46 protein-coding genes, 4 tRNA genes and 1 other annotated feature (1 of these 51 running past the window's edge) are annotated in these 57,671 nt (G+C 66.6%); of the genes, 26 read left to right on the top strand and 24 right to left on the bottom strand.

From position 1 onward, the window contains the following. From AC1DRO_RS13410 to AC1DRO_RS13395, 4 genes are all read right to left on the bottom strand, one after another. Positions 1–1,583, bottom strand: partial view of a GTPase gene (locus AC1DRO_RS13410; RefSeq protein WP_476951168.1) — the 5' portion only. Its footprint begins 70 nt before the window's first position; 1,583 of the gene's 1,653 nt are visible here — the first part of the coding sequence; the start codon lies at positions 1,581–1,583; its stop codon lies beyond the left edge, outside the window. Next, positions 1,580–3,352, bottom strand: a complete 1,773-nt coding sequence (locus AC1DRO_RS13405) for a dynamin family protein (RefSeq protein WP_476951226.1) — start codon at positions 3,350–3,352, stop codon at positions 1,580–1,582. The genes AC1DRO_RS13410 and AC1DRO_RS13405 overlap by 4 nt, the downstream gene beginning before the upstream one ends. 170 nt (positions 3,353–3,522) lie before the next feature. Beyond that, a tRNA-Glu gene (locus tag AC1DRO_RS13400) sits at positions 3,523–3,595 on the bottom strand. Positions 3,596–3,724: 129 nt separating this feature from the next. Continuing rightward, positions 3,725–3,796, bottom strand: a tRNA-Gln gene (locus tag AC1DRO_RS13395). A 345-nt stretch (positions 3,797–4,141) separates the two neighbouring features. Here AC1DRO_RS13395 and AC1DRO_RS13390 point away from each other — a divergent pair. Beyond that, positions 4,142–5,527, top strand: a complete 1,386-nt coding sequence (locus AC1DRO_RS13390; protein WP_476951167.1) for a hypothetical protein — start codon at positions 4,142–4,144, stop codon at positions 5,525–5,527. 41 nt (positions 5,528–5,568) lie between these two features. Here the strand turns inward: AC1DRO_RS13390 and AC1DRO_RS13385 are convergent, their stop codons facing one another. The 15 genes from AC1DRO_RS13385 to AC1DRO_RS13315 form a co-directional block, all read right to left on the bottom strand. Continuing rightward, positions 5,569–6,288, bottom strand: a complete 720-nt coding sequence (locus AC1DRO_RS13385) for an HAD family hydrolase (RefSeq protein WP_476951166.1) — start codon at positions 6,286–6,288, stop codon at positions 5,569–5,571. Between the two features lies 1 nt (position 6,289). Beyond that, positions 6,290–7,825, bottom strand: a complete 1,536-nt coding sequence (gltX, locus tag AC1DRO_RS13380; RefSeq protein WP_476951165.1) for a glutamate--tRNA ligase — start codon at positions 7,823–7,825, stop codon at positions 6,290–6,292. A gap of 132 nt (positions 7,826–7,957) precedes the next feature. Next, a complete protein-coding gene (locus AC1DRO_RS13375; RefSeq protein WP_243177113.1) occupies positions 7,958–8,734 on the bottom strand; it encodes a fumarylacetoacetate hydrolase family protein in 777 nt (258 codons plus the stop codon). 5 nt (positions 8,735–8,739) lie between these two features. Further along, on the bottom strand, positions 8,740–9,537 hold the full coding sequence (locus AC1DRO_RS13370) for an MBL fold metallo-hydrolase (RefSeq protein ID WP_476951164.1): 798 nt from the start codon (positions 9,535–9,537) through the stop codon (positions 8,740–8,742). A gap of 115 nt (positions 9,538–9,652) precedes the next feature. Next, complete coding sequence (locus AC1DRO_RS13365) at positions 9,653–10,765, bottom strand: branched-chain amino acid aminotransferase (RefSeq protein WP_476951163.1); 1,113 nt, start codon at positions 10,763–10,765, stop codon at positions 9,653–9,655. 151 nt (positions 10,766–10,916) lie between these two features. Continuing rightward, positions 10,917–11,969: a 3-isopropylmalate dehydrogenase gene (locus AC1DRO_RS13360; RefSeq protein WP_476951162.1), complete on the bottom strand. Its 1,053-nt coding sequence runs from the start codon at positions 11,967–11,969 to the stop codon at positions 10,917–10,919. A 182-nt stretch (positions 11,970–12,151) separates the two neighbouring features. Continuing rightward, positions 12,152–13,711, bottom strand: coding sequence for a methionine--tRNA ligase (gene metG / locus AC1DRO_RS13355; RefSeq protein ID WP_476951161.1), 1,560 nt, complete (start codon positions 13,709–13,711; stop codon positions 12,152–12,154). Between the two features lie 9 nt (positions 13,712–13,720). Then, positions 13,721–14,488 carry an ABC transporter ATP-binding protein gene (locus AC1DRO_RS13350; protein ID WP_018773527.1) on the bottom strand — a complete coding sequence of 256 codons (768 nt, stop codon included), beginning with the start codon at positions 14,486–14,488 and terminating at the stop codon, positions 13,721–13,723. Next, the gene (locus tag AC1DRO_RS13345; RefSeq protein WP_476951160.1) at positions 14,485–17,271 is read right to left on the bottom strand and encodes an ABC transporter permease; all 2,787 of its coding nucleotides are present in this window, start codon (positions 17,269–17,271) and stop codon (positions 14,485–14,487) included. Before AC1DRO_RS13345 ends, AC1DRO_RS13350 begins: the two co-directional genes overlap by 4 nt. 205 nt (positions 17,272–17,476) lie before the next feature. Further along, positions 17,477–19,072, bottom strand: coding sequence for a phosphoglycerate dehydrogenase (serA, locus tag AC1DRO_RS13340; protein WP_079553521.1), 1,596 nt, complete (start codon positions 19,070–19,072; stop codon positions 17,477–17,479). A 136-nt stretch (positions 19,073–19,208) separates the two neighbouring features. After that, positions 19,209–20,234, bottom strand: coding sequence for a ketol-acid reductoisomerase (ilvC, locus tag AC1DRO_RS13335; RefSeq protein ID WP_026266449.1), 1,026 nt, complete (start codon positions 20,232–20,234; stop codon positions 19,209–19,211). Between the two features lie 78 nt (positions 20,235–20,312). After that, complete coding sequence (gene ilvN, locus AC1DRO_RS13330) at positions 20,313–20,825, bottom strand: acetolactate synthase small subunit (RefSeq protein WP_018773531.1); 513 nt, start codon at positions 20,823–20,825, stop codon at positions 20,313–20,315. 2 nt (positions 20,826–20,827) lie between these two features. Beyond that, the gene (locus AC1DRO_RS13325) at positions 20,828–22,726 is read right to left on the bottom strand and encodes an acetolactate synthase large subunit (RefSeq protein WP_476951159.1); all 1,899 of its coding nucleotides are present in this window, start codon (positions 22,724–22,726) and stop codon (positions 20,828–20,830) included. Between the two features lie 468 nt (positions 22,727–23,194). After that, positions 23,195–24,916, bottom strand: a complete 1,722-nt coding sequence (ilvD, locus tag AC1DRO_RS13320) for a dihydroxy-acid dehydratase (RefSeq protein WP_026538934.1) — start codon at positions 24,914–24,916, stop codon at positions 23,195–23,197. 129 nt (positions 24,917–25,045) lie between these two features. After that, complete coding sequence (locus AC1DRO_RS13315) at positions 25,046–25,984, bottom strand: LysR family transcriptional regulator (protein ID WP_476848903.1); 939 nt, start codon at positions 25,982–25,984, stop codon at positions 25,046–25,048. Between the two features lie 185 nt (positions 25,985–26,169). Between AC1DRO_RS13315 and AC1DRO_RS13310 the strand changes: the two genes are divergently transcribed. The 7 genes from AC1DRO_RS13310 (at position 26,170) to AC1DRO_RS13280 (ending at position 30,694) form a co-directional block, all read left to right on the top strand. Further along, positions 26,170–27,273, top strand: a complete 1,104-nt coding sequence (locus AC1DRO_RS13310; RefSeq protein WP_476951158.1) for a sunset domain-containing protein — start codon at positions 26,170–26,172, stop codon at positions 27,271–27,273. Between the two features lie 46 nt (positions 27,274–27,319). Continuing rightward, positions 27,320–28,447 (top strand): PQQ-dependent sugar dehydrogenase, encoded by a 1,128-nt coding sequence (locus tag AC1DRO_RS13305; RefSeq protein WP_476951157.1) that lies wholly within the window; start codon positions 27,320–27,322, stop codon positions 28,445–28,447. Between the two features lie 116 nt (positions 28,448–28,563). Beyond that, a tRNA-Lys gene (locus AC1DRO_RS13300) sits at positions 28,564–28,639 on the top strand. A 126-nt stretch (positions 28,640–28,765) separates the two neighbouring features. After that, on the top strand, positions 28,766–29,311 hold the full coding sequence (locus AC1DRO_RS13295; protein ID WP_476951156.1) for a hypothetical protein: 546 nt from the start codon (positions 28,766–28,768) through the stop codon (positions 29,309–29,311). 73 nt (positions 29,312–29,384) lie between these two features. Continuing rightward, positions 29,385–29,882: a hypothetical protein gene (locus AC1DRO_RS13290; protein WP_476951155.1), complete on the top strand. Its 498-nt coding sequence runs from the start codon at positions 29,385–29,387 to the stop codon at positions 29,880–29,882. A 209-nt stretch (positions 29,883–30,091) separates the two neighbouring features. Then, a complete protein-coding gene (locus tag AC1DRO_RS13285) occupies positions 30,092–30,268 on the top strand; it encodes a hypothetical protein (RefSeq protein ID WP_476951154.1) in 177 nt (58 codons plus the stop codon). 111 nt (positions 30,269–30,379) lie between these two features. After that, complete coding sequence (locus AC1DRO_RS13280; RefSeq protein WP_476951153.1) at positions 30,380–30,694, top strand: hypothetical protein; 315 nt, start codon at positions 30,380–30,382, stop codon at positions 30,692–30,694. A gap of 923 nt (positions 30,695–31,617) precedes the next feature. Here AC1DRO_RS13280 and AC1DRO_RS13275 read toward each other — a convergent pair. Beyond that, a complete protein-coding gene (locus tag AC1DRO_RS13275) occupies positions 31,618–31,806 on the bottom strand; it encodes a hypothetical protein (protein WP_028275031.1) in 189 nt (62 codons plus the stop codon). 288 nt (positions 31,807–32,094) lie between these two features. Here AC1DRO_RS13275 and AC1DRO_RS13270 point away from each other — a divergent pair, with 288 nt between their 5' ends. Continuing rightward, positions 32,095–32,724 carry a DUF2510 domain-containing protein gene (locus AC1DRO_RS13270; RefSeq protein ID WP_476951152.1) on the top strand — a complete coding sequence of 210 codons (630 nt, stop codon included), beginning with the start codon at positions 32,095–32,097 and terminating at the stop codon, positions 32,722–32,724. A 356-nt stretch (positions 32,725–33,080) separates the two neighbouring features. Next, positions 33,081–33,470, top strand: coding sequence for a hypothetical protein (locus AC1DRO_RS13265; protein ID WP_476951151.1), 390 nt, complete (start codon positions 33,081–33,083; stop codon positions 33,468–33,470). 89 nt (positions 33,471–33,559) lie between these two features. Here AC1DRO_RS13265 and AC1DRO_RS13260 read toward each other — a convergent pair whose 3' ends face one another. Beyond that, a complete protein-coding gene (locus tag AC1DRO_RS13260) occupies positions 33,560–34,042 on the bottom strand; it encodes a MarR family winged helix-turn-helix transcriptional regulator (protein WP_043433894.1) in 483 nt (160 codons plus the stop codon). A 109-nt stretch (positions 34,043–34,151) separates the two neighbouring features. Between AC1DRO_RS13260 and bcp the strand changes: the two genes are divergently transcribed. The 6 genes from bcp (at position 34,152) to AC1DRO_RS13230 (ending at position 42,504) form a co-directional block, all read left to right on the top strand. Then, complete coding sequence (gene bcp / locus AC1DRO_RS13255; protein WP_476951150.1) at positions 34,152–34,625, top strand: thioredoxin-dependent thiol peroxidase; 474 nt, start codon at positions 34,152–34,154, stop codon at positions 34,623–34,625. 118 nt (positions 34,626–34,743) lie between these two features. Then, positions 34,744–34,825 (top strand) — tRNA-Leu (locus AC1DRO_RS13250). Between the two features lie 237 nt (positions 34,826–35,062). After that, entirely contained in the window at positions 35,063–35,740 is a 678-nt protein-coding gene (locus tag AC1DRO_RS13245; RefSeq protein WP_476857810.1) for a fasciclin domain-containing protein, read from the top strand. A gap of 241 nt (positions 35,741–35,981) precedes the next feature. Next, complete coding sequence (locus AC1DRO_RS13240) at positions 35,982–37,637, top strand: ABC transporter substrate-binding protein (RefSeq protein ID WP_476951225.1); 1,656 nt, start codon at positions 35,982–35,984, stop codon at positions 37,635–37,637. Positions 37,638–37,715: 78 nt separating this feature from the next. Next, positions 37,716–39,218, top strand: a complete 1,503-nt coding sequence (locus tag AC1DRO_RS13235; RefSeq protein ID WP_243181306.1) for a malate:quinone oxidoreductase — start codon at positions 37,716–37,718, stop codon at positions 39,216–39,218. Positions 39,219–39,336: 118 nt separating this feature from the next. After that, the gene (locus tag AC1DRO_RS13230) at positions 39,337–42,504 is read left to right on the top strand and encodes an efflux RND transporter permease subunit (protein WP_476951149.1); all 3,168 of its coding nucleotides are present in this window, start codon (positions 39,337–39,339) and stop codon (positions 42,502–42,504) included. Between the two features lie 316 nt (positions 42,505–42,820). Here the strand turns inward: AC1DRO_RS13230 and AC1DRO_RS13225 are convergent, their stop codons facing one another. Continuing rightward, a complete protein-coding gene (locus AC1DRO_RS13225; protein ID WP_476951148.1) occupies positions 42,821–43,540 on the bottom strand; it encodes a hypothetical protein in 720 nt (239 codons plus the stop codon). A gap of 385 nt (positions 43,541–43,925) precedes the next feature. Further along, positions 43,926–44,300 (bottom strand): hypothetical protein, encoded by a 375-nt coding sequence (locus AC1DRO_RS13220; RefSeq protein WP_476951147.1) that lies wholly within the window; start codon positions 44,298–44,300, stop codon positions 43,926–43,928. A 232-nt stretch (positions 44,301–44,532) separates the two neighbouring features. Here AC1DRO_RS13220 and AC1DRO_RS13215 point away from each other — a divergent pair, with 232 nt between their 5' ends. The 10 genes from AC1DRO_RS13215 to AC1DRO_RS13170 all read left to right on the top strand — a co-directional run bounded on the left by AC1DRO_RS13215 (position 44,533) and on the right by AC1DRO_RS13170 (position 57,071). Continuing rightward, on the top strand, positions 44,533–44,856 hold the full coding sequence (locus tag AC1DRO_RS13215; protein ID WP_476951146.1) for an IS110 family transposase: 324 nt from the start codon (positions 44,533–44,535) through the stop codon (positions 44,854–44,856). Between the two features lie 8 nt (positions 44,857–44,864). After that, positions 44,865–45,020, top strand: coding sequence for a hypothetical protein (locus AC1DRO_RS13210; RefSeq protein WP_476951145.1), 156 nt, complete (start codon positions 44,865–44,867; stop codon positions 45,018–45,020). A gap of 82 nt (positions 45,021–45,102) precedes the next feature. Then, on the top strand, positions 45,103–45,240 hold the full coding sequence (locus AC1DRO_RS13205) for a hypothetical protein (protein WP_476951144.1): 138 nt from the start codon (positions 45,103–45,105) through the stop codon (positions 45,238–45,240). A gap of 1,445 nt (positions 45,241–46,685) precedes the next feature. Further along, entirely contained in the window at positions 46,686–47,762 is a 1,077-nt protein-coding gene (gene sbnA, locus AC1DRO_RS13200; RefSeq protein ID WP_476951143.1) for a 2,3-diaminopropionate biosynthesis protein SbnA, read from the top strand. 2 nt (positions 47,763–47,764) lie between these two features. After that, positions 47,765–50,863 (top strand): Pls/PosA family non-ribosomal peptide synthetase, encoded by a 3,099-nt coding sequence (locus AC1DRO_RS13195; RefSeq protein WP_476951142.1) that lies wholly within the window; start codon positions 47,765–47,767, stop codon positions 50,861–50,863. After that, positions 50,860–53,472, top strand: a complete 2,613-nt coding sequence (locus AC1DRO_RS13190; protein WP_476951141.1) for a non-ribosomal peptide synthetase — start codon at positions 50,860–50,862, stop codon at positions 53,470–53,472. The genes AC1DRO_RS13195 and AC1DRO_RS13190 overlap by 4 nt, the downstream gene beginning before the upstream one ends. Beyond that, positions 53,472–54,479 carry a TauD/TfdA family dioxygenase gene (locus AC1DRO_RS13185; protein WP_476951140.1) on the top strand — a complete coding sequence of 336 codons (1,008 nt, stop codon included), beginning with the start codon at positions 53,472–53,474 and terminating at the stop codon, positions 54,477–54,479. Before AC1DRO_RS13190 ends, AC1DRO_RS13185 begins: the two co-directional genes overlap by 1 nt. Then, positions 54,476–55,543, top strand: coding sequence for a 2,3-diaminopropionate biosynthesis protein SbnB (sbnB, locus tag AC1DRO_RS13180; RefSeq protein ID WP_476951139.1), 1,068 nt, complete (start codon positions 54,476–54,478; stop codon positions 55,541–55,543). Before AC1DRO_RS13185 ends, sbnB begins: the two co-directional genes overlap by 4 nt. 52 nt (positions 55,544–55,595) lie before the next feature. Then, on the top strand, positions 55,596–56,720 hold the full coding sequence (locus tag AC1DRO_RS13175; protein WP_476951138.1) for a LuxE/PaaK family acyltransferase: 1,125 nt from the start codon (positions 55,596–55,598) through the stop codon (positions 56,718–56,720). A 33-nt stretch (positions 56,721–56,753) separates the two neighbouring features. Continuing rightward, complete coding sequence (locus tag AC1DRO_RS13170) at positions 56,754–57,071, top strand: transposase (RefSeq protein WP_476951137.1); 318 nt, start codon at positions 56,754–56,756, stop codon at positions 57,069–57,071. Further along, positions 57,032–57,145 (top strand) — a sequence feature (AL1L pseudoknot). It overlaps the preceding gene by 40 nt. 215 nt (positions 57,146–57,360) lie before the next feature. Here AC1DRO_RS13170 and AC1DRO_RS13165 read toward each other — a convergent pair. Beyond that, positions 57,361–57,671 (bottom strand): M28 family peptidase (locus AC1DRO_RS13165; protein ID WP_476951136.1); only part of this gene is annotated, 311 nt, incomplete at its 5' end.

The following is a 57,671-nucleotide window of genomic DNA, read 5'->3' as shown; positions in this document are numbered from 1 at the left end:
GGCGCCACGACGAGTTCCCCCGCGACGGCGGCGACGGCGGCTGTCAGTCGCTTCCGTGCCACGGCACTGCGCGACGCTGCTGCGGCTCCGGAGATGAACCGCGCCCCAATCGCCAGGACGATGCCCAGCAGCACTCCCCCGGCGATCATCACCGTAGGAACCGGCCAGCCCTGGACCCGTGGGACCTCTGGCACTGGCAGTTGCAGGTAGCCGAGCGCAGCCAGGACTCCCAGCCACGCGAATCCGGCCAGGGCCGTTACCAAGGCGAGCCACTGAACCGCATTGAACACACCCCACCACCAGGACTTCCTGCCAGCGGACAACTCTGTGGAGGCAATTGCCTGGTCCAGTGCATCCGGCAGCCGGTCGTTTCCTTCCCGGGCGGCGCCTCGGATGGCCGCCCGCCACGGGCCAGGGGCACCGGCGGACGCCGCCTCAGCGAATTCCCGGACGGCGGCATCGGTCCGCGCCCGTTCCGGCGCCCCGGCAGGAGGCAGCGAGGTCCGGTTCAGTTCAGGCTTGGCGCCCTCGCGGCGCAAGTTCAGACGCCGCAGCGGATCCGGCCGGAACCTGGCCAGCCAGCGGGTCACCGGCCAGCCCGTGCGCCGGGTTGCCTCCAGCCGGTAGGACCGGGCGACGGCGTCGACCACCAGCGGCACATTGGCGGCCACAGCCAACTCCCCCGCCAGCCGGGACTTGGCCGCGGCCGTCGCACCGGCGGCCGTCCCGCCACCCGTGGCCGTCGTGCCACCCGTGGACAGGCCGGACGCCTCGGCAAGCCTGGCGGCGGCCAGCGTGACATCTGCCGCAAGTCGCTGCGACATCGCTTTACGCTGCATCGCCACCTGCCGGATCGCGGCCCGCACCTTCTCCACCCCCGTCCCCAGCACGGCGGAAGCCCCGAGGACCTGAACTTTGTCCAGCCCGTCCCGCGCCAGGATAGCTGTGAGGGATTCCAGGACCGGCCGCACCTCGTGCTCCGGGAGCCTGTCGATTTGGTTGAGCACCACGATCGTGACGGCCCCGTGCGAGGACAGCGGTGCCAGGAAATCGTTGTGCACGGCGGCGTCGGCATATTTCTGCGGATCGAGGACCCAGACGAGGACGTCCACGAGGCCCACCATCCGCTGCACAATCTCCCGGTTGGCGGCCCTGGTCGAGTCAAAGTCCGGCAGGTCCAGAAGGATCAGCCCGGTGTCGTCGTCGGCGAACCCTTTGATCGGCGCCGCAGCGTGGCGCTTTCGGACCTCCAGCCAATCCAGCAGCGCATCGCTGCCCTGGACGCCCCAAATGCCCGCCAGCGGCTCGGTGGTGGTCGGACGGCGCACGGCAGCCGTCGCGATCTCCTCGCCGCTTACGGCATTGAAGAGCGATGACTTGCCGCTGCCTGTGGCTCCAAAAAACCCAACCACCGTGTGGTCTCCGGACAGCGACCGCCGCGAACTCGCGCGGTCGAGCACCTGCAGGACACCGGCCAGGGTCTCCTCCGGGAGGACGCCGTCTGCGAGCTCTGTGGCGTTGTTGAGCGCTTCCAGTCTGCGATCGAGCTGGGACGCCTCGCGGGCGGCGCCATGACGGCTCATGACGTGGCCGCCAGCCGGCGCAGTGCCGCCGCATGGCCCGCGATGGCTGAGGGCGGCACGCCGCCGTCGACCTCCAGCCGGGTCAAGAACCGTTGGCACTCCGCCGCCAGCAGGCCCCGGCACCGCAGATGCAGGTCTTCGCGCGCGGTCCGGGCCAGCCGGCGGACGGCGTCCTCCCCGAATACTGCCTCCAGGAGGCGCTGACCCACGACGGCGGTGCCGCCGGCGACTCCGATCTCAAGCCCGGTCAGGCCCGCGGTCATGGAGAACACCACAATCATCAGGGCAGCGCCGAGGCCGTTGATGCCGAAAGACAACCAGCGGGCCTGGGTGCGCTTGCCCTGGCCTTCGGTGCGGATGAGTTCCATCAGGTTCCCCTGCCAAGCGCGGATCTCGGCCGCCACAGCGTCCGCGAAGCCCTCGGAGGCACCCGAAAGATCGTCGGTGCCCAGCACCTGCCTGCCGGCGGGGTCTGAACGCCACCGCTGGTCGGTATGCTCGGCGGCCTTGGCGGCTTGATCGACAATGACCGCCTGCAGTCCCGTTTCGATCGCGGTTTCCACCCTGACCGCAGGCGCCGGTTCACCCCGGACAAACGCGCCCACGCGGTCACGGAAGCGTCCGATGTTCTGTTCCATGGCGCGGAAGAACTCCCCGGTCCCAACAAAGTCCTGCCAGCGCGCCAGCACTTCGCCGCGCAGCAGAGCGCCGTCGCGGGTGGCCTCGAGGATCCTGGCCACGGCGTCGTCATAGGCGTCGCGGGCGTCGGCTGCGAGAACACCGGCTGCGTGCTGCTGTTCGGACAGCGCCCGCTCCGCCGCGTCGACGCGGTGGGCGAGGGCGAGGAGGGTGCCGTTGAGGGTGCGCCGGGCGATTCCGGCCCGTCCCGCGGCGTCCCCTGCCAGCGTCCCGAGCCAAACGCGCAGCGGCTCGACCGCCTCAGCCGGAAGCATCCCTGCGGCATCCAGCGGCAGCTCCGGCACCACGAACAATTGGGCGGCCCCCAGCCCTTCCCGGCTGAGCATGGCCTGCAGATCCGCGCTAACCTCCGCTTCCGCCGCCGGCGGCACCCGGTCCAGGACGACGGCCACCATGATGTCGCGGGAGGCCGCATCCAGGAGCAGGCGCCAGGGCAGGGCGTCGGCATACCGGTTGGCTGTGGTGACAAATACCCAGAGGTCCGCGGCGGCAAGCAACTGCCCGGCCAGCTGCCGGTTGTTCTCGGAAACGGAGTCGACGTCGGGCGCGTCGACCAAAGCGATTCCGGGCGGGACCGCGGAGTCGGAGACCAGGACCAGGGAGGTCACCGGGCCGGGCTCCCACGCCGCACCAGCCGGTGCCTGCGCCCGGCCGTCCACGAGGGCACCCCGGATGCGGCCCAGGGCCGGCAGCACCCGCTGGCCCTCAAACCAGGCGGCGTCGGCGGGATGGTGGAGCAGGATGGGCTGGCGGGTGGTGGGGCGGATCGCACCGGCCCGCGTGACGGGGTGGCCCACCAGGGCGTTGACCAGGGTGGATTTTCCGGCCCCGGTGGAACCGCCCACCACGGCCAGCAGGGGCGCATCGAGGCTGCGGTACCGGGGCAGGATGTAGTCATCGAGTTGAGCCACGGCCCTTTGAAGGTCCAGGCGCGTTTGGTCCGTCCCGGGCAGGGCGAGCGGCAGCCGGAGGGCCGCGAGGTCCTGCCGCACTGCCTCCAGGAGGGCCACGCCGGTTGCGGCCCCGGGGCCGGTTTCATGGGAGCTCACTGCATCATCATGCCAGTTCAGAACGTGGTTCCCGCGGGGGCGCCGCTGCGCGGAACCAAAGCGCCATGCGCAGCGCATAGCGGGACTCTGCGCGACCGGCAATACGCCGGCGGACGAGTCGTGCCTGGAAGCCCAGTCAATCCGGGAAACGAAAAACGGCCCCGGGCTGATGCCCGGGACCGTTTTCATTGTGACCCCAGCGGGATTCGAACCCGCGTTACCGCCGTGAGAGGGCAGCGTACTAGGCCGCTATACGATGGGGCCGCGTACTTCCTAAACGGCATTTCTGCCATTCAAGCCAAATGATTGTTTCATACATTTGGCCGCCGTTTCAAATCGGACCAGCCGATTCAAAACTTCCGAATTTCAGCGGAAACCCGCGGAACTTCAGAGCTGGGATACCAGGACTCGAACCTAGAATGACGGTACCAGAAACCGTAGTGTTGCCAATTACACCATATCCCAAAGGCACTTTCGCTCCGGATGTTTGGGCGTAAACCCTCGCTCCCGGCGCCTCAGCACGAGTAATTACTTTACCCGAGAGTTTTCACTTCCACAAATCGGGCGTACGGCAGCGGGATCGGGCCGCCGGGGCGGGCCGCGCGCGGCGCCGATGGCGGCAATACCCGCGCCAGCCCTTGCCAATCCGGCGGAAACACGTTTACGCTCGGTAAGTTACCAACGAGTAACCACCCCTCCCCCACTCCGCTGCGGGCAGCTTTGCGCTCATTTTCCGGTGTTAGCTGCGTCACAGCTGCTGGGGTGGCCGTCAGCGGAGCCGCTGCCGGCGGGAACGTCGAGAGGAATCATGTGCCACAGAGTCGTGCCGCTATCAGCAAGACCCGGACCCGTGCGCAGCAGATGGCCATCGCCACCCTGGCGTTGCTGCTCATTGCCCGGCTGGGGTTCTATACCCTCGTCACGGGCCGCATCACGGAGGGTTCGGCCAAGCTCAGGGACGGGGCCGCCCAGGCGTCCGCCGGAGCCGGCCAGCTGGACGACGGCGCCGGGAAACTAGCCAACGGCGCCAGCCTGGCCGATACCGGGGCCGGAAAACTTTCCGCGGGGGCGGAAAAGATCTCCTCGGGCATCAGCACCAAACTGGCACCCGGGGCGGACAAGCTCCAGGCCGGTGCCGGCAAGTTGGCCGAAGGTGCCGTCAGGATCGAAGCCGATGTCACCAGCAAGCTGGCCCCCGGCGTCTACAAAGTCGACGACGGTGCGCAGAAGCTCGCGGCGGGGGCCGTGCAGCTTTCAGCCGCGCTGACGCCGACGCCGGCGGGCAACGCAGAGAACAACCTCACCGACGGGGCCACCCGGCTCGACGGCGGCGCTGCCCAGCTGGCCGGCGGCACCGCCGCGCTGGCAGGCGGCACGGACCAGCTCAAGGGCTACCGCGGTGCCAACGGCAATCCGGAGGCCGGAACCGGGACCGCGGCCCTGGCTCAGGCTCTGGAACTGCTGGAGGCGGCGGCGGATGACCCGGTCAAGGGGCTCGTTCCGCTTTCGGTGGTGAAGGACAAGATCGCCAAGATCACCGCGGGCGCGCACAAGCTCGACGCCGGTGCCAGCCAGCTGCAGGCCGGCGCGCAGCGGCTGCAGGACGGCGCGGGCCAGCTGAACGCAGGAACGGGCAAGCTCAAGGCCGGATTCGCGACGCTGGCCGGGAAGCTCAACAGCCAGGACCCCGGCAGCCCGGGCGTGGTGCTGGGCACCCGGCTTCTGGCCGACGGCACGTCCAAGATCCGGGTCGGGATGGAGGGGGTCCCCGGCGACCCCGAGCACCCGGGCCTGCTCAAGGCCGCCGCCCGGATGACCGAGGGCAGCTCGCGCCTGGCCGACGGAACCGTGGCCCTGAACGCCGGGATCAAGGGCAATCCGGCCGATCCTGCCAACCCCGGCCTGCTGGGCGGCTCCCGTGCCCTGGCTTCCGGGGCCTCAGAACTCTCGGCCGGCAGCACCAAGCTGGCGTCCGGCTCCTCGCAGCTGGCCACGGGGGCGGACAAGCTCGCGGACGGCAACGCCCGGATTGCCGATGGCACCGGCACGCTGTATTCCGGAGCTGCCGCGGTGTCGCCCACCAGCTTGCTCCGGCAGTCCGACGCCGCCACGGCACTGGGACTCGTCGCAGTGCTGGCCCTTGGCGCCGTTGGCGCCTTCCTGGCGCTGCGGAAGAGGCAGACCGGACCACGGTAGCTTCCGGTGCCGGTTACAGCGGGGGCTGGTTGCAGCGCCGGTTACAGCGGGGGCTGCGCCAGCAGGTCCAGCAGGGAGCCGACCTCGCGGCCCAGGAAGCCCGGGGCCGGTTCCCCGCCGCGGTTCAGCCAGACGCCGAGGAGGCCGGCCGCCGTCGAACCTTCCGCATCGAGCAGCCGGTTGTCACCGACGTACAGCGTTTCGCGGGGACCCGTTCCGATCCGCCGGACACCCTCGAGGTAGATCGCCGGGTCCGGCTTTGCGGCGCCAACGGTGTCGGTGCCCACCAGAACGGTAATCCGTTCCAGTCCGGCCGCGTCCAGCTTCACGCGCTGGTAGTCGTGGACGTTGTTGCTCACGGCGCCGTAAGGAATGCCGGCCGCGTCCAGGGCGTCCAGCAGGGGCCCGACGTCGTCGAACGCCCGGATGTAGCCGTGCTGGCGGCTCGCGTAGGAACTCACCCAGTGGTGGGCCTGTTCGCCGTCGGCAAGTTCGACGCCGAAGTACCCCAGCGCCGCCCGGCCGCGGAGCAGGCGCTGTTCATTGAACGTGATCTCGCCGGCCAGGTAGCGGTCGTAGAAGTGGGTGGTTTCATGGGTGAAGATCCGTCCGAACCTCTCCCACCCGGCCTCGTCCAGGCCGGGCAGGAGGTGCTCGCTGACGTCGCGGAGGGCCGTCGTCATGGCGAATTCGAGGTCCACGAGGGTGTCGTCAATGTCGAACAGAACCCCACGGACTGCGCCCAGGCCCGCTGCCAGCATGTCAGCCGCGGAAAGCGCGCAGGCGGGCCAGGGAGGAATCCTTGCCCAGGATGACCATGGACTCGAACAGCGGCGGGGAGATCCGCCGGCCCGAGACAGCCGTGCGGACCGGGCCGAAAGCCAGGCGCGGCTTGACGCCGAGGCCTTCCACGAGGGCTTCCTTCAGGGCGGCCTGGATGTTCTCGGCCGTCCAGTCGGCAACGGGCTCCAGGGCGGCCAGGGCGGCGTCGAGCACCTCGGTGAGGTTCTCCGGCAGCCCTTTGCGGGCGTCGTCGGCGACGTCGATGGCGTCGTCGGCCTTGAACAGGAACGCAATCATTTCGGGGGCTTCGCCCAGCAGCGAGATGCGCTCCTGGATCAGCGGCGCGGCCTCGGCCAGGATCTCCTCATCGCGGGCCGTGAGGTTCTCCCCGACGAAGCCGGCGGCCTGCAGGTAGGGCACCAGGCGGCCGCGGAAGTCCTCGGCGCCGAGCATGCGGATGTGGGTGCCGTTGATGGCTTCGGCCTTCTTGATGTCGAAGCGTGCCGGGTTGGCCAGCACGTCGTTGACGTCGAAGTGCTCGATCAGCTGGTCCACGGTGAAGATGTCCTCGTCGGCGGAGAGGCTCCAGCCGAGCAGGGACAGGTAGTTCAGCAGGCCCTCGGGGATGAAGCCGCGGTCCCGGAGCAGGAACAGGTTGGACTGGGGGTCGCGCTTGGAGAGCTTCTTGTTGCCCTCGCCCATGACGTACGGCAGGTGGCCGAAGACCGGCATGTAGCTGGCGACGCCAATGTCCATCAGCGCCTGGATCAGCACCACCTGGCGGGGCGTGGAGGAGAGCAGGTCCTCGCCGCGGAGCACGTGGGTGATGCCCATGAGGGCGTCGTCCACGGGGTTGACGAGGGTGTAGAGCGGGGAGCCGTCGGCGCGGACAATGACGTAGTCCGGGATGCTGCCGGCCTTGAAGGTGATCTCGCCGCGGACCATGTCCGTGAACGTGACGTCCTCGTCGGGCATCCGGACGCGCAGCACAGGCTGGCGGCCCTCGGCCTTGAACGCGGCGAGCTGGTCCTCGGAGAGTTCGCGGTCGAAGTTGTCGTAGCCGAGCTTCGGGTCGCGGCCGGCGGCGCGGTGGCGGGCTTCAACTTCTTCCGGCGAGGAGTAGCACTCGTAGGCGTAACCGGCGTCGATCAGCTTGGCCACGACGTCCTTGTAGAGGTCCAGGCGCTGCGACTGGCGGTAGGGCTCGTGCGGGCCGCCGACTTCCACGCCCTCTTCCCAGGTGATGCCGAGCCATTTGAGGGCCTCGAGCAGCTGCTGGTAGCTCTCCTCCGAGTCGCGGGCCGCGTCCGTGTCCTCGATCCGGAACACAAAGGTGCCCTTCGTGTGCCGGGCATGGGCCCAGTTGAACAGGGCGGTGCGGATCAGGCCGACGTGCGGGGTGCCCGTGGGTGACGGGCAGAACCGGACACGGACCGGGGTGTCAGCGGTGACTTCACCGGTGGAGGCAGCAAGGGCGGAGCTGGGAACGGCGTCGGCCGCGGAAGCAGTAGTCATAGTGGTACCAACATTACCAATCTCTCCCAACGCCACCCGCCCGGAATTCCGCCCCGGAAATACCGCTGCGGAAACGGACAGCCGCCCCGTGGATCCACGGGGCGGCTGTCTGAAATCGGCGCGAAGCAACCGTTAGCGGCGGACCACCGGGTTGGAGAGCCGTCCGATGCCCTCGATCTCGACCTCATAGCGGTCGCCTGCCTGCACGGCGCCGACGCCGGCCGGGGTACCGGTCATGATGACGTCGCCCGGGAGCAGGGTGAAGGCCTGCGAGACGATGGAGACGAGCTCCCGGACGCCGCGGATCATCTGGTTCGTGCTGCCGTCCTGGCGCAGTTCGCCATTGAGCCGGCCTTGGATCTGCAGGTCCTCGGTGTCGAGCTCGGTCTCGATCCACGGCCCGAGCGGGGCCGAGGTGTCGAAGCCCTTGGCCCGGGCCCACTGCAGGTCCGTCTTCTGGACGTCGCGGGCAGTGAGGTCGTTGCCGCAGGTGTAGCCGAAGATCACATCATCGACCCGGTCCTCGGGCACGTCCTTGCAGATCCGGCCAATGACGACGCACAGCTCGGCCTCGAAGGAGACGTCCTCGGAGAACTCCGGCAGGACAATGGGATCGTTGGGCCCGATCACGGACGTGTTGGGCTTGAGGAACAGCAGGGGCTGCGCCGGGACCTCGTTGCCGAGCTCCCGGGCGTGCTCCGCGAAGTTGCGGCCAACCCCGATCACCTTGCTGCGGGGGATGATCGGCGCCAGCAGGCGGACGTCCTCCAGCTTGTGCTTTACGGGGGTTCGTTCCACGCCGTGGAAGAAGGGGTCGCCCTTGATGACAGTGACTTCCTCACTGCCGGGCTCACCTTCCACGATGCCGTAGAGGGGATCAGAATCGACTACAAACCGGGCGATACGCATGGTTCCTAGCCTACCGTCCCCTCGGTGCGCAGGTAGTCCAGCTGCGCGGCGACGGAGAGCTCCGCGGCGCGGCGGACGGAGGGGTCGACGTCGGCGTACACGGCGTCCGTGACGGCTCGGACATCGGCGTCGGCGCCCAGTGCCGCGAGGGCTGCCCGGACCTGTTCGAGCCGGCCGCGCCGGTGGTCCCGGTAGGCGCGGGCGACGGCGTCCAGGGCCGGCAGCACCGGGCCGTGGGCCGGCAGCACCGTGGCCGGCCCGAGGCGTTCGAGCCGGTCCAGCGAGTCGAGGTAGTCCCGGAGGGTGCCGTCGGGGTAGTCCAGCACCGTGGTTCCGGAGCCCAGAATCGTGTCCCCGGTCAGCACAGAGCCGTGCGGTCCGTCCTGCGGCAGGTGGAAGCACAGCGAATCCGAGGTGTGGCCCGGCGTCGCCAGGACCCGGATGTCAGTGCCGGCCGCCCGGATGGTTTCGCCGTCCTGCAGCGGGGGTGCGCCGTGGCAGTGGGCGGGGTCCGCGGCCCGGACCGGTGCGCCCGTCAAGGCGGAAAACCTCTCGGCGGCCGCGGTGTGGTCCGCGTGCCGGTGTGTGATCAGGATGAGTTCGACCGGTCCCTCGCCGGCCAGCGCCTGCAGGTGCGGCTCGTCGAGGGGCCCGGGGTCGACGGCCACCCTGGCCGCCGCCCCCGGGGCGGCAATGAGATAGGAGTTGGTGCCTTCCAGGCTCATGGGGCCCGGATTCGGGGCGAGGCGGAACCGGGTCAGCTCACTGCTGCGGACAATGCCGCGGGATGTCTCGGAGGTCACGGACCCATCCTTGCATTGAATCGGGCGTCGTTGGCTCCAGCCCGGGACCACAGACGCCGACGGCGGCCCTCACCCGAAGGTGGGGACCGCCGTCGTGCACTTAGACGTTCTGTGGCTATGCCAGCCGGGTCAGCCAACCGTGGGTGTCCTCCACGGTGCCGGTCTGGATCCCGAGCAGCTGGGCGCGGATGGCCAGGGTGGTCTCCCCCGCCGTGGCGTCCTCGGAGCCGATGAACTCGGTGGCGTCCTTGAGCACGCCGATGGGGGTGATGACCGCGGCGGTGCCGCAGGCGAAGACCTCGGCAATGTCTCCGGAGGCAACACCGTCGCGCCACTCATCCAGGGTGATCTTGCGTTCAGTGACGTCCCGGCCCATGTCCCGGGCCACCTGGATCACGGACATCCGGGTGATGCCTTCCAGGATGGTGCCGGAGAGCGCGGGGGTGACGAGCGAGCCGTCCTTCATGACGAAGAAGACGTTCATGCCGCCGAGTTCCTCGACGGCGTTGTCGTTGAACTGGTCCAGGAAGAGGACCTGCTTGCAGCCGTTGACCTCGGCCTCCTGCTGGGCGATCAGCGAGGCAGCGTAGTTGCCGCCGCACTTGGCGGCGCCTGTTCCGCCGCGGCCGGCGCGGGCGTATTCGCGCGAGATCCAGATGGAGACGGGCTTGAGTTCGCCGCCGAAGTAGTTGCCGGCCGGGGAGGCGATCACGCGGAAGGAGACCTCGCGCGCTGCCCGCACGCCAAGGAACGCCTCGGTGGCGATCATGAAGGGCCGCAGGTACAGGGCTTCGCCGTCGCCGGCGGGGACCCAGTCCTTGTCTGCCGCGACGAGCTCGCGGATGGCGCCGAGGAAGTATTCTTCCGGGAGTTCGGGCAGGGCCAGGCGCCGGGCGGACTTGTTCAGCCGGGCGGCGTTGGCCTCGGGCCGGAACGTCCAGACCGAGCCGTCGGCGTGGCGGTAGGCCTTGAGGCCCTCGAAGATCTCCTGGCCGTAGTGCAGCACGGCGGCGGACGGGTCCAGGGAAATCGGGCCGTAGGGCTCAACGCGCGCGTCGTGCCAGCCGCCGTTGCCGGCGGCGTCGACGCTGTAGTCCACAATCGCGGTGTGGTCGGTGAAATAGTCGCCGAATCCCGGGTTTGCCAGGATGGCGGCACGCTCTTCAGCAGACTTCGGGGTCTCCGACAGGTGCTGGGTGAATTCGACGCCATGGGCAGTCTGAGTCATGGTTCCTCCACGATCGGCTGCCTGGCGTGGGAACGTGGTTCACCCTCGGACCACGGCAGCATATTGGTGATTCGAAACAAGCTTACGCCCGTTGGCAGCACGGTTTTGCGGTGCCTGCAGTCGCCTGCAGTCCAGGAAATGCAGCCCGGGCCTACAGCGCCGCCGCGATGGCGTCGCCGATCGCGCTGGTGGTGCGGACGGCGCCGTCGCGGGCTTCGACGTCGGCCGTGACGGCCGCCTCGATCTTCCGGGCGGCGCCGGCGAAGCCGAGGTGGTCGAGCAGGAGCGCCGCGGAGAGGATGGCGGCGGTGGGGTCGGCCTTCTGCTGGCCGGCGATGTCCGGGGCAGACCCGTGGACCGGTTCGAACATGGACGGCGCGGTGCGGTCCATGTTGAGGTTGCCGGAGGCGGCGAGGCCGATCCCGCCGGTCACGGCCGCCGCGAGGTCGGTGATGATGTCGCCGAACAGGTTGTCGGTGACAATCACGTCGAAGCGGGCCGGATCGGTGACCATGAATATCGTGGCGGCGTCGACGTGGAGGTAGTCGTGCGTAACGTCGGGGAACTCCTGGGCCACGGCCTCGACCGTGCGCTTCCAGAGCTGGCCGGCGAAGACCAGGACGTTGTGCTTGTGCACCAGGGTGAGCTTCTTGCGGGGGCGGTCGTTGGCCCGGCGGAACGCGTCGCGGACCACGCGCTCCACGCCGTGGGCGGTATTCAGGGACACTTCGGTGGCCACCTCGTGGGGGGTGCCGGCGCGCAGTGTGCCGCCGTTGCCCACGTAGGGGCCCTCGGTGCCTTCGCGGACGACGATGAAGTCGATCTCGCCGGGGTTCGCGAGCGGGCTGCCGACGCCGGCGTACAGGCGGGAGGGCCGCAGGTTGACGAAGTGGTCCAGGCTGAAGCGCAGCTTCAGCAGGAGCTCGCGCTCGATGATGCCGGAGGGGATCCGGGTGTCGCCGGGGGCCGCGCCGACGGCGCCGAACAAGATGGCGTCGCGGGTGCGGAGGTCGGCGAGGGTGGCCGCGGGGAGGGTCTCCCCCGTCGTGAGCCAGTGCTCCGCGCCCAGCTTGTAGTGGGTCTGCTGGAGCACGATCCCTTCTGCGGCCGCGGCCTTTTCAAGGACCTTCAGGGCTTCGGCGGTGACCTCCGGGCCGATGCCGTCGCCCGGGATGACTGCCAGATCAATCGTGGATGCGCTCATATTTTCAGGGTAGCCAAGTGATCCACATTCTGGTCAAGTTGTCTCACTATTCGGCCACCCCTACGGACGCTCCCTCACTTTCGGCAGGAAAAGACGAAACGCTCCCGCACTTCCGAAACGGAAGTGCGGGAGCGTCACTCGAAACGCCGCCGGATCTGCGGGAGCGTCAGGGCCGCAGGGGCTCAGGCTTCGGCGGGTTCCTCGTACTTCGGGAACACCGGGGCCGGGGCGGGAAGTTCCGTGCCGGCGGCGATCGGGGTGCCCAGGGCCGAGAACTGGCGCGCCCCGCCCTCGGGCTGGCCGAGCGTATGCAGGATCGCCGCCGTCGCCACCGGCATGACCGGCTGGGCCAGGACCGCGACGATCCGCAGCACCTCGAGCGTCACGTAGAGCACCGTGTTCATGCGTTCGACGTCGGTCTTGCGCAGCACCCACGGGGCCTGCTCGGCGAAGTAGGCGTTGGTGTCCCCCAGGACAGCCCAGATGGCCTCCAGTGCGCGGCTGAACTCCTGCTTCTCGAACGCGGCCCGGGCGGAGTCCAGCAGTCCGTTGGCCTGGGCCAGAATCGCGGTGTCCTCGGCGGAAAATGCGCCGGGCGCGGGCACGCGGCCCTCGCAGTTCTTGGCCACCATGGACAGCGACCGCTGGGCCAGGTTGCCGAAGTTGTTGGCGAGGTCGGAGTTCATCCGGCCCACGATTGCCTCGTGGTTGTAGTTGCCGTCCGCGCCGAAGGGGACCTCGCGCAGGAAGAAGTAGCGGACCTGGTCCAGGCCGTACTGGGCCACGAAGTCCGCGGGGGCCACCACGTTGCCCAGCGACTTGGACATCTTGACGCCGTTGTTCTGCAGGAAGCCGTGGATCATGATCCGCTTCGGCAGCTCCAGTCCGGCGCTCATGAGGAACGCCGGCCAGTAGATGGCGTGGAAGCGGGAGATGTCCTTGCCGATCACGTGCACGTCGGCCGGCCAGAACTTCTTGAAGGAGTCCGAGTCGACGTCCGGGTAGCCGACCCCGGTGAGGTAGTTGGTCAGCGCATCGACCCACACGTACATGACGTGCTTGTCGTTGCCGGGCACGGGAACGCCCCAGTCGAACGTGGTGCGGCTGATGGACAGGTCCTCCAGACCGCGCCGGACGAAGCTGATGACCTCGTTGAAGCGGGACTGCGGGGCGCCGAATTCCGGGTGGGCCTCGTAGAGCGCCAGCAGTTTGTCCTGATAGGCGGAGAGCCGGAAGAAGTAGCTCTCCTCGGCCGTCCAGGTGACCTCGGTGTCGGATTCGCGCGAGTAGCGGATCCCGTCGTCCTTGACCACGGTCTCGTCCTCGACGTAGAACGCCTCGTCGCGGACCGAGTACCAGCCTTCGTACTTGGACAGGTAGATGTCCCCGTTGGCTTCCATCTTCTTCCAGATGGCCTGCGACGCCGCGTAGTGGTCGGCGTCCGTGGTGCGGATGAAACGGTCGTAGGAGACCCCCAGGGCCGCGTGCGCCGCCTTGTAGATCTCGGCGTTCCGGTCCACCAGTTCCTTGGGCGTGACGCCTTCCTTCTCGGCGGCCTGGGCGATCTTCATGCCGTGCTCGTCGGTTCCGGTCAGGAAGAAGACGTCGTACCCGTCCAGGCGCTTGAAGCGGGCCATCGCATCGGTGGCGATGTACTCGTACGCATGGCCGATGTGCGGCACCCCGTTGGGGTACGTGATGGCCGTGGTGATGTAGAACGGGGTCTGGTCAGTTGAAGTCACGGTCTAAATCTAGATCAGTTCTGTGAGGGTATCGCTCTGGCGGACCAGTTCGTGGTCATGTGAAGCGACCAGCACGGCGATGCCGTCCGAGGTGGTGTCCTTGAGGATGCTGATGATGCGGTTGGCCGCGGCACGGTCCAGGCTGGCCGTGGGCTCGTCGACCACCAGGACGCGGGTGCCGAGGATGAGCGCCCGGGCGATCGCGACGCGCTGGCGTTCACCGCCGGAAAGCTGCGCCGGGCGGTGGCGCATGCGCCGGCCCAGGCCCACGAGGTCCAGGAGGTCCTTGGCCATGTCGCGGCGCTTCTCGACCTCGCCGTCGGGCACGGCCGGCAGCAGGACGTTCTCGAGCGCGCTCATCCCGTCGATCAGGGCACCGCCCTGGTCGACGTAGCCGATCAGGGCCCGGCGGCGGTCGGCGATTTCGTCGTCGCCCATGGTCTCGAGCGAGTCGCCTTCCCAGAACACCCGGCCCGACGTCGGCAGGGTCAGTCCCGCGCCGACGGTCAGGATGCTGGTCTTGCCCGAGCCGGAGCGTCCCGCGACGCAGTGCATTTCGCCGGCGTGCAGCGTCATGTTGAAGTCGTCCACGACGTTGACGGCCTCGGCACCGCCCTTGCCGCCGCCGTAGTGGATGGTGATGTTGCTCAGTTCCAGCGGGGTGGCGTGGTCCGTGGCCTTCACGATCGTGTTGGCGCGGGTCTTGTGCGCACCGCGACGGGTGCTGGCGGTCATCCGGTCGTGTGCCTCCCGGTCAAGGTTCAGCTCGTTAGTCATTGGACCACTTTCGTTGCAATCGGAATCCAGCAAAGTACAGCTACGAGACCGGCAATTGCGGCCCACAGCGCGGCATAAGGGGCCAGGAGGAGGCCGATGCCGAGGGCGCCCACAACACCCAGCGGCAGCGCGACGGTTCCCACCATGGCGTTTTCAAAGAAGCGGACCTGGCCCAGCATGTCCGGGTTCCAGCCCATGGCCCGCAGCGTGCCGAGGTACTGGCGCTTGGCCTGCAGCTCGAAGCGGCCGGTGACCATGGTCAGCAGCAGCCCGACGGCAACACCGGACACGCCCAGGATGATGCTGGGCAGGGCGATGCTCGCCGCGGCCAGCCCGCTGAGGGCGCTGGCGCCGGCGGCCCGCGGAATGTCGATCAGCAGGGCGACGAGTCCGCCGACGGCCGCGGCGAAGACACCGACGGCAACGGCCAGGGAGATGGTGTTGAACTTGTTGGTGCTCAGCTGCCGGTTCGCGAAGGTCAGCGGGGAATCGACCGCGATGAGCCGTTCATCGTGTTGCGGCTCCTGGTCCACGACGTCGCGGTGGCGCAGCTGCTGCGCCGCGACGAACGCGGCACCGGCGTACAGCACCAGGACCGACGCCGAGACCACCGCGGTGGCGGTGCTCCAGCTGATCAGGCTCAGGACGACACCGACGACGGCCAGCAGCGCGGCGCCGACGCCGAATTCGGCCAGCACCCAGGAACGGATCTTGCGCTGGGTCCAGCCCATGGCGCGCAAAGTACCGGCCTCGCTGCGCCGTTTGCGGATGTAACTGACGGTGGAGGCTCCGGTCAGGAGGGCAGCACCGCAGAGGGTCAGGAACAGCAGGGTCAGGTTCGTGGCGGTCAGCGAGCCGGACACGGCGTCCGCGGCGTCCTGGCGGACCCACGACTGCTGCACGGTGCCCAGCGGCGATTCCTTGCCGGCGTCGTCCTTGGAGTAGCCGGGAACGGCGATGCTGGCGTCTTCGCGGGCCGATCCGGCCACCACGGTGGCCTGCAGGCCCATGTCGCGGATCTCGTTGGCGAGCTTCTCCACCTCGGGCTGCGCCTGTTTCCAGCTGCCCGGAACCTTGGCGCGGACCCGGACGGCGTCGATCACGTTGGCGTTCGCATCGTAGCCGCGGGCGGCGGCGAGGCCGTAGTAGTCGGTGATGGCTCCGGCGGACTGGCTGACCAGTCCCGTGGCGCTCAGCGAGGGCTTGAGTTCGGTGTTGACGTCCTTGCCCGACGCGTCTTTGGTCAGGGTGAACGGCGCGGGGTCATAGCCGCCCAGGGGCAGCCGGTTGACGTCGCCGGCAGCTTCCTTGACGTTCGCGGCGTCGAAGGTGCCGTAGACCATGGCCAGCGGCGTGGCCAGCTTCTTGCCGGTTTCGAGGTTCTGGCGGTAGGAGCGCTCGTCTACCGGCTCGCGCTGGGTCTGGTCGACGGCTTCGCCGTTGGCGGCCTTGTCCGGCAGTCGGTTCACGGTGACCCAGTCTCCGGGCGTGGCGCTCTTGTCAACGGCGCCGTTGGCGGCGGTTTCGCCGTCCTTGTACGTCGGGGCGGCGGCGAAGTTGGTGGTCCAGGTGGCCGGGTTGTAGAGACCCTGGCTGAAGGATCCGGTGTCGCCCATGAGCTGGGAGAGGTCCTTGGACCCGGGCCAGGCGAGGGCGAACGGGGACTTGGAAACGAACGGCAGGTAGTCCTTGTCCAGCGAGCGGGTCACGGTGCCGACGTCCTTGGTGACGTTGCCGGAGTCGTCGATTTCCTCGATTTTGACCGAGTACTTCAGGTCCAGGGCGGTGCCCGAGCGCACGATCAGCGGGATGGCCTGCGAATCGTCGGTGAGCTGGCCGTCGCGCTTGGCCTGCTGGTACTGGGTCATCAGCGGTGCCCAGTACTTGAGCTTGACGCCGAGGAAGTCCGGGCCTTCCTTGAGTTCGTCCATGCTGATGCCGTTGGTGAAGAGGCTCTCGAAGTGCCGGCCGATCGCGCCGGCGTTGCGGGCGTCCGCGGGCGGGGCCTTCTCCAGCGGGGACAGGAAGTCACCGGCCGTGCCGAGCAGCGCACGTTCGGAGACGGGGTCGACGGCGACGACGGACTCGGTCACCTGCGGAGCCATCGGCAGGGAAACGGAGAGGTTGAAGAGGTTGTGCTCGGAGCCGCCGGCCGGGGTGGGGAACTTGATGCCGGTCTCGCCCGCCGGGCCCTGGATGCGGACGTTCTTGCCGCCGTCGACCTGTTCCTCGACCAACTTCGCCTTGCCGAGGGAGCCCTCGGCCGTGGTCTTGAACAGGGTCTGGTCGGAGTGGCCGTCGGAGCTGACGGCGCTGGCCGTGAGGCGGTATTTCTTCGGCGTGTCGCTCAGTACCGATTCCGCGGCCGGCCACTTGCTCGGATCCGTCGCGGTCGGGTCGCCGGAGGTGCCCGCGAGGCCCGCGTTGAAGCCCAGGTAGTCGGTGGCGTCCAGCCGCGGCGACTCCAGGTTCTGCGTCACGCGCGAGACGAGGCTGATGGGGGCGGCCACAGAGGTGCCGGAGAGCTTGCGGATCGAATCCAGCTGCTCGAAGCTGATGCCGCCCTGGCCGGTGGCGATGTCGGGCTGCATCAGGCCGCCGTTATCCTTCGCCTTGGCCTGCACCAGGACGTCATAGAGCCCCCGGGAGTTTTGGTCCACGGTCCTGCTCAGCGCCGCCTGGGACTGACCCTGGACGAGCACGGACAGGCACATGGCCACGATCAAAATGGACGCGGTCAGCAAAAGCACTCTGCTTCTGATGAACCTCTGGACGGCGTTCATTGGGCTCCTGAAAGCTGGATTGCGTGCGCACGCCGCAGTTCATTTCCTGAGGAAGTGAAGGCGTCCCGTGTCGGGCGTGCAAAAGTAAGGGCCGGTCTGCCGGCCTAGACCCGAAATTCGGTCCTAGCCATTGTACGCAGACCGGCCGGCCTCTCGTGGCCGCCGGTGGCGGTCATGCCGCCGCCGGGGCCACGCGGGGAGGATTTCAGTCCTCGAGGTCAACCTCGCGGACCATGTCAGCGCCGATCCCGGCCTTGATCGCGTCAAGGACCTGCTGGGGAACGGAGCTGTCGATGGTCAGCAGGGCCAGCACCTGGCCGCCTTCCGCCTGGCGTGCCACCTGCATGCCGGCGATGTTGATGTTGTTCATGCCCAGGATGTGGCCGATCGTGCCGATCACGCCGGGGCGGTCCGAGTAGGCAACCACCACGAGGTGTTCGCTGATCGGGATTTCCACCTCGTAGCCGTTGACGCCGACCAGTTTCTGGATCTGCTTCGGGCCCGTCAGGGTTCCGGCGACGGAGATCTGGCTGCCGTCGCTGAGGGCGCCGCGCAGGGTCAGGACGTTGCGGTACGACTCGGTGTCCGGCGTCGTGATGAGGCGGACGTTGATGCCGCGCTGCTCGGCGATGACGGGTGCGTTGACATAGGAGACCTGCTCGGTCACGACGTCGGCGAAGATGCCCTTGAGCGCCGCGAGTTCCAGGACCTTGACATCGAGCGAGGAGATCTCGCCGGCCACCTCGACGTCGAACTGGGTGAGGGAGGCATGGGTCAGCGCGGTGAAGATGCGGCCAAGCTTTTCCATCAGCGGGATGCCGGGGCGGACGTCCGGGGCGATGACACCGCCGGCGACGTTGACGGCGTCGGGGACCAGTTCGCCGGCCAGGGCCAGGCGGACGGACTTGGCGACGGAGACGCCGGCCTTCTCCTGGGCCTCGTCGGTGGAGGCGCCCAGGTGCGGGGTCACCACGACGTTGTCGAGTTTGAAGAACGGCAGGTCGGTGCTGGGTTCCTTGGAGAAGACGTCGACGCCGGCGCCGGCGATGTCACCGGCCTGCAGCGCGGTGTAGAGGGCTTCCTCGTCCACCAGGCCGCCGCGGGCGACGTTGACGACGTACGCCGTGCTCTTCATCTTCTTGAACGCCTCGGCGCCGAGCATGCCGACGGTTTCCGGGGTCTTGGGCATGTGGATGGTGATGAAGTCCGACTGGGCCAGGAGCTCGTCGAGCGTCACCAGCTGCACGCCGAGCTGGGCGGCCCGGGCGGAGGTGATGTAGGGGTCGTACGCGAGGATCTTGGTGTCGAAGCCCTTCAGGCGGGCCGCGACCAGGGCGCCGATCCGGCCCAGGCCGATGATGCCGATCTTCTTCTCGAAGAGCTCGATGCCGGTGTACTTGGAGCGCTTCCACTCCCCGTCCTTGAGGGCGGAGCTGGCCTGCGGGATGTGGCGGGCGAGGCTCAGGATGTGCCCGACGGTCAGTTCGGCGGCGGAGACGATGTTGGAGGTCGGCGCGTTGACCACCATGACGCCGGCCTGGGTGGCCGCCTTGATGTCCACGTTGTCCAGGCCGACGCCGGCGCGGGCGATGACCTTGAGGTTCTTGGCGGCGGCGATGGCCTCGGCGTCCAGCTGGGTGGCGGAGCGGACCAGGATCGCGTCGACGTCGGCGATCGCGGAGAGCAGCTGGGAACGGTCGGAGCCGTCAGTCTGGCGGATTTCAAAGTCCGGGCCGAGGGCCTCGACTGTGGCGGGCGAAAGTTCCTCAGCGAGGAGTACGACAGGTTTGGTGCTTGTCACCGGTGACCTCTTTAGCTCTCTTGTGTATCTGGTGGGGATTTTGGTGAATCGGGTGGTACGGGTGGTGCGGGTGGTGCTGGACAGCAGGGAAGCCGGACCCCAGGATGTGGTGTCCGGCTCCCCTGCCGGGCAATGCCTAGCGGGCCACTGTTCCTTCGGTGTAGTCGTCTTCGTTCTTGATCCAGGAGAACAGCTTGCGCAGTTCGCGGCCGGTGGCCTCGATCGGGTGGTCTTCACCCTTCTTGCGCAGCGCCTTGAACTCCGGCGCGCCGGCGTCCTGGTCGTCGATGAAGCGCTTGGCGAAGGTGCCGTCCTGGATGTCCGCGAGGACAGCCTTCATGTTTTCCTTCACCTGCGGGGTGATGACGCGGGGGCCGGAGACGTAGTCGCCGTATTCCGCGGTGTCCGAGACGCTCCAGCGCTGCTTGGCGATGCCGCCCTCGACCATGAGGTCGACGATCAGCTTGAGCTCGTGCAGCACCTCGAAGTAGGCGACCTCGGGCTTGTAGCCGGCCTCGGTGAGGGTCTCGAAGCCGTACTGGATCAGCTGCGAGGCGCCGCCGCAGAGGACAGCCTGCTCGCCGAAGAGGTCGGTTTCGGTCTCTTCGGTGAAGGTGGTCTCGATGACGCCCGCACGGGTGCCGCCGATCGCCTTGGCGTAGGACAGGGCCAGTTCCTTGGCCTTGCCGGACGGGTTCTGCTCGACGGCGATCAGGTCCGGCACGCCTCGGCCGGCTTCGAACTCGCGGCGCACGATGTGGCCCGGGCCCTTGGGGGCGACGAGGGCGACGTCGACGTCGGCCGGGGGCTGGATGTAGCCGTAGCGGATGTTGAAGCCGTGGCCGAAGAACAGGGCGTCGCCCGGCTGCAGGTTCGGGGCGATGTCCTCGGCGTAGACGTGGCGCTGGACCTGGTCCGGGGTCAGGACCATGATGAGGTCGGCCTCGGCGACGGCGTCGGCAACGTTCAGGACCCGCAGGCCCTCGGCCTCGGCCTTGGCCCGGGACTTCGAGCCTTCCTTCAGGCCGACGCGGACGTCAACGCCGGAATCGCGGAGGCTGAGGGCGTGGGCGTGGCCCTGGGAGCCGTAACCGATGACGGCGACGGTGCGGCCCTGGATGATCGACAGGTCGGCGTCGTCGTCGTAAAACATTTCAGTCACTGGGGTGTCTCCTTTTGAGTGGATTCTTCGTAGATATTGTCTGTGGTGCTGCGGTACAACGGGGCGGCTCCGGCGGTCTTACGCGCTGCGGAGGGCCCTGTCACTCATGGAGCGGGATCCCCGCCCAACGGCCAAGGTGCCGGACTGCACGATTTCGCGGATGCCGAATGGCTCAAGCACTGACAAGAGTGCGGTGAGTTTCTCGGGGTGGCCCGTTGCCTCAATGACCACCGACTCTGTGGAGACGTCGACCACTGAGGCGCGGAACAGGTCTGCAGCCTGGGTGACCTGCAGGCGTGTTGCGGCATCCGCACGTACCTTGACCAGGATGTGGTCGCGCTGTACGGAAGATTCGGAGGTGAGCTCGACGATCTTGATCACGTTGACCAGCTTGTTCAGCTGCTTCGTGACCTGTTCGATCAGCTCACCATCGGCGTCGACCACCACGGTCATCCGGGACATGCCCGGAACCTCGGTGGGGCCGACGGCCAGGGAATTGATGTTGAAGGCCCGGCGGGCGAAGAGGCTGGCGACGCGGGTCAGCACACCGGGCTTGTCTTCGACCAGAACGGACAATGTGTGGCGGGTCATGTTCAGTCCTCCTCTTCCCATTCCGGGGTCATGTTGCGGGCAACCTGGATCTGGTCGTTGCTGACCCCCGCGGGGACCATCGGCCACACCATCGAGTTGGGGCTCACGACGAAGTCGATGACCACGGGGCGGTCATTGATCTCCAGTGCCTTCTGGATGGTGGCGTCGATGTCCTCGTCGCGTTCGCACCGGAAGGCGGCGCAGCCGTAGGCATCCGCCAGCTTGACGAAGTCCGGGATGCGGACCGTGTCGTGGCCCGTGTTGAGGTCGGTATTGGAGTAGCGGCCCTCGTAGAACAGGGTCTGCCACTGCCGGACCATGCCCAGGGAGGAGTTGTTGATGATGGCTACCTTGATGGGGATCTTGTTGATCGCGCAGGTGGCCAGTTCCTGGTTGGTCATCTGGAAGCAGCCGTCGCCGTCGATGGCCCAGACCACGCGGTCCGGTTCGCCCACTTTGGCGCCCATGGCCGCCGGCACGGCGTAGCCCATGGTGCCCGCGCCGCCGGAGTTGAGCCAGGCGTGCGGGCGTTCGTACTTGATGAACTGCGAGGCCCACATCTGGTGCTGTCCGACGCCGGCCACATAGATGGCCTCGGGGCCGGTCAGGGCGCCGATTCGTTCGATGACGCGCTGCGGGGCGCTGAGGCCGTCTTCGGGTTCGGTCCAGCCGAGGGGGTAGGTTTCCTTGAGGTTGTTAAGGAATGCCCACCAGGTGGTCAGGTCCGGGGTGCCGAAGGCTTCGAACTGCAGGCGCAGGGCATCTGTCAGTTCCGGGATGATCTCTTTGACCGAGCCGACGATGGGGACGTCGGCCGTGCGGTTCTTGGAGATTTCCGCCGGATCGATGTCGGCGTGGATGACCTTGGCGTTCGGGGCAAAGGACTTCAGGATGCCAGTCACGCGGTCATCGAACCGGGCGCCCAGGGTGATCAGCAGGTCCGACTGCTGCAGGGCTGTCACGGCGGAAACCGTGCCGTGCATGCCCGGCATGCCCACGTGCTGGGGGTGCGAGTCCGGGAACACGCCCCGGGCCATCAGGGTGGTGACCACGGGGGCGCCGGTCAGCTCGGCCAGTTCACGCAGCTCGGCCGAGGCGTGGGCCTTGACCACTCCGCCGCCGACGTAGAGCACGGGCTTGCTGGCACCGGAAATGAGCCGGGCGGCCTCGCGGACCTGCTTGCTGTGGCCGCGCACCACGGGCCGGTATCCCGGGAGATCGATCTTGGGCGGCCAGGAGAACGTCATCTGGCCCTGCTGGGCGTCCTTGGCGACGTCCACGAGGACCGGGCCAGGGCGTCCGGTGGACGCCAGGTGGAACGCCTCGGCCATCACATGCGGGATGTCGTTGGGGTCCGTGACCAGGAAGGAGTGCTTCGTGATCGGCATGGTGATCCCGACGATGTCCGCTTCCTGGAATGCGTCGGTGCCGATCACCCCGCTGGAGACCTGGCCGGTGATGGCCACTATCGGCACGGAGTCCATGTGGGCGTCCATGATGGCGGTAACGAGGTTGGTGGCACCCGGGCCCGAGGTGGCGATGCAGACGCCAACCCGTCCGGTAACCATGGCGTAGCCTTGCGCGGCGTGGCCGGCTCCCTGTTCGTGACGGACCAAAACGTGGTTCATTTTGGAGGCCATCAAGGGGTCGTAGGTGGGCAGGATCGCGCCACCGGGCAAACCGAAAATGTCCTGGACGCCGAGTTCTTCGAGCGAGCGGACAATTGCTTGCGAACCGGTCATGACAGTCGGGGGTACGACGTTGTTCGGTCCGAGGACAGGAGAGACAGCAGCAGAGTCGACGCCGGCGTCAGCCGGACGTTCGACGCGTTCCGGAGCCTTGTGGGCTCCAGTGGACTTGGTGGCCATCAGCGAGGGGCTGATCGGCGATCCTTTGCTCATCGGACTCTTCCTTTGTGGATCTTCGGTGATCGTGGAACTACTGTTTTTGTTCTGGTGGTGCGGCTGGTGCTGCGGGAAATAAAAAAACCCCTCAGCCGACGGGCTCTTCGAGGGGTTGCGCGTGACGGTTCGTTACCAGTGAAGGCTAATGAGCCACGCGCTTGGTAAGTACGACAGAAACACCTGCAGCGCTTTCGACTGCAGTGCACTCAAATTCAGTGGCTCCGGCTGTAACGATCTCGATCATGCGTTCAGTTTTCCCTCTGAGTGAGACGGGTGTCAACGAGCCCGGCCCGTGTCTCACTATTTGGACAACGGTGTCCACTAGCTGGTCCTCCTGGTCTCCCCTTGCCCCCCGACACCGAACGGCGAGCCGCCCATATTGGCGGCAGGGCTTAATAAGGGAAACGCCGAGGGCCCCGGAGTGGGCGGCGCCCAGCGCCGTCCACTCCGGGTAGGCGTTACCCGTTACCCGCAGTACGCGCCCGTGGAGGCGCTGTGGACGAGCTTGGCGTACTTGGCGAGCACGCCCTTCGTGAACTTGGCCGGTAGCGGCTCCCAGCCGACCTTGCGGGCCTCGAGCTCGGCGCCGTCGACCAGGAGGTCGAAGGTGCGCGCCGCGATGTCCACGCGGATCCGGTCGCCGTCCTTGACGAACGCGATGGGGCCGCCGTCGACGGCTTCCGGCGCAACGTGGCCGATGCACAGGCCGGTGGTTCCGCCGGAGAACCGTCCGTCGGTCAGCAGCAGGACGTCCTTGCCCAGGCCCGCGCCCTTGATGGCGCCGGTGATGGCGAGCATCTCGCGCATGCCGGGGCCGCCCTTGGGGCCTTCGTAGCGGATCACAACGACGTCGCCCTTGTGGATCTCACCCTTGTCCAGGGCATCGAGCGCGCCCTGTTCGCGTTCGAACACGCGGGCCGTGCCCTCGAAGACATCGGCGTCGAAACCGGCGCTCTTGACGACGGCGCCTTCCGGGGCCATCGAGCCGTGCAGGATGGTGATGCCGCCGGTCTTGTGGATCGGGTTGTCCAGTGCGCGCAGGATCTTGCCGTCCAGGTCCGGCGGGTTGATCGCGGCGAGGTTCTCGGCCACGGTCTTGCCGGTGACGGTGAGGCAGTCACCGTGCAGCAGGCCGGCGTCGAGCAGCGCCTTCATGATCACCGGCACGCCGCCGATCTTGTCGACGTCGGTCATCACGTAGCGGCCGAACGGCTTGAGGTCGCCCAGGTGCGGGATCTTGTCGCCAATCCGGTTGAAGTCCTCCAGCGTCAGCTCCACCTCGGCTTCGCGGGCGATGGCGAGCAGGTGCAGCACGGCGTTGGTGGAACCGCCGAAGGCCATCGTGACGGCGATCGCGTTCTCGAACGCCTTGCGCGTCATGATGTCGCGGGCGGTGATCCCCAGGCGCAGGAGGTTGACCACGGCTTCGCCGGACTTGTGCGCAAAGGCGTCGCGGCGGCGGTCCGCGGAGGGCGGTGCGGCGGAGCCGGGCAGGGACATGCCCAGGGCCTCGCCGATGCAGGCCATGGTGTTGGCGGTGTACATGCCGCCGCAGGCGCCCTCGCCCGGGCAGATGGCCTTTTCGATGCGGTCCAGGTCCTCGCGGCTCATCTTGCCGGCGGCGCACGCACCGACGGCCTCGAACGCGTCGATGAGGGTGACTTCCTTTTCGGAGCCGTCCTCGAGCTTGACCCAGCCGGGCATGATGGAGCCGGCGTAGAGGAACACGGCGGCCAGGTCCAGGCGGGCCGCGGCCATCAGCATGCCGGGCAGCGACTTGTCGCAGCCGGCCAGGAGCACGGAGCCGTCGATCCGCTCGGCCTGCATGACCGTCTCGACGGAGTCGGCGATGACTTCGCGGGACACCAGGGAGAAGTGCATGCCCTCGTGGCCCATGGAGATGCCGTCCGAGACGGAGATGGTGCCGAACTGCATGGGGAACCCGCCGCCGGCGTGGACGCCTTCCTTGGCGCCCTGGGCGAGCCGGTTCAACGAAAGGTTGCAGGGGGTGATCTCGTTCCACGAGCTCGCCACGCCGATCTGCGGCTTGGCGAAGTCGTCGTCGCCCATCCCGACCGCCCGGAACATGCCGCGCGCGGGGGCGGCATGGATTCCATCGGTAACGACCCGGCTGCGGGGCTTGATGTCCGGCTTGGTGTCTGCTGCTGTTTGGGTGTCCTGACTCATGGCTCAAAGTCTAGGGCTCTGCCACAGGCGCCAACGACCCAAGAACGGAGCGTTAAGCGGAAAACCGGGAATATTTCGATCAAATAGTGGACTCTCGTCTCACATCATGAAACCCTGGCCCCCTTTGACCTAGGCCCGGTGAGCCGCGTCACGCAGTTCCGGGGCCTCGGCGACACCTTGGGCCTCGGCCTTGAGCATCGCCAGGACCTGCTGGATGGTGGTCCGGGCCGCGACGTCCGGACGGGCCAGCGCCACGATGCTCCGGCTGGCCTTCACGCCCTCGAGCGGGCGCAGGACGAACCCCCGGCCCTGGTTGCTGACCGCCGTGTACCGCGGCAGCAGGCTCAGCCCGTGCCCGGCGCTGACCAGGGCTTCCAGGACCCTCAGATCCGGGAACTGCTGGGCCCGGACCGCCTGTGAGTCGGCCCGCACCTCGATCTGGCGCAGCACAGTGTCGAACGGAAAGCCCTCGGGGACTCCCATCCACGGAAAGCCGACGACGTCCTCGGCGCACAGTGTGGCTTTGCCGGCCAAAGCGTGCCCGGCCGGCAAGGCCACGTCCAGGGGTTCGTCCAGCAGCGGCACCACCGTCAGGCCCTGGCCGCCGAAGACTTCCGGACCGTCGACACTGTGCGCCAGGACGATGTCGTAGTCCGCGGTCAGCCCGGCGAACCCGGCAACGCCCGGGTCCTCGAAGTGCGCCTCGAACCGGAGCCCCTCGACGGCTTTGACCCGGTGCAGCATGCCCGGCAGGAACATCTCCGCGGCGCTGGGAAAGAAGGCTGCCACCACCCGTGTCTGCCAGCCGCGCCGGTACGTGTCGATGGTCGCTTCCGCCCGGGCCATGGCCGTCGACACGTCGGCGGCGGCGCCGGCCATGGCCAGCCCTGCCTCGGTAAGGCGCACTCCCCTGCCGGATTTCTCCACCAGGACGACGCCCAGTTCCTCCTGCAGGGTCTTCAGCTGCTGCGACACTGCAGATGGCGTGACCTTCATGGCCTCGGCCGTGGCGCCTACGGTCCCGCGGCCGGCGAGTTCACGCAGTATCTGCAGTCGCTTGAAATCCATGAGGCGAGGCTACACGCCGGGCCGGGTTTGATTCCGGTTCCGGGCGGCTCACCGGACCGGGGATCCGCTCCAGGAATGCCCGGCATTTGGCCGCCGGGAGGGTGGACAGCCGGCTTTGCCCGGACGTAACGTCAAGCATCGGCAACCATGCCTCATGGGCTGAATACGGACTGAAAGGCTCTGCTATGGACTGGATCGTCTGGCTCGTTGTCATCATCGTGGTGGTCGCTGTGGTCTGGCGGCTGCTGAACCGCAACAAGAGCCGCCCGGGCGCAGATTCCTCATCCGCCGCAGGCACCAGCACCGGCACTTCTGCCGGCATTTCTGCCGGCACCCCTGTCGGTTCGACGCCGGTGTCTGGAACGGCGACGGCGAGTCCGACGGCGGCGAGCGGTGCGGCGGCCAGTTCGACGGCGGCGGCCAGTGCGGCTGGCCCGGCAACGGCCGGGGCCGCGGGTCCGACAGCGGCCGCGGGTGCCGCCGGTGCCGCGGTGGCCGGCCCCGATGCAGCGCCTGCGCCTGAGCCGGACGCACCGTCCCGGGAGGCCACGGCTGCCCCCGAGGCGGCCGGGCCCGCAGCGGCCACCGCGGCCCAGACCATCGAGCCGGGCGCCGAGGCCGCCCCGGAAGCAACGGGCGTCCCGGGCAATGCCGAGTGGGAGACCCAGTGGTCCGAGACCGCCCCGCCGGCGCAGACACCCACCGCCGCGGCCCACGCTGAGCCGGCCCGCGGTGCGCACGCTGTGACGGCCGCCGAGCGTGGTGCTGCTGCGGAGACTGGCGCGGCGGGCCTGCCCGTCCACCACCCGGAATACACTGAGCCCCACGCGCCGACTCTGCCCGGGGCGGAATCGGCAGCCGCGGAACCGGTCGACGACGACACCGTTACCGGCACGGGCACTTCAACCAGCACTGGCGCCGGCACCGGCACCGGCACCGGCACGGCGATGCCAGGAGCACCCGACGCCGGGACACAGCACGCGGGTCCCGGCGACGCGGAAACAACGCAGATGGCAGCCTCGCCGGCAGCGGCCGGGGCCTCCGCCAGCCCAACGGCCGAGCCCACCGGCCATTTGGCCACTGAGGAGCCTTACGGCGAGGGGTCAGCGGCTCCGGCGGCCGACGGAAGCGGCCCTGAGGGTTTCACAGTCAAGGGCAATGCCTCGTCGATGATCTACCACGACGAGACCAGCCCGGCGTATGAGGAAACCCGGGCTGAGGTGTGGTTTGCCTCCCCGGCCCACGCCGAAGCAGCCGGGTTCCGGCCGCCGCGCCGGACACGGCAGTAGCCGGCGGTCCGGGCGGCCGACCCATCCCTTCTCATCGCGTCCGTTGATGCTCACCCGTATTACCGGCAGGTGCTTCATTGGCAGGGCAGTGGCCCGGGCCGTGGCGCTTGCCGTTGTCCTGTTTTTCCTGAGCGCCTGTACCGGCGGCTCAACCTCGCCCGTGGTTCAGCCGGGAGACCGCACTGCCACCGGCGCAGCGGGTACGGCCGGGGCAGCGGGTGAGCCCACGGTTGCGGGCCGGGTTAATGGGCTGCAACTCCCGTGGTCCGCGGTCCATCTACCCGACGGCACCGCGGTCATCTCCGAGCGCGACACAGCACTGCTCAGGACCATCAAAGACGGACAGCTCGGTACGGTCGGCAAAGTACCCGGCGTCGTGCCTGGCGGCGAAGGCGGCCTCCTGGGCCTTGCCCTTTCCCCCAACTTCGCGTCGGACCGTTACCTCTACGCCTACTTCACCGCGGCGGCGGACAACAGAATCGCCCGCATGCGGCTGGAGGAACGTGGCGGCCGGCTGGAGCTCGGTGCCTTGGAACCGGTTTTCACCGGCATTTCCAAGGCCGCCACGCACAACGGCGGCCGGATCCGCTTTGGGCCCGATGGTTTCCTGTACGTGGGGACGGGCGATTCGCAGCGCCGGGAGCAGCCGCAGGACCGCACGGCGCTCGGCGGAAAGATCCTCCGACTCACTCCGGATGGCAGGCCGGCACCGGGAAACCCGTTCGGCGATAACCCCGTCTACAGCTTCGGCCACAGGAACGTCCAGGGACTGGCCTGGGACAGCGCGGGCCGGCTGTGGGCCAGCGAATTCGGCCCGGACGTCAACGACGAGCTCAACCTGATCGTGCCGGGCGGCAACTACGGCTGGCCCGAGGTGACGGGTGCCCCGCACCGCCCCGGCTTCCTGGACGCCAAGGTGGTGTGGCCGTCGACGGCGGAGTCTTCCCCCAGCGGACTCGAAATTGCCGGCAGCACCGCCTACCTGGGCGCCCTGCGCGGCCAAAGGCTTTGGGTCGTTCCACTTAACGGCGAATTCGCCGGAGATCCTGTGAGCTATTTCACGGGAAAGTATGGCCGGGTGCGCAACGTTTCACTCGCTCCCGACGGGCGCCTGTGGCTCCTCAGCAATGGGCAAAACCCTGATTTCGCGCTGATTTTGAACCTCCCCGGCTGACCTGGGCCATCCCGCGCCCCTCGATTTCACACGACAGCCAATCTCGTGTAGAGTTTCATGTCGTTGCGGAGAACAACGCGGGAAATAAAAAGCCCCGGTGAACGAAAACAACAGATGCACCTCTAGCTCAACTGGCAGAGCAATTGACTCTTAATCAATGGGTTCCGGGTTCGAGTCCCGGGGGGTGCACCAGCGAGAAACCCCGTCTCGCAGGCTTAGCGGCCTGCGGGACGGGGTTTCTTTTTTGTTGGCGAAGGCTGCCCGACGGGCCGGGCCGGGATGACTTGCCATTTAGGGCACTGACCGTAGACTCGGCCCATGTCTGGTCCTGGGGGAACGAAAACAGTCCGCTGCGCTGCGGCATACGTTGTTGGCCTGCTGCTCGCCGGTAGTTTGGCCTCCTGCGCCTACGAGGACGAGGGCGATCCGCGGCCGACGGCGGCCGGGCAAAGCCGCCGCCCGGCGCCCGCCGCCCCGACCAAAGATCCGGGGGTGCTGGGCGTCGAAGCGAGCAATTACGCCGAGCTGCACAAGCGTCTGGCCGAGGCGCCAGGGTCCGTAGTCCTATCCGATACCGGTCCGGCGGACGGGCCAGGGGTTGGCTTCACCAAAGCCGCAACGGTGACGGCCGCCGGTCCGCACACAGTCACCGCGGCCTGCGTGGGCATCCCGCATGCCCAGATCTTCCTCTCCCAGAACTCGCTGGCCGGAACAGAGCACACGGTGTTCGAGGTCGATTGCTCGCGAACCCAATCGCAGGTCGTCCAACTGCAGAAGGGCTACGTCAGTGCCCAGTTGACCCGCCCGGACCCGACCGGCGCCTGGACCGGGGCGGTCGCCGGAATCAAGGTCACGGGCCAGTGAGGCTGACGAGCCCGGTGCGGACTCCGCTGGACGTGCATCGGACCCAGCCCAACGCGTGGTGGAGGGACTACTGATGCCGACCGTAAATGCTGCTCTCGATCCCTATCGCAATTGGACCGAGCCTCGCGACGGAGTCGGAGTCGGGTCGAACCCATTCCGGCTCGCCAGCAAGGTGGAGTCAGGAGCCTCCCTCGACGAAGTCTCAGGGGCTTGGGCCGCCCACCCACTTTTGCCCGAGCTGGAGGCACTCTGGCTATCAAGTCGCGAGGCATGGCTGTTCCAAGACGTCGACTACGGCCAATGGGGCCTCCACATTCTGGAACCCGCGAAGGCGGCAGCGCGCACCAACGCCGAGCGAGCGAGTCGACCGACCGACCTTGTGCCGAGCGACGCCGTCATCGGCGAGTTCCTTGGCGACACGGACCTCTTGGTACTGGAAGCCAACGGCGCCGTCTTGGTCGCACAGCCCCTGGACCCGCGCAGTGACTGGCCACTGGCGGCGTCGACGCTGTCCGAGTTCCTGACCCTGTATCTCGAAGCTGTGGGCGATAAATACTGGGAGAGCTCCTGACTTCGACTTGAGCGCCGGAGAAGGTCCTGCGACCGGCCGCTGGCCATGCGAGCTTCGGGACGGGTGCGCGTAGTCTGTCGCCATGACCTCGGGAAGCGGTGGTGGCGGTAGAACGTACGAGTGGCAATCGTGGCCGTCCGACTCACTGGAGGGAATGCCGCCGAAGCGGCGCCGGCTGGTGGTCTGGGGGGTTGCTGTGGCTCGTCCTCTTGAGCAGCGTCCTGAGTGCAGTGGGCATACCCGAGCCGTGGCGGTCCGTGGTGTTCGCTGCCGCCCTGGCCACGGTCTTCGTTCCCCTGATCCGGGGAGCAGCCGCTGAAACCCGTGCCCTGCGAGCCGAAGCAGCCGGGCACGAGGGTCCTCAGGGGCAGGGAGGTCACGGCTGAGGACGTCCTTGTATACGGTGCCTTCGGCGTGGCAACCGGAATCTTCACGCTGGGTCGGCCTTCCGCGCCCGGGCGAAAGAGCGGGCACTCCCTCCCGGCTCGCCCACCGCAATGAACCTCAGGAAGGCCATCTCCACCGGGCAGCTGCCGGAGGAGGCATCCGCGGAACAGTGGGAACCGGAGCTGATCCGGATCCTCATCCAGGAGCGTCACATGGCGTGGTTCGGACCCCTGATGTGCGGCCTTTTCACCGCACTGGGGGTCTTCCTGATCCTCGATAGCCCCGAGCGTCCCTGGTTTGGAGTGATCTGCAGCCCGTTATTCCTTGGCCTGACCGTATGGTACCCGTTCTGGGTGCGGCGCCGACGGGTACGGATTCAGGAGCTCCTTGCACAGTTTCCGGAGGAGGAGTCATTGTGGCGGTGACAGGGAACGGCCCATGACACCGAGGTGGCTTGGCGCGGCGCTTCTTTGCGTGGGAGCTCTGAATGCCCTCATCGGCACGATCATGGCCATTCAGATCCCGCCCGTCCGCGTCGGACTCTTTCCATACGTGATCCTTGCTTTGCGGGCTCAGTTTGATCTTTGCCGGGTACTACACCGGAAAGCGCGGGAGCGGGGATTAGCGATGCTCCGCGGCCGGTGGACCAACCTAAGGGGACGCGCACAGAACGGATTCCCCGGCTGCCGGCGGTGGAACCCTACGATGGTAAGGATGAACTCCACCCGGAAGGCCTCGTACGCATCCGCCGTGGCCCTGCTGCTCGCGGTCTCGCCGTTGGTCCTTGCGCTGCCCGCGGCGGCCGCGCCCTGCAAGTCCGCCGGCCTTCTTCCCCTGAAGGTCTGCCCCGCCTCGCCGACGCCGGGCCCACCGTCCGCTTCCCCGGCGCCGAGAGTGACTCCCCCGGGCAGCACAGCGCCGCCGTCGGACCCCACGCCGCCCCAACCACCGTCACAGTCGCCGTCTCAAAGCCAGGTCCCCGGACAGGACGCGGCTCCGCCGACGCCGGGCCCCGCCCCCTCCGTCAGTCAAGGAGCCCCCACCCCACCGGCCACGGGTGCTGTTCCGGTCCCAGCCACGGCGGGATCGTCCGCCTATCAGTCGCCGGGCGCGGGCCAGAGCCCGGAGTCCGCAACGGCGAATCCTTCCGCAGCGGCGGCCGGCAGGGTTGGTCCCGGACCGGACGGGCAAGGCGGTCTCGCCGGCGGATTCCTGCTGGCGCTCAGCGGTCTGCTCATAGGCCTCTCCGCGGCCATTGGCCTCCGCCGGCCCGCCGGGCCATGAAACGGCCGCCGAACCGTCACAGTGAACTGTGTGGCTCAGCGGCCGCCTCATGCACATCGATTTATCAGACCTTCTCGCGGGACCGGTCGCGCACCTTCTCCGGCTCTTCGACCGTGAACTCCTTGCTGCGGCGGGGGAAGGCCCAGAACCTGAATTCCGGCGCCTCCGCCCGGGTCTCCGGGCGATCCTCAGAATCCTTTGCGGCATCCTTCCTGGTATCCCGCCAGGAATCCCTGTTGTACGAATAGCACATCACTGACCTCCTTCGTGGTGATTGCCTATTAATCGTCCTCCCAATCGGCTGGCGCGTCGATACTTCCGGACTGCCCTTTTGCGCCTGGGCGGCAGGCTGGCCCAAGGGTTCCAGCGGACGGGTCTGCGCCGCCGGCCGGCCTTCCCGCCGGCACGGGCCGCGGTTAGACTCCATCCAATGCACCACTGCGACCAATGGGGGAATCATGGAGTTGCCCATCCCCCTGTACGCTCTCTCACGGAACAGAAGAAGCCAACGCGCGCCACGCCACGCAAAGGATGAACAGCCATGACCGTCCCGCCCAACGCCTCCGCCCCTGGCCCTGGCTGGTATCCGGACCCGGCAGGCTCGGGCCGGCTTCAGTGGTGGAACGGTTCGGCCTGGACCGGCCAGTTCAACGCACCGCAGTTCGAGGCGACAGCGCCCCGCCACCCGGTGGCGCCGCGCAGGCGCATCAGCGACCGGACACCGGTCTACAACGCGTACATCTGGACAATTGTGGCCCTTCCGCTCGTGCCGCTCATCCTGCTGATGTTCTGGAACCCTGTGCTCCGGCTGCGCACGGCGGGCCCGCGGCAGATCCAGACAATTGATCCGGCGTCGATTTTCACGGCGCCTTACTTCCTCTTCATAGCAATCAGTTTCGTGGCCTACGGCTTGTCCGCCCTCCTGGCGTACCTGGACTGGGACCGGCTGCGCAAGGACGGCGTTGTCCGGCCGTTCCACTGGGCGTGGGTGTTCCTCAGCAGGGAGGTCTACGTGATTGGCCGCTCCGTGATTGTCCACGAGGTAGCACCGCGGCGGGGGCTCGCCCCGGTGTGGGTCACGGTCAGCGTCGTCTTGCTCACGGCAGTGCTCACCGGCCTCAAAATGTCAGCCATCGTCGCCACCCTGGCGAACCAGGCCGTAACGGTGTAGGCAGCGTCAATCCAGGCAGCGGCCAACGTGCCGGGGCTGCTCCGATCGCCAGCATCCTGGCTCCTGAAACGATCCGCCAGAACAGGGTCTTTAGTCCCTTTTGAGAGTCAACGCAGGGGCGTTGACTGGAAAGATGCTCCGGGCAACAGTTCTGGAGCGCCCGGTCCTGCAGACCCGGACCGACAACAACGCCGGCCAAAGACCCCGACGCGACCACCAAAGTTGATATTCAGCTCTCCCGGTGCCCTCACTGAGGATCGCGTCAGCAGACACGGAAATCATGGGCCCCCCGGCAGCATGCCTGCACGGCCCGCCCCCGGGGCCAGGGAAATCGATCTCCGTAAGGACCAAGTTTCATGAACAAGGCTATTCGCATCATTGGAACAACCGCGGTGACCGCCGCACTGGGCCTGGGCGCCAGCGCCCTGCCTGCCAGCGCCGCCGCTACCACTTCGACCGCCTCCGCCAGCTCCTGGAGTCAGTCCTCATTTGTGAACCGGCACCACATGCGGGACAACAACCGGCACGACACGCGCAATGGCTGGTGGGACGGGGAGAACCGGTGGCATGACAACGCCGACGGATGGGGTTGGCGCGACGATCATGGCAATTGGCGGGACGACAACGACCACCGCGGCTCGTGGACGGGCCGGGACGGCTGCCGGCATGACAAGGACGGGTTCTGGGACCATCACGGAAACCGGCACGACAATAAGAACCACAACCACCACAGGCACACCTGGTGACTGGTCACCACTGAAGGCCTCGAGAACGGAACTGATTGGGACGGCGGGAACCCTGCCGTCCCGTTCCCGTTCCCCGCACAGCAACGTGGCTAATTCAGCGGGGTGGCCCCGGCAATGGCGCCCGGCTCGGCAGCCGTGACGATGGCATTGGCCTCCGGCGAGGAAGACTTGGTTGCCAGCACCCTGACCACGGCCTGGAGCTCCTGCCGCAACACGTCGGGGTCAATGGGAGTGGCGGCGAGCACGGAACGTTCCATGTCGGCGGCAGCGGCAACCGCCTCGCGCCCCTGGTCAGTCAGCGACACCACATGGCTGCGCCGGTCGGAGGTGCTGCGGTGCCGCGAAATGTGGCCGTGCGCTTCCAGCCGGCTTAGTGTCTTGCCCATCGTCTGGGCCTGGACCCGGACGAGCTGGGCCAATTGGGCTTGCGTCATCGGCCCATTCGCCGAGAGCACCTCCATGGCGATCACCCCGGCATGGGTCAGGCCAATGGCCCCCAATTTTTCGTTCCAGGAGTGTTCTACAAGACGTGCTGCCGTGGACAATAGGCGGCCCGTGGGCCAGCGATCCATATCAGGCATACCCAAGAGTATAGCCAGCAGCGGATTCGTCCGGCGCCGATCGCGTCACTACGCTGGATTATCACCCCGCTTCATGACGAACCTCACCAAGGAGACACCCGTGTCCGAGCGACTCACCGACGGTGCCACAGCACCGGATTTCACCCTCAAGAACGCCGAAGGACAGGACGTCAGCCTGCGTGATTTCCGGGGCCGGAAGACCGTGCTCTACTTCTACCCGGCAGCCGCCACGCCGGGATGCACCAAGGAGGCCTGCGATTTCCGGGATTCCCTCGGCGCGCTTCAGGCCGCAGGTTATGACGTCGTGGGCATCTCCCCCGACCCCGTCGGGAAGCTTGCCGCGTTCGCGTCCGCCGAAGGGCTGAACTTCCCGCTGCTCTCCGACGAGGACCACTCCGTCGCCGAGGCCTACGCGGCCTGGGGCGAAAAGAAAAACTACGGCAAGACCTACCAGGGCCTGATCCGCTCGACCATCGTCGTCGACGCCGGCGGCCGGGTTGCCGTCGCACAGTACAACGTTCGGGCCACCGGGCATGTCGCCAAACTTCGCCGGGACCTGAAACTCGACGCCTAGTCCCCGGTCTCCGGTTCGTCCTCCCGCGGCAGCCGTTGCAACCAGCAAACCGGCAATAGGTACAATAGAGCCTGGCGCCCGCCGCCGGGGTTCTTTCCCGGGACGACGACGGCGCCGCGCGCGAGTGGTGAAATTGGCAGACACGCAGGATTTAGGTTCCTGTGCCTTCGGGCGTGGGGGTTCAAGTCCCCCCTTGCGCACAGAGAGAACCCCGGTCTTCGGACCGGGGTTCTTGTGGTTTCCGGCGCTGTTCCGGGGTTTTTCGGGAGTTTTGACGCCGCCAAAAAGAATTTCACATCCGCACCCATCCGTTTCCTCCGAGCAGCCGAATACCCATTGAGACACCAACCAAGGGTCGGTGCCCAACAGTCGGGAAAGGGCCGCAGCGGCAAAAATTCGCCGCCGGCAAACATCGGCACAACAAAGGAGAAACCGAAATGCAGAACATCAAGCGCACCACGTTCGCCGTTGCAGGTATCGCAGCTGCCGCCATGCTCAGCCTCACTGCCTGTGGCGGATCCAGCGCCTCGTCGGCCCCCGCCTCCTCGGCACCGTCCTCCGCGCCGGCGGAATCCAGCATGGCGTCCCCCTCCACGAGCGCCTCCGCCGCGGCCATGGATCCGGCTGCCAACCTCGTCGGCTCCGGCTGCGCCGCGTATGCCGCCCAGGTTCCCAGCGGTGCCGGCTCCGTCTCCGGCATGGCGCTTGACCCGGTAGCCACCGCGGCGTCCAACAACCCGATCCTCACCACCCTGACCGCCGCCGTGTCCGGCAAGCTCAACCCCAAGGTCAACCTGGTGGACACGCTCAACGGCAGCGAATTCACCGTTTTCGCCCCGACGGATGACGCCTTCAAGAAGATCGATCCGGCCACGATCGAGGCCCTGAAGACGGACGACGCCACGCTGAGCAAGATCCTGACCTACCACGTTGTCCCCGGCAAGATCACCCCGGACCAGATCGTCGGCACCCACAAGACGGTTGAAGGCGGTTCGGTGACGGTCACCGGCACCAAGGATGCCCTCAAGGTTGACGGCGCCAACGTTGTCTGCGGCGGCGTCCAGACCGCCAACGCCACTGTCTACATGGTCGACTCAGTCCTGATGCCCAAGTAGTCAGCCCTTTTGCACTCCTGCCCGGATCCAGCCTGACTCCCTGGACCACTAGGAGAAGCGGAGGCCCGTACCACCAGGTGCGGGCCTCTGCTTTTTGCGCTGCCGTGCGCCTTGCGGTGGTGTGCCACAAGAGCTGGCGGACCCGGCCGTCAACTAGACTGGGGCTGGTCCGCAGCCGGCGGACCATCCAGTTCCCAGAGGTGATTCCCGAGTGCCCAGCAGTACAGTGCCCAGCAGGACAGTGCGGCGGATTGCCGCCAGCATCGGGGCCGCCCTCCTTGTCCTGCCGCTCGCGTCCTGCACGGGCAGCCTCGGCCCGGCACCCAGCTCCCCCACCGCCTCTGCCAGCGCCAGCGCGGCACCTACCGCGCTTTTCACCTTCGGCACCGGCTCAGAGCCGCTCGGGCTCGATCCTGCCCTGGTCTCCGACGTGGAGTCCTACCGCGTCACCCGGCAGGTACTGGAAGGCCTCGTCGGCGTAGACCAGACCACCGGCCAGCCCACGCCGCTGCTGGCCACCGAATGGTCCCAGAGCGATGAAGGCCGGACCTACGAGTTCAAGCTGCGCGGAAACGTTAAATTCCAGGACGGGACATTGTTCGATGCCGCCGCGGTCTGCACCAACTTCAACCGCTGGTTCAACTTCTCACCGGCCCTCCGCGAACGGGCCACCGGTACCACCTTCAAGGGCGTCTTCAAGGCCCATGCGGACCAGGCGCCGCTGTCCATATACAAGAACTGCACCGCCGTCGCGCCGGACAATGTGCGGATCGGCCTCACCCAGCCCTTCACGGGTTTTCTCCAGGCCCTCACCCTGCCGGCCTTCGCGATGTCTTCGCCCAAGGCCCTCGCCGCCGAGAACGCTGACGTCCTGAACCAGAGCCGGGGCGGGCAGCCGGTATCCGCCTACGGCCTCCACCCGGTTGGTACAGGACCGTACATTTTCGGCTCCTGGGACTCGGGCAGCGTCACCCTGGCCAGCAACAAGGACTACTGGGGGGACAAGGGGCAGATCGGCACCATCAAGTTCGTGACCTACGATCACCCGCAGACCCGAATGCAGGCGCTCCTGGACGGCAAGATCGACGCCTACGACGCCGTCACCGTGGGAAACTTTGACCAACTGGTCAAGAGCGGAAAGCAGATCATCCAGCGGGACCCGTTCTCCGTGATGTACCTGGGCATGAACCAGCAAGTCCCCATCCTGCAGAACCTCAAGGTCCGCCAGGCGATCGAAATGGCGCTGGACAAAGACACGCTGATCCGCCGGTTCTTCATCGACAACACGGCCCAGGCATCCCAGTTTGTTCCGCCCAAGCTCAGCGGCTTCAACAACAATGCCGCGGCGCTCGGCTACAACCCGGGCAAGGCCAAGGAACTCCTGGCCGAGGCCGGCTACAAGGGCGAGGAGCTGAAGTTCTACTATCCGCTCAACGTCACCCGTCCCTACCTGCCGACGCCGGAAAAGGTTTACGCCGAAATCAGCCGCCAACTGACCGCCGTCGGGCTCAACGTCAAGCCCGTACCGGTGGACTGGGCTGACGGTTACCTGCAGAAGGTCACGTCCCCGGGCGACCACGCCCTGCACCTGCTCGGCTGGAACGGCTCGTATTCGGACCCCGACAATTTCGTGGGCCCGCTCTTCGGCGAGAACACCGGCGAATTCGGTTACCAGGATCCCCAGGTCTTCTCCAAGATCGCCCGAGCCCGGGGCCTGCCGGACGGAAAGGACCGCACCGAGGAGTACCAGACCATCAACGGGCAGATCGCGGCCACGGTGCCCGCGGTTCCCATTGCCTTCCCGATCTCGGCCCTGGCGCTCTCCGACCGGGTGCTGAAGTACCCGGCGTCGCCGGTGCTGAACGAAGTTTTCACAAAGGTCGAGCTAAGGCCTTGACGCCCGGGGCCAATTTCAGTTAGTGGGCGGTGCGGGATATTCTGTGACAGCCAGAGCCGCTGCTATCGGAGACTGATTGTGACTTTCATTTCCAAGACCCAACACGCCGACGTCGTCCTGATTGGCGGCGGCATCATGAGCGCCACGCTCGGCGCCTTCATCAAGCAGCTTGAGCCGAACTGGACCATCTCGCTCTTTGAGCGTCTGGACGAGCCCGGGCTGGAAAGCTCCGACCCGTGGAACAATGCCGGCACCGGACACGCCGCCCTGTGTGAGCTTAATTACTCCCCCGCGGCCAAAGACGGCTCGGTGGACCCCGGCAAGGCCCTGAACATCAACGAGCAGTTCCAGCTGTCCCGCCAGTTCTGGTCCCACCTCGTCTCGAACTCGCTGATCGGCTCCCCCAAGGGCTTCATCAACACCGTTCCGCACATGAGCTTCGTGATCGGCGAGGACCACACCAAGTTCCTCCGCACCCGCTACGAGGCACTCAAGCCGAACCCGCTGTTCCGTTCGATGGAGTATTCCGAGGACCACGCGCAGATCGCCAAGTGGGCCCCGCTGATCGTCAAGGGCCGCGACCCCAAGCAGCGCGTCGCGGCAACCCGCGCCGCCGAGGGCACCGACGTCGACTTCGGCGCCCTGACCCGCGAGCTGACCACCTACCTGGGCAACAACGGCGTGGAGATCAACTACGGCCACAACGTCAGCGACATCAAGCGCGCGTCCGGCGGCGGCTGGGACCTGTCGCTGAAGCACGCCAGGAGCGGCGAGCACGGCTCCATCCACGCGAAGTTCGTGTTCGTCGGAGCCGGCGGCGGGGCCCTGCACCTGCTGCAGGCCTCCGGCATCCCGGAAGGCAAGGGGTTTGGCGGTTTCCCGGTCTCCGGCCAGTTCTTCCGCTGCACCGACGAGAGCATCGCTGCCCGGCACAGTGCGAAGGTCTACGGCCAGGCGTCTGTCGGCGCCCCGCCCATGTCCGTACCGCACCTGGACACCCGTTACGTCAACGGCAAGCGCTCCCTGCTGTTCGGCCCGTACGCCGGCTTCTCCACGAACTTCCTCAAAAGCGGCTCCTACCTGGACCTGCCGCTGTCCATCCGCCCCTCCAACATCATCCCGATGCTGGCCGTGGCCAAGGACAACATGGACCTCACCGCCTACCTGATCAAGGAAGTCGCCAAGCGTCACGGCGACAAGGTCGAGGCCCTGCGGGAGTACTACCCCGAGGCCAAGGACGGCGACTGGGAGCTCATCACCGCCGGCCAGCGGGTCCAGATCATCAAGAAGGACCCGAAGAAGGGCGGCGTGCTGCAGTTCGGCACCGAGGTCATCGCCGGACGCGACGGCACCATCGGCGCCCTGCTTGGCGCATCCCCGGGCGCGTCCACCGCCGTGCCGATCATGATCGAGCTGCTCCAGAAGTCCTTCCCGAAGAACTTCAAGGGCTGGCAGTCCAAGCTCAAGGACATGATGCCCGGCTACGGCGTCAAGCTCAACGACAACCCTGAGCTCGCCGCCAAGCTGGAGGCCGAGACGGCCAAGACGCTGCAACTCGAACAGGTCACCGCCAGCAACTAAGCCGGCGCCCGGCCGCGGCTGGTTTACACTGCTGGTTTGGGACCGCTGCAACCCGTGACGTCCCCGTTTTTGATGTCCCGTTGTGCAGGACGCCCCCGACCCACCAGGAGACCATGAGATGTTCCGGCTCGCAAAGCTGTCTCTCGCCAACCGGGCCCTGATCGCGCTGATCACGGTGTTCGCCTGCGTTTTCGGCGTGATCACGATGTCCTCGCTGAAACAGGAGCTCATCCCCTCCATCGAGTTCCCTCAGATCACCGTGATCTCCTCGATGCCCGGTGCGTCGCCGGAAGTCGTGGACAAGCAGATCAGTGCCCCGTTGGAAAAGGCGCTGAACAGCGTCGAGGGGCTGGAGTCCACGTCGTCAACGTCCCGGAACGGCGTCTCGCAGATTTCCCTGGCGTTCACCTACGGCTCCAACCTGGACCGTGCCCGGAACCAGATCGACCGCGCCATCTCCAACGCCAAGCAGGCCCTGCCGAAGGACGTGCAGCCGCAGGCGATCGCCGGGAGCATCAGCGACTTCCCGATCGTCTTCCTGGCCGTGTCCTCGGACAAACCGCTCAGTGAACTCAACGCCGATCTCGCCCGGCTCAGCGTCCCCAGGCTGCAGAAGCTCGACGGCGTGCGCGGCGCCGACGTGACCGGCGGCGCCACGCAGCACATCCAGATCCTGCCACGGCCCCGGGACCTGGCGGCATCGGGCGCGAGCCTCCAGGCCATCAGCGACGCACTGAAGAACAACGGTGCATTGGTCCCGGCGGGCACCATCGAGGAACAGGGCAAGACCCTCTCGCTGCAGATCGGCAGCCCGGTGGACTCCCTCGACGCCATCAAGGCCCTCCCCCTGGGCGCGGCCCGCGATGCGACGACGATCGGCAGCGTTGCGGACGTCAGCCTGGTCGAGGACGCGCGCACGTCAATTACGCGGACCAACGGCAAGGAAACCCTCGCCCTGTCCGTGACCAAGAAGCCCGAGGGCGACACCGTCGCGATCTCCCACGCGGTCAAAGACGCCATCCCGCAGCTTGAGGCCGAGCTTGGCTCCAACGCCAAATTCACCCCGGTCTTCGACCAGGCGCCGTTCATCGAGAAGTCCATCAAGGACCTCACCACCGAGGGCCTGCTGGGACTGGGCTTCGCCGTCCTCGTGATCCTCGTGTTCCTGATGTCCGTGCGCGCCACCCTGGTGACGGCTGTGTCCATCCCGCTGTCCCTGCTGATCACATTCATTGGCCTCTCGGGCACCGGCTACTCGCTCAACATCCTCACCCTTGGCGCGCTCACCATCGCGATCGGCCGCGTCGTGGACGACTCGATCGTGGTCATCGAAAACATCAAACGGCACCTGAGCTACGGCGAGGACAAGATCACCGCGATCGGGACCGCCATCCGCGAAGTTGCCGGCGCCATCACGGCGTCCACCCTGACTACCGTGGCCGTCTTCCTGCCCATCGCCTTCGTCGGCGACCTCGCCGGTGCGCTGTTCCGTCCGTTCGCCCTGACAGTGACCATAGCCCTGCTCTCCTCGCTGCTGGTCTCACTGACCATCGTGCCGGTTCTGGCCTACTGGTTCCTGCGCACACCCGCCGTCACCGGCTCTCCGGCTTCTGCCGCTTGCATCGCCACCAAGGCGCACGAGGCCGAGCAGAGCACGCTCCTGCAGCGCGGCTACCTGCCTGTCCTGTCCGGCACGCAGCGGCACCCGGTCCTCACCTTGGTCGCCGCGGCCCTGGTGCTTGCCGGCACCGTGGCGATGTCCCCGCTGCTCGCCACCGACCTCCTGGGCCGCTCCGGCGAGAACAGCATGACCGTCAAGCAGGCCCTGCCGGCAGGGACCAGCCTTGACGAGGCCAGCGCTTCTGCGATCCGCGTCGAGGACACCCTGCGGGGCATCGACGGAATCAAGGACGTCCAGGCCACCACGGGCAACGCCCAGACCGGTTTCTCGGCCCTGCTCTCCTCCGGCGCGTCGAATTCGACGTTCACCGTGGTGACGGACGAGAAGACCAACCAGGGCAAGCTCCAGGAGACCGTCCGCAGCGAACTCTCCAAGCTCGGCGACGCAGGAAAGATCACGGTCGGTTCCCAGCAGGGCGGCTTCGGCACTTCGTCAACCGTGGACATCACCCTTAAGGCCGCCACCACCGCCGATCTCCAGAAGGCCAGTGACGCGATGGTCAAGGCCATGGACGGTGTTCCGGGCAGCAGCGAGGTGGCCACCAACCTGGCCGCCAGCCAGCCGGTGGTCCAGGTCAAGGTGGACCGCGCCAAGGCCGTCGCGGCCGGTCTGAACGAGGAGCGCGTGGCCGGGGTCCTGGCCGCCACGATCAGCCCGATTCCGGCCGGGACGATCCGCATCGACACCAACGACTTCCCGGTCCGGATTGGCGAGGGCACCCGCTTCACGAGCATCGAGGCCGTCCGGGACATGCCGCTCCCGACGGCGGCCGGCGCCGTTGCGCTTGGCAGTATCGCCTCGGTGGAGCAGGTCGACGTCCCCGTCTCCATCACCGCCAGCAACGGCCAGCGCACCGCGCGGGTCTCGGTGACGCCGTCGGGCTCCAACCTCGGCGCGGTCAGCACCGAGGTGCAGAACCGGCTCAAGTCAGTCCAGCTGCCGCCCGGGGTGACCGCCACGATCGGCGGTGCCACGACGCAGCAGGCCGATTCGTTCCGCCAGCTCGGACTCGCGCTGCTGGCCGCCATCGCGATCGTCTACGTGATCATGGTGGCTGCGTTCAAGTCGCTCGTGCAGCCGCTGATCCTGCTGGTCTCCGTCCCTTTCGCCGCGACAGGCGCAATCGCCCTGCTCGTGGTCACCGGTGTGCCGTTGGGCCTGCCCTCGCTGATCGGGATGTTGATGCTCGTGGGCATCGTGGTGACCAACGCGATTGTGCTGATCGACCTCATCAACCAGTACCGCCAGCCGCGCAACGGTGAACCAGGGATGAACGTGGCGGACGCGATCATGCACGGCGCCCGCCAGCGCCTCCGCCCCATCCTCATGACGGCGCTCGCCACGGTGTTCGCCCTGACACCGATGGCGCTGGGACTGACCGGCGGCGGCGGATTCATCTCCCAGCCCCTGGCGATCGTGGTGATCGGCGGCTTGGTGTCCTCCACCGCCCTCACACTCATCCTGGTCCCGGTGCTGTACCGGCTCGTGGAAGGCCGGCGCGAGCGCAGGGCACTCCAGAAGCCGCTGCGCCGTGGACGCCATTCCGCGCCGTCCGTGACCGAGGACTTCCCCGAAGACGCTCCCCTGCCAACCAGTTCGCACTAGGAACCAGAACCCGGCGTCCCTGCCTTGTCTCGTGATGCCTTGTCCCGCGATGCCCGGTGCGTCCCGTCGGCTGCGTTGGCTGCAGCACGGGTTGCCGGGGCTCCTTGGGCGCCCTTTGCGAGCTTCGGGCGGCCACCGGCCACCGCGACAACGTTCCTGTGGCGGGGTCCGCGGGACGCCGGGGTCGAAAGGATTGCGCGCGCGGCGGGGTTCATCACTTCGCGTGCCGGATTCCCGGAATATGTGGCATTTTCCGGGACGTCCTCGCCCTTCATCAGAAGAGCGTCGGGACCGAGGGACGAACCATCCTGCATGTTCACCCGTAGTTGACCCAGCTATCCACGCCAAGGGAACAGCGATTGCCAATCACGATGTAGTCGGACTTGAAAGTGCCATCTTCCATGGAGTGGCCCTGGACATGTGTTCCCTCGTTGATCGTGCAGTCATCGCCGATCGTGACGAGGGTTTTTTCCGGCATGTTCAGGCCGGCGTCGTAGAGCCGTTTGCCCACCTTGACGCCCAATATCCTCCAGATGATGGGTTTGAACGGGGTTCCGTTGTAGGCTCCTACGGCCAGCAGCTTCCAGAGACGTTCATGCCGCCAGAAGTAGGTGTCATAGATGGAGCAGTATTGCGGCTTCAGGCGGCGGAAGCCCATGACAGAGCGCTCCACCAGGGAGCCAAACAATACGCGGAGCACGATCAAGCCGAACATGGCTCCGGCAACGGCCAGTACACCGCTGAAACTGTGGGCTGTAACGGCGACGGCACCGGCGAGTGTGGCAACAAACAACAGGAACCAGCGTTCGGCTAGGAACAGCACCATACTCACAATGTTGTGGCGGTTCTTGGCCGGAAGGCGCCGTGTCATTTCGTCCGCGATCTTGAGTTCGTCAAACTGTGCATCACGCTGAACGGACCGCGGAATCTCAAAGGCCGGCGACCCCAGCAGCCCCACATCCCTGCGGATCGGGCCGTCTATCGGAATCATCACCTTCGTAGCCAGCAGGCAGTTCTCCCCGACCTTGGCGTCCATCGGGAACGTGATGTCGTTGCCCAGGAAGTTGCGGCTGGCAACGCTGACACGTGAGAGCCGGATGAGGTGTTGGTGAAGTCGGCGTTCATCATGTTCAGACCGTCCGAGGCCAAGGTCCCCGTTCCTACGGTGCTCAGGAACGGCGACTCGTGGCCCACGGACGGACCGAAGTTCGATCCGGTTTGCACCACCTTGCCCAGGTCATAGCCCAGGGCTTGCAGGTAGTGCACAATGTAGGAGCTGTCACCGAAGAGGTTTTTGTAGATGCCTGCGTTGGAAATCCCCGCCATCATCCGCTGCAGTGAATAGTGCACGCCGTACAGCGGATAGACCTTGTCGGTTGCAAGGACGAGGTTCAGCAGCCGCGGAACGGTGAGGACAAAGATCAGCCCCCGATCAGCCCGGCAATGAACATGAGCATCGTCACGGCCGCTGTTTCCACAAAGAACCCGGCGGCGCCCAGCTGCAGGTGTCCGGTGTCCAGGTACGACGGCAGCAGGGTGGCCAGCCCCAGGACGCCGACGGGTAGGACGAGGACCAGGCGGTTGAACAGCTGGAGCAGGCTGAAGATGACCCGCCGGCGCGTGCCGCAGTTCGCCGCGGGAACCCGCCGGTAGTCGGTGGTGGTGCGTTCGGCGGGGGAACCATGCCAGCTTTGACCGTCCGGTACCGCCTGCGATGTCTGAAGGGCCGAGGCATGCCCCAACTGGCTATCATCCCCCATCGCGGTGCCGATGTCGAAGGTATTCTTCTCCGACACCAGAACGTTCCTGCCAAAGGTAACCGGACCTTGTTCAAGGACGCCCGGGCGTGCCCGGTAGCAGAGGAAGAAGGAGTTCTTATGGATGACGGTGCTACAAGCACTGCCGCCGGATCGGGCGTGACCTGATAGGAGCCTGAGCCAGCATTCGACAGCGTCCCCATGACAGTCCTGTCCACCCGGCCGGCGACAGCGTGATATCCACGTTATCCGGCAGGAGGCACCAAGCACCATGGCACCAGAACCCCTTACACCCAGCCGCTCAGGGCATGTCGTCATCGGGATCGACACCCACAAACACGTCCATGTCGCCGCGGTCATGGACCCGGTCGGCGGAATCGTCGACACCCTGAAAGTGACGACCGATTCCCCCGGCTTCCGCCAGCTCCTAGGCTGGGCTGCTTCGTTCGCGACAATCATCGCGTTCGGCATCGAAGGCACCGGCTCCTACGGCGCAGGACTAACCTCGTTCATCCGCAGACAAGGACACAAGGTGGTCGAAGTGAACCGCCCAGACCGGCGCATGCGCAGGCTCGCCGGGAAATCCGCACAGTGATCGTGCGCATGAAATTCCACGAACCCACCATCGCCTACGTATCCCGCAGAACTGCCGAAGGGAAATCCAAACGAGACATCATCCGATGCCTCAAGCGCTATGTCATTCGCGAGGTCTACCACCTGCTCAAACCTGTGTCGGGGACCGGCATTATCGCGGGTTGACAACTATAGGAGCATCTGTGCCAAAGCAGAAGACATCGTCCGCGTCCACCAAACCGCCACGGAGTGGAAGGGCCATGACCCCATGGCGCGCTCTGCGGCCGACGGCATCCGCGAGCAGGTACAGCAACGCTACGGGATCGACGTCGACGCCCTGGGGACAGGTGCGGACGGTGCGGCTGCACTCAATGAAGCGGCACGTGCAAAGACCCATGTTCAGTAAGAACGGACAGCAGTTGCGGCGGAAAATATTCAAGCTTCACAGCTTCTCACGGAAGCCGAACGCGCCGACGTAGCCCAGCGGGAAAGCGTCGATGCCGACAACACCCGGCCCGAACAGCTAACTGACGAAGCTGCTGCGACTTACGATTAAGCAGAACGTCGGGAAGCCCTCGCAAAGAGCCTCGACCATGTTGGAGACAGGGAAGCCGTGGAGGCCCGACTCATCGCAGACCGGAACCAGGCGACTCCGCCGACGGCAGGCGCGCAAGACAAACGGCGTGCCTGGGACTGCCAAACAGGCTCAGAAGGGTCTAACGCGCTAGGAGCATGAGCGCATGTCAGCGCATTTGTTTGCGCCGAAAGGACTCTAAGGTACCTGGCGCTTCCGCCATCCCTCCCCGGCACCGAACGCCCACCTTTCTATCTCGTCAGCACCCATGGTGCGCTCGGCGGAGGACAGTTCAGTGGCCCATGTCCGCATCACTTTGATGGCGGCAAGGTATGTGCCCACTGGGTAGTTTGTGGACTGGGGTCGGAACGCCGGGTTACCTGTCTCGCTGAATAACGTGGCCCTATGCAGGAGTCCAGTTCGTCACGGAGCGCGATTTCAATTTTCGATGAGAAGGGCACCATCCTTTTCTTGCTCCCTGGGGCGACCCGGCCCTGGTCCCCTGGCAGCGGCCACAGGGTTCACGTCGGCCTGGCGTAATTCAGAACGCGTAGTGTCAGCGGCAGACGAACTTCTCGGTTAGGACCACCGCTCCCCTACTGTTCATTTTCTAAGGGGGATTTGCTGCTTATTGAGTCCTGCATCGCGGTTCTAAGCGGCAAATGCGGAACACGGACGTCTGTTCCATATTCGGATTCCAGCTCACCGATCTGGAAATTGTGCTCACCGGTCAGGGGTGAGCTGGTTACATTGATGATGATGCCGAGAAATTCCAGGGTTGAACTCCCCCGCCCCCTCCAGGGCATCAGTTCAAGATGTAACCGTCACTGCTTCTCCCGGTTTAGCGCTGGTAGGGCTCACTGAGAAGGCGGGCGGCAGACTGGGAGGTTCGCCATCTGAGGACGAGGAGCGGGCGCCTACGCTAGCTATCATCGGGGCCGCGAGTGCGGGGAAGCAGGTACTCGGGGGCTTGGATACAGGTACTCGGGGGGTTGGATACAGGTGCTCGAAGTCATTGCGGTTGGCCACGAAACTTGGCTACTGTCGAAAGAGAGGTTTGAAGCCTCAACAGCATCTCGGAGTATCCGCGGTGGGGAAGCCAGGTATTGCTGCTGGAGGAAATAGCGGCGGCCGCAGAATTCCGCTTGTGCCGCTCTGCGCGGCATTTCTTGAAAAGTAGAAGGGTCCGGACGAAGATGTCCGCCACCCGTCACACACAAGCTGGCAGGAGCCTCCCCCATCCCTGACCACGCTCATGTCAGGGAACGAGGGAGATCATGCCGATTATCAGGGATCCGCACCTGTTTAACGAGCAGAGCCTGTTCGTCGACCTGGAGGGGGTGCTGGGCTTCCGCCTCTTTCTGAAGATTGAGGGGTTCAATTTCGCCGGCTCAATCAAGCTTAAGCCCGCGCGGGAGATGGTCGAGCGCGCCGAACGGGAGGGGTTGATCGGCCCTGGCTCCATCCTCGTGGAGTCCTCATCGGGCAACCTCGGCGTCGCGCTCAGCATGATCGCTGCCAGCAAGGGGTACCGCTTCGTGTGTGTGATCGATCCGCGCTGTAACCCGCCAACCCGGCAACTCATGGAGTCGCTCGGGGCACAGGTGGACCTGGTCACCGAACCGGATCCCGTCGACGGCTTCCTCGGAGCCCGGCTCAACCACGTGCGGGACCTGTGTGCTTCCGACGAGCGGTACATCTGGCTCAACCAGTACACCAATTCCGGCAATTGGGGAGCGCACTACCGCTGGACTGCCCCCGAGATCTCCAACCAGTTCCCCGACCTGGACGTGCTGTTCGTGGGAGCAGGGACAACGGGGACCTTGATGGGTTGCGCGCGGTACTTCCGTGAGCACCGGCCGGATGTCCGGATTGTCGCGGTCGATGCCGCAGGATCGGTCTCGTTCGGCGGCCAGCCCGCCGCCCGCCTGATCCCGGGACTCGGCATGAGCGTGCGGCCGCCGCAGCTCGACGAGGCCTTTATCGATGACGTGGTGATGGTCGACGAACTGGACACGGTGCGCGCCTGCCACCGCCTCGCCGCTGCCGGCTTCACGCTCGGTGGCTCCACCGGGACCGTGGTCCACGGCGCCGCGTCTTGGCTCACCGAACACGACGCCCAGGACCTGACGGCGGTTGCCATTTCCCCGGACATGGGCCGGCCCTACCTGGACACTGTCTACAACCCTGACTGGGTGCACGATCATTTCGGCGCCGAAGCGCTGGCAACCGCCGACGATTTGGCAGGGGCTCCGGGCCGACGGTCCGACCCGGTGTCGGAGCCACAGCACCCGGCACGTGAAGCAGTGGCCGGTTACGCCGCAACCGCCGCCTTAGGGAATTTCCTGCAGTGAAAATGCGTCTCGATAACCTGCAGGGCGCTCCGCGTTCCACATCTCTCATCGGTGTCCCCATTCCCGATGCAACCGCGGCTCCGGCCGGGAACGGCTCTCCGGCCGCTCCGGCCACGGGTACGGCCGTTGCCTTGGAGCGCCGGCTGGCGGATCTTCTGGCGTCGGTGGTAAAGAAGGACGACGTCCCCGTGGACGCCAACTTCTTCTACGACCTGGGCGCGGATTCGTTGCTGATGGCACAGTTCTGCGCCCGCGTGCGCAAGCAGCCGGACTTGCCAGCGGTGTCGATCAAGGACATCTACCAGAATCCAACGATCTCGGCTCTGGCCGCGGCTCTGGCACCGGCGGAAGTGGCGTCGGTGACGGTTCAGATCCAGGTGCAGGACCGGTTGGCAGAGGTGCTGTCCGGCGTGCTGGACATTGAGCATGTGCCAGTGGAGGCCGATTTCTTCCAGGACCTGGGCGCGGATTCGCTGGTCATGGCGCAGTTCTGCGCCCGCGTGCGCAAGCAGCCGGACCTGCCTGCCGTGTCCATCAAGGACATCTACCAGAACCCAACAATCTCCGCGCTGGCCGCGGCCCTGGCACCGGCGGAGGAGGCGTCGGCGACGGTTCAGGTGCAGGAGCGGCTGGCCGAGGTGCTCGCCGACGTACTCGGCATGCAGCAAGTCCCGATGGACGCCGACTTCTTCCAGGACCTGGGCGCGGACTCGCTGGTCATGGCGAAGTTCTGCGCCCGCATGCGTAAGCAGCCGGACCTACCGATGGTCTCGATGAAGGATGTCTACGGTAACCCGAGCGTCTCTGCCCTCGCCGCGGCCCTGCAGGTTCCCCCGCAGCAGGACCGCTTGCAGGAGCCCTCACCGGCCGTGGCTTCGGTGCCGGCGGCTCCGGCGCCCATGGACGCCCGCACCTGGGAGTACGTCACCTGCGGCGCCCTGCAGGTACTCGTCTACCTCGGCTACTGCGTGATCGCCGGACTGCTCACGGTCGCTTGGTACCAGTGGGTGTACCCGGAAGCTGGCGGGACAGAACTCTGGGAGATCTACCTCCGGTCGACCGCCTATACCGCGGCAGTGTTCGTGCTGATGTGCATCCTTCCCGTGGCGGCAAAGTGGATCATCCTTGGGCGTTTCCGCCCCGGCGAAATCCGACTGTGGAGCTTGGCCTATTTCCGGTTCTGGCTGGTAAAGACCCTGATGCGAACTTCCCCGCTGGTGTTACTGAGGGGGTCTCCGCTGACCACCTTCTACCTGCGGGCCATGGGCGCCAAGGTGGGCCGCAACGTGACGATCATGACCAACCGCCTGCCGGTCTGCACCGACCTCCTCACGATCGGGGAAGGGACGGTCATCCGCAAGGACGCGGTTTTGAACGGCTACCGCGCCCACGGCGGCGTCATCCAGCTGGGCGCGCTGACGCTGGGCCGGGACGTAATCGTCGGCGAGGGGAGCGTTTTGGATATCGGCACCGCATTGGGAGATGGGTCGCAGTTGGGCCACCGGTCCACCCTGTACACCGGCCAGTCCGTGCCCGCCGGCGAACGGTGGCACGGGTCGCCCGGCAGGCGCACTGAGGTGGATTATGGCGGAGTCGAGGCCAGGCCCTACTCGCCCTGGCGCCGGGGATGGTTCGCCACCTCCCAGCTGATCAGCATGATTGGCCTTGGCCGTATTCTGCTAGGCCAGGCTGTCGTGTTGGTCGTCCTGGCGAACCCCAACGTGGCGGCACTCATGGAGACGCAGACGTTCGCGTTCACCGACTGGGTCTTCTACGCCGACGCCATTGCCTATGCCGCTCTTGCTGTCTTCGGTGGCACGGTCGTATCGTTGCTCATCGTCACCACCGTCCCGCGGGTGGTTCAACTCGCCGTCAAGCCGGACACGGTGTATCCGCTGTTCGGCCTGCGGCACGCGGCGGAGCGGGCGGTGTCGAGAATGACCAACAGGCCCATGCTGACGGGATTGTTCGGCGACAGCTCGTACGTCGTGAACTACGTGCGGGCCATCGGGTACAAGCAGCCGCAGGTCCAGCAGACCGGCTCGAACCTGGGCACGGGGTTCAAACACGACAGCCCGTTCCTTTCGACGATAGGCAGCGGCACGATGATCGCCGACGGGGTGTCGTTTATGAACACCGATTTCTCGGCGACGTCGTTCAAGGTCAGCCGGGCGGGGATCGGCGCACACAACTTCCTGGGCAACGCCGTGCTCTTCCCTGCCGGGGCCAGGACCGGGGACAACTGCCTGCTCGCGACCAAGGTGATGGTCCCCATCGACGGACCGTTGCGCCACGACGTAGGTCTGCTCGGGTCACCGCCGTTCGAGATCCCCCGCTCGGTCCTCCGGGACGCCCTGCCCGAGGAGTATTCAAGACGTGCGCACTTCCGTCGGGGCCTGGCAGCCAAGAACAGGTACAACCTGCGCACGATGGCCCTCTTGATGCTGGTGCGGTGGCTCAACATCTCACTGGCCATGATCATTATGTTCGCCGCCCTCGATTTGTCCACTCAGTTCAGTTTCCTTGCCCTCAGCGCGGCCTTTGTCCTGACGCTCGTGGTTGGCTTGTTGGTCCCCATCGGCATCGAGCATCTCGGGAGGGGACTGAAACCGCTTCAGCCCCAGCTCTGCTCCATCTACAACCCCTATTTCTGGTGGCACGAGCAGTACTGGAAGATGTCGCTGCAGAGCCGATACGCAAGCCTCCTCAACGGGACGCCGTTCAAGCCGCTGGTCTGGCGTTTGCTCGGCGTACGGATCGGAAGCCGGGTCTTCGACGACGGCTGCGGCATCATCGAGCGGACCTTGGTCACAGTCGGTTCCCGTTGCGCCTTGAACGCCGGCACCACCCTCCAATCCCATTCCCAGGAAGACGGCATGTTCAAGTCGGACCGCATCGTTGTTGGCGACGATGTCACCCTCGGCGTCTCCGCCTTCGTCCACTACGGCGTGACCGTCGAAGACGGCGCGGTCGTCGGCGCCGACTCCTTCGTCATGAAGGGGACCACTCTCACCCGCGGATCCCTGTGGGCCGGTAACCCGGCCGAAGAGGCCCGGGACGCCGCCACGTCCCCCCTCGCGCTGGAAAGGCCCTTATCATGACCACCACCTCTGCGTTGACCTGCCGCACCGCCGGCGGCTCGTCGGGCCCGGGCAAAGACCGAACCGCGCCCGCGGGTGCCGCGCTGACGGCGATTCCCAGGTGGACGCAGAAGCGCCAGCCGGGTCAGGGCCGAATCGAAGTGGCTGTGCCACAGGACCTGTGCGAGGCCGTGCGGACGCTGGCCCAGAGCCTGCAGGTGGCTCCATCCTCGATCTGGCTGGCGGCACACTCGAGAGTGCTCCATGCGTTGTCCGGCGAAACAGAGGTCACGACCGGTTGCAAGGACGCGTTCGGGACTTGGCAGTGCACCCTGGATCTGGCGCACCGGTCCTGGCGAGCCCTCGTCTCCGATGCGAACGGCCGCCAAATCCGGGCCCGTACGGAGCAGTCCACCCCCGGGCAGGCTAGTCACGAGCCGGCCGCCCCTGGCTACGAAGTGGTGTTCGGCGGTCTTAGGGACGACGATTCCGAGCTGCCGGAGGGCATCGTGCTCGGTATTTCGGTCGGACACGCGGCCATCGGCGAGGTGCTTCGCCTGAAGTACCGCGGGGATGTTCTCGACGCTGATGCCGCCCGCCGCATCGCCGGCTACTACATCGCCGCGCTCCGTGGCGTAGTAGCGGACCCGGGGGTGGATCCCTTGGACACCGACCTAGTCGGCCAGGAGGAGCGGCGCTTCCAGCTTGAGCAGCTCGCCGGGCCCGAGCGGCCCCGGCCCCAGAGGCGCTTCCACGAGCTGTTCGAGGAGCGCGTTCGGCAGCGTCCCGAACGAATCGCGGCCGTTCAGGACGCGCGGGAGTGGACGTACGCGGAGCTAAACGCCCGCGCCAACCGGATAGCCCGTGGTCTGCTCTCGCGCGGGCTGCGCGCGGAGGACATCGTGGCAGTCGTCGCCGAAAGGGATCTGGAGTGGATGGCCGCTGTGATCGGCATCCTCAAAGCCGGAGGCGCATATCTGCCGATCGAGCCGCACTTCCCGGCCGACCGAATCGCCAGAACGCTCACGCGGGCCGGGGCCCGGGTGGTGCTCACCGAAGGCGGCAGCACCACCACCCTCGATGAGGCACTGGAAGGAATGCCTGCAGTGACGAAGCTCTTGTTCGAGGACATCGAGGCCGAGGGGCATCCCGCCGACGACCTCGGCATGGAGATTCGTCCCGATCAGCTCGCTTACGTCTATTTCACCTCCGGGTCCACTGGCGAGCCGAAAGGCGCGATGTGCGAGCACGACGGCATGGTGAACCACCTGTACGCCAAGATCGAGGACCTGGGGATCCGCCCCGGGGACGTCGTCGCCCAGACCGCACCCCAGTGCTTCGACATCTCGCTGTGGCAACTGGTCTCGGCGCTGCTCGTCGGCGGCCGCACACTCATCGTCGGGCAGGACCGGATCCTCGACGTCGAGCGGTTCATCGACACGGTGGAACGGGGCGCGGTGGCGGTCTTCCAAGTCGTTCCGTCGTATCTGGACGCCGTGGTGGCGTACCTGGGCGGCAGGCCTCGCGCCTTGCCGCACCTCCGCTGCGTCTCAGCCACAGGGGAGGCTCTAAAGCGCGAGCTGGTCCGCCGCTGGTTCGACGTGATGCCGGACGTCAAGCTGGTCAACGCCTACGGGCTGACGGAAACCTCCGACGACACGAACCACGAAGTGTTGAGTGCAGCGCCACCGGGCGGCTCCGTGCCACTTGGCCCGCCAATCCCGAACGTCCGGATCCACATCCTCGACGAGCGGCAGCGCCTTGTGCCGCTTGGAGCACCGGGCGAGATCGCCTTCTCCGGAGTGTGCGTGGGCCGCGGCTATATCAACGACCCGGAGCGCACCGCGCAGGCCTACTCCACCGACCCCTACGTGGACGGCGCGCGACTCTATCGGGCCGGCGACTACGGCCGTTGGTCCCCGGACGGCAAGCTGGAGTACCTGGGGCGGCGGGACAACCAAGTCAAGATCTCCGGGTTCCGCATCGAGATCGGCGACATCGAAAACGCGCTGATGCGGGTTCCCGCCGTCCGCGACGGCGCCGTCGTCGTCGGTGAGGGCGCCGGGCAGTCCAAGTTCCTGGTGGCGTTCTACTCCGGCAACCGGCCGCTCGAGGTCGACGAAATCCGCAGCGAGATGGCTGCCCGGGTACCGGGCTACATGGTTCCTTCGACGTACAGGTGGCAGGAGAGCCTGCCCCTGACCGGCAACGGGAAGATCGACCGGAAGGCTTTGACCCGCATGGCGCGCGAGGTCATTCCCGAGGCCGGCACCGCCACGGAAGCCCTCTCGGCGGCCGAGCAGCGGCTTGCGGAGGCATGGGCGACGGTGCTCGGCCTGCCGATGGGCCGGATCGGCGGGCAGGACTCGTTCTTTGCACTGGGCGGGACCTCGCTGTCCGCGGTGAAGCTCGCGGTACTGCTCAAGCGCGCAGTGTCGATCAAGGACATCATGCAGACGCCCATCCTGGCAGACCTGGCGACCCTGCTCGAAGCCTCGTCCCCCGCGGACACAGCCGTTCCGCCGGACCCGCGGACGGCGGGAGCCGTCGCGGAGCCCGACTCCATGGCCCCGGCAGGAGGACCGGTTGGCCTCTCCCACCCGCTACCCATGAAACGAAAGGACCCCTGATGTCGTCTCCTACACCCAGGATCCAGTTCGACGTGGAACGCCAAGCCGGCCGGGTGCCGATGCTCATCGTCGAGAACGGCCACGACCCCGTGCTGTGGGCCGAAGAGAACCGAGAGGCGCTGCGTGCGGCGGTGGATGAGCACGGCGCCGTCCTGGTCCGCGGTCTGGGCCTCCGTGATCCAGCCGAAGTGGCCGATACCTTCCAACGGCTGGTTTCAGGCGGCCTCATGCCGGACCGGGAGGCTTTCGCCGCCAGGCAGCCCTACTTGGACGGCGTGTACTCATCCCTGGCGTGGCCCGCGAACCAGCCGATGTGCATGCACCACGAGCTCAGCTACGCGCTCGAGTTCCCCGGCCTGATGCTCTTCGCCTGCCTTCAGGCACCCAGTGTCGGTGGCGTGACCGGTGTGGCGGACGCCAGTGCCGTGCTCGATGCCCTGCCGCCGGACATCGTCCGTCGGTTCGAAAGCCAGGGGTGGCTGCTCGCCCGCAGCTACAACGGGGACATCGGTGCCTCCTATGAGGAGGCGTTCGGGGTCTCAGACCGCGCGGATGTCGAGAGCTACTGCCGGGCGCACGAGATCGAGCTCGAGTGGCAGCCCGATGGGGAGCTGCGCACCCGGCAACGGCGCCCTGCCGTGGTTCGGCACCCGGCGACTGGCCATCGCTGTTGGTTCAACCAGGTTGCGTTCCTGAGCGAATGGACGACCGCGCCCGAGGTGCGGGAATACCTGGTGGACGTCTACGGTCCTGATGGGCTGCCGTTCAACACCCGCTTCGGCAACGGAGAGCCGATCGGTGAGGAAATCATTGCCCTCCTGAACGAGGTCTATGAGGCCCACACCCTCCGCACCCCCTGGGAGACGGGGGACCTCATGCTGGTCGACAACATCCGCATGGCGCATAGCCGCGAGGCCTATGAGGGGCCTCGGGAGATTCTTGTCGGCATGGCCGAGCCGCGCAACATTTTCGATCTCGACAACCACAACCAGGACGGTGCACGATGACAGAGCTTGCCAGTTCTCCTGCCGCAGCGGCCGCAGAGCCGAAGACGGTGCCGCCCTTCGCGGTCATCTCAGGGACCCAGGTGCAGCAGGTGCTTCAGGGACGGGAAAAGAAGGTCATCGAGCTGGTCGAGCAGACCTACCGCGTGCATGCAGCCGGAGATTCGGTGAACCCCCCGTCTTACTTCCTGCGCTTCCCGGACCGGCCTACCTCGCGCATCATCGCCCTGCCGGCCTCGGTCGGCGGACAAGTAGAGGTTGACGGCATCAAATGGGTCTCCAGCTTCCCGGACAATGTGGCATCGGGAATTCCGCGCGCCTCTGCGGTGTTGATCCTCAACGACCAGGCAACGGGGTACCCCTTGGCTTGCATGGAGGGCTCCATCATCAGCGCCTCCAGGACCGCTGCATCTGCCGCCGCTGCTGCCGACTGGCTCAGCCGGGGACGCGGGCGTCCCCGGCGCATAGGGTTCTTGGGCGTTGGCCTCATTGCCCGCTACATCCACACCTTCCTGGAGGCCACCGACTGGTCCTTCGACGAGATCGGGGTGTTCGACCTCTCGGGTGAGAGTGAGGAGGGTTTCAAGGGCTATCTCGAGCGCAGCGGTACAGGTGCCCGCGTGACAGTGCACGACGGCCCCGAGCAGCTGATCAGAAGCAGCGACCTCGTCGTGTTCGCCACGGTGGCGGGCCAGCCGCACGTGCACGATACGACGTGGTTCGCGCACAAGCCGCTGGTGCTGCACGTGTCCCTGCGCGATCTGGCCCCTGAGATCCTGCTGGCGTCCACCAACATCCTCGACGACGTCGACCACTGCCTGAAAGCCGGGACGTCGGCCCACCTCGCGGAGCAGAAGGTCTGCAACAGGGACTTCGTGGACGGCACCTTGGCCGACGTCATGGAAGGCAGGGTCTCGCTGACGGACGACCGCCCTATTGTGTTCTCGCCGTTCGGACTGGGCGTGCTCGACCTTGCAGTCGGCAAGTACGTCTACGACGAACTTGCCGGCAGTGGCCAGCTCCGGGTCGTCGAGGATTTCTTTTCCGAGTTGCGTCGGTACGGCTGACCCTGCGGCGCAAACCGCATTCAGCGATTCGCACTCACCGAGGAGTGACGCAATGCTCTCCCTACCGCAGATGCTGGGGAATGTGTCCAAGGCCTACGTCCAGTCCCCTGAGGACTGGGCCCGGTCGGTCACCGACGTCCTGCGGGACGCCGCGATCTACCACCAGGCCGCAAATGGCTTCTACCGCGCCCAGTGTGACGCCCTGGGAGTCGACCCCGCCACGATCAAGGACATCAACGACCTGCAATCCCTGCCACTGTTGCCGGTCGGCATGTTCAAGCGTCCCGACGCCAAGGTGCTGCTTACTTGCTCCCTGGCCGACGTCGAGACCGAAACCCGCTCCAGCGGAACCCGCGGTGTCCCTTCCGTCATCCCCCGCAACAGCGAGACAATGACCCTGGCGCTGGTCGCCCTGCTCGGCACCTACCGGGAGTTCTTCAGCCTGTCCGGGGGCGCGGGACTTTTCTTGAACCCGTCGGACCCGGAAGCCTCGGAGATGGGACTGCTCAAGGACTTAAACATCCTGAACAGCGTCTTCGACCACCACGCATATCTCGTTGCCGACCAGGCGTTCGACGCCGGGGAGGCCCTGGAGCACCTGTCCCGGTGGGAGGGACATATGACACGCCACATCGTCAGTCCGCCGTTCCTCATCGGCCGGCTCTTCCGGTTCCTTGAGCGGGAGAATATCAGTGTGCGCTTGGACCCGTTCAGCATGATCATCACTCTCGGGGGCTGGAAGCGGCACACAGCCGAGGCCATCCCTAATGAGAGTTTTCGGGAACGGTGCCACGACTTGCTCGGCGTGCGTGCGGTGAACGTGCGCGACATGTACGGGATGATCGAGTCGAACATGCTCGCTGTCGAATGCCACCTGCATCGCAAGCACGTTCCGCCGTGGTGCTACATCTCCATCCGGGACCCTGGCCAAAGCGCCAAGGAGATCGCCCCGGGGGAGACCGGCACCATCGCCGTACTGGATGCCCTCAGCACCAGCTACCCCGGTTTCCTCCTCACCGACGACATGGGCGACGTCGAGACCGGCACCTGCGGGTGCGGCAGAACCGGCCAGGTCATCAACTTCCGCCGCCGGGGGCAGGGCGGCGGGCTTGGCCACTGCCCAGTCAGCATCGAGCGCTACCTCGGTTCGGGCACTACTGAATCGCACCGGGTTTGATGGAGACATCGATTACCCGGAAGGATGATTCCCATGCCAGCACAACGGAAGTACCCAAATGAGCTGCGTGAGCGCGCAACGCGGATGGCCATTGATGCAAGGAAAGACCCTGAGACCAGGACCGGTGCGTTCCGCCGGATCGGCGAGCAGCTAGGGGTGAATCCCGAGGCACTGCGGACCTGGGTGGGCCGGGCCGAGACCGACGAGGGCCTGCGTCCGGGAACGACGACGGTGGACTCGGACCGGATCACAGAACTCGAGCGTGAAGTCCGTGAGCTGCGCCGGGCGAACACGATCCTGAAGCAGGCCTCGGCTTTCTTCGCGGCGGAGCTCGACCGCCCGTCGGGGTGATGTGCGCCTTCGTGGACAAGCACCGCGATGAACACGGGATCGAGCCGATCTGCAAGACGCTGCAGATCGGCCCGAGCACGTACTACGCCCGCCGTTCCCGGCCGGAGTCCGCCAGAGTAGTCAGCGACCGGGAGCTGGGGGAAAGATCGAGAGCATCCACGCGCAACAACGGCGGGCACCGAATCAAGTAGTCCGAATAAAGTAGTCCAGGATCCGCATCAACGCACAGCGCCCTCGGGCAATCTGCCGAAGCGGCGTGGTGCTGTAACCGTTCTTCTGGAGCTGGATGTCAGCCGCGTGGGGCCAGGGCGTATGTGGCGGTGGCGTAGGCCAGGGCGCCGGCCATTTCCTTGAGCAGTTCCGGGTTGGTGTTGGCGATCGTGTCGCAGGCCTCGTGGTAGCAGGGATCGAGGTCCTTGCCGGCCACCCCGCCGTAGGCCTGCACCTGGGCTTTGGTCTTTGACTTCTCATCGCCGGTGAACAGCCCGCCGCCGGGAATGCCGGCCATGAGGAACGGTTCGTAATCGGAGTCGCCGTCGACAAAGGGCGTTGTTTCCGCCGGCAGCGAGTTGCTTTCGAAGAACCGGAAAAAGACCTCCT

The sequence above is a fragment of the Arthrobacter sp. P4_F11 genome, from assembly GCF_056401395.1.
The sequence above is the reverse complement of the archived record's forward strand: the minus strand, read 5'-3'. Positions and strand labels throughout refer to the sequence as shown.

Excerpts from the sequence above, each read along its gene's own strand:
- AC1DRO_RS13385 (WP_476951166.1), bottom strand. The coding sequence starts at position 6,288 with ATGCTGGCAGCGGGCCTGGGCGCAGTCCGTGGGGTTCTGTTCGACATT.
- gltX (WP_476951165.1), bottom strand. The coding sequence starts at position 7,825 with ATGACTACTGCTTCCGCGGCCGACGCCGTTCCCAGCTCCGCCCTTGCT.
- AC1DRO_RS13375 (WP_243177113.1), bottom strand. The coding sequence starts at position 8,734 with ATGCGTATCGCCCGGTTTGTAGTCGATTCTGATCCCCTCTACGGCATC.
- AC1DRO_RS13365 (WP_476951163.1), bottom strand. The coding sequence starts at position 10,765 with ATGACTCAGACTGCCCATGGCGTCGAATTCACCCAGCACCTGTCGGAG.
- AC1DRO_RS13360 (WP_476951162.1), bottom strand. The coding sequence starts at position 11,969 with ATGAGCGCATCCACGATTGATCTGGCAGTCATCCCGGGCGACGGCATC.
- AC1DRO_RS13350 (WP_018773527.1), bottom strand. The coding sequence starts at position 14,488 with ATGACTAACGAGCTGAACCTTGACCGGGAGGCACACGACCGGATGACC.
- AC1DRO_RS13345 (WP_476951160.1), bottom strand. The coding sequence starts at position 17,271 with ATGAACGCCGTCCAGAGGTTCATCAGAAGCAGAGTGCTTTTGCTGACC.
- ilvN (WP_018773531.1), bottom strand. The coding sequence starts at position 20,825 with ATGACCCGCCACACATTGTCCGTTCTGGTCGAAGACAAGCCCGGTGTG.
- AC1DRO_RS13325 (WP_476951159.1), bottom strand. The coding sequence starts at position 22,726 with ATGAGCAAAGGATCGCCGATCAGCCCCTCGCTGATGGCCACCAAGTCC.
- ilvD (WP_026538934.1), bottom strand. The coding sequence starts at position 24,916 with ATGAGTCAGGACACCCAAACAGCAGCAGACACCAAGCCGGACATCAAG.
- AC1DRO_RS13315 (WP_476848903.1), bottom strand. The coding sequence starts at position 25,984 with ATGGATTTCAAGCGACTGCAGATACTGCGTGAACTCGCCGGCCGCGGG.
- AC1DRO_RS13310 (WP_476951158.1), top strand. The coding sequence starts at position 26,170 with ATGGACTGGATCGTCTGGCTCGTTGTCATCATCGTGGTGGTCGCTGTG.
- AC1DRO_RS13305 (WP_476951157.1), top strand. The coding sequence starts at position 27,320 with ATGCTCACCCGTATTACCGGCAGGTGCTTCATTGGCAGGGCAGTGGCC.
- AC1DRO_RS13295 (WP_476951156.1), top strand. The coding sequence starts at position 28,766 with ATGTCTGGTCCTGGGGGAACGAAAACAGTCCGCTGCGCTGCGGCATAC.
- AC1DRO_RS13290 (WP_476951155.1), top strand. The coding sequence starts at position 29,385 with ATGCCGACCGTAAATGCTGCTCTCGATCCCTATCGCAATTGGACCGAG.
- AC1DRO_RS13280 (WP_476951153.1), top strand. The coding sequence starts at position 30,380 with ATGAACCTCAGGAAGGCCATCTCCACCGGGCAGCTGCCGGAGGAGGCA.
- AC1DRO_RS13275 (WP_028275031.1), bottom strand. The coding sequence starts at position 31,806 with ATGTGCTATTCGTACAACAGGGATTCCTGGCGGGATACCAGGAAGGAT.
- AC1DRO_RS13270 (WP_476951152.1), top strand. The coding sequence starts at position 32,095 with ATGACCGTCCCGCCCAACGCCTCCGCCCCTGGCCCTGGCTGGTATCCG.
- AC1DRO_RS13265 (WP_476951151.1), top strand. The coding sequence starts at position 33,081 with ATGAACAAGGCTATTCGCATCATTGGAACAACCGCGGTGACCGCCGCA.
- AC1DRO_RS13260 (WP_043433894.1), bottom strand. The coding sequence starts at position 34,042 with ATGGATCGCTGGCCCACGGGCCGCCTATTGTCCACGGCAGCACGTCTT.
- AC1DRO_RS13245 (WP_476857810.1), top strand. The coding sequence starts at position 35,063 with ATGCAGAACATCAAGCGCACCACGTTCGCCGTTGCAGGTATCGCAGCT.
- AC1DRO_RS13230 (WP_476951149.1), top strand. The coding sequence starts at position 39,337 with ATGTTCCGGCTCGCAAAGCTGTCTCTCGCCAACCGGGCCCTGATCGCG.
- AC1DRO_RS13225 (WP_476951148.1), bottom strand. The coding sequence starts at position 43,540 with ATGGACGCCAAGGTCGGGGAGAACTGCCTGCTGGCTACGAAGGTGATG.
- AC1DRO_RS13215 (WP_476951146.1), top strand. The coding sequence starts at position 44,533 with ATGGCACCAGAACCCCTTACACCCAGCCGCTCAGGGCATGTCGTCATC.
- AC1DRO_RS13210 (WP_476951145.1), top strand. The coding sequence starts at position 44,865 with ATGAAATTCCACGAACCCACCATCGCCTACGTATCCCGCAGAACTGCC.
- AC1DRO_RS13205 (WP_476951144.1), top strand. The coding sequence starts at position 45,103 with ATGGCGCGCTCTGCGGCCGACGGCATCCGCGAGCAGGTACAGCAACGC.
- sbnA (WP_476951143.1), top strand. The coding sequence starts at position 46,686 with ATGCCGATTATCAGGGATCCGCACCTGTTTAACGAGCAGAGCCTGTTC.
- AC1DRO_RS13195 (WP_476951142.1), top strand. The coding sequence starts at position 47,765 with ATGCGTCTCGATAACCTGCAGGGCGCTCCGCGTTCCACATCTCTCATC.
- AC1DRO_RS13190 (WP_476951141.1), top strand. The coding sequence starts at position 50,860 with ATGACCACCACCTCTGCGTTGACCTGCCGCACCGCCGGCGGCTCGTCG.
- AC1DRO_RS13185 (WP_476951140.1), top strand. The coding sequence starts at position 53,472 with ATGTCGTCTCCTACACCCAGGATCCAGTTCGACGTGGAACGCCAAGCC.
- sbnB (WP_476951139.1), top strand. The coding sequence starts at position 54,476 with ATGACAGAGCTTGCCAGTTCTCCTGCCGCAGCGGCCGCAGAGCCGAAG.
- AC1DRO_RS13175 (WP_476951138.1), top strand. The coding sequence starts at position 55,596 with ATGCTCTCCCTACCGCAGATGCTGGGGAATGTGTCCAAGGCCTACGTC.
- AC1DRO_RS13170 (WP_476951137.1), top strand. The coding sequence starts at position 56,754 with ATGCCAGCACAACGGAAGTACCCAAATGAGCTGCGTGAGCGCGCAACG.